At 42.0% G+C, this 47,244-nt stretch carries 42 protein-coding genes and 1 tRNA gene; 25 read left to right on the top strand and 18 right to left on the bottom strand.

The genetic code is table 11. The features are described 5' to 3' along the window. The 4 genes from AACZ11_RS09735 to AACZ11_RS09750 form a co-directional block, all read left to right on the top strand. On the top strand, positions 1-542 hold a 542-nt coding region (locus tag AACZ11_RS09735), incomplete at its 5' end, for a M50 family metallopeptidase (RefSeq protein WP_290626043.1). A gap of 142 nt (positions 543-684) precedes the next feature. Next, the gene (locus AACZ11_RS09740; protein ID WP_290626045.1) at positions 685-969 is read left to right on the top strand and encodes a GIY-YIG nuclease family protein; all 285 of its coding nucleotides are present in this window, start codon (positions 685-687) and stop codon (positions 967-969) included. 3 nt (positions 970-972) lie between these two features. Further along, positions 973-1,046 (top strand) — tRNA-Asn (locus AACZ11_RS09745). Between the two features lie 66 nt (positions 1,047-1,112). Beyond that, complete coding sequence (locus tag AACZ11_RS09750) at positions 1,113-1,823, top strand: TVP38/TMEM64 family protein (RefSeq protein WP_290626047.1); 711 nt, start codon at positions 1,113-1,115, stop codon at positions 1,821-1,823. A gap of 4 nt (positions 1,824-1,827) precedes the next feature. Here the strand turns inward: AACZ11_RS09750 and AACZ11_RS09755 are convergent, their stop codons facing one another. After that, positions 1,828-2,781 carry an NAD-dependent epimerase/dehydratase family protein gene (locus AACZ11_RS09755; RefSeq protein WP_290626049.1) on the bottom strand — a complete coding sequence of 318 codons (954 nt, stop codon included), beginning with the start codon at positions 2,779-2,781 and terminating at the stop codon, positions 1,828-1,830. 136 nt (positions 2,782-2,917) lie between these two features. Here AACZ11_RS09755 and AACZ11_RS09760 point away from each other — a divergent pair, with 136 nt between their 5' ends. Beyond that, positions 2,918-3,493: a hypothetical protein gene (locus AACZ11_RS09760; protein WP_339832304.1), complete on the top strand. Its 576-nt coding sequence runs from the start codon at positions 2,918-2,920 to the stop codon at positions 3,491-3,493. A gap of 133 nt (positions 3,494-3,626) precedes the next feature. Next, positions 3,627-5,696, top strand: coding sequence for a M13 family metallopeptidase (locus AACZ11_RS09765; protein WP_290626053.1), 2,070 nt, complete (start codon positions 3,627-3,629; stop codon positions 5,694-5,696). A 48-nt stretch (positions 5,697-5,744) separates the two neighbouring features. On the opposite strand, the gene AACZ11_RS09770 is transcribed toward AACZ11_RS09765, so the two are convergent. Together AACZ11_RS09770 and AACZ11_RS09775 are read right to left on the bottom strand one after the other, a co-directional pair. Next, positions 5,745-6,551, bottom strand: coding sequence for an NAD(P)H-binding protein (locus AACZ11_RS09770; RefSeq protein WP_290626055.1), 807 nt, complete (start codon positions 6,549-6,551; stop codon positions 5,745-5,747). Next, positions 6,544-8,904 carry a M28 family peptidase gene (locus AACZ11_RS09775; protein WP_290626057.1) on the bottom strand — a complete coding sequence of 787 codons (2,361 nt, stop codon included), beginning with the start codon at positions 8,902-8,904 and terminating at the stop codon, positions 6,544-6,546. Before AACZ11_RS09775 ends, AACZ11_RS09770 begins: the two co-directional genes overlap by 8 nt. A gap of 119 nt (positions 8,905-9,023) precedes the next feature. On the opposite strand from AACZ11_RS09775, the gene AACZ11_RS09780 reads away from it, so the two are divergent. After that, on the top strand, positions 9,024-9,488 hold the full coding sequence (locus AACZ11_RS09780; protein ID WP_290626059.1) for a CBS domain-containing protein: 465 nt from the start codon (positions 9,024-9,026) through the stop codon (positions 9,486-9,488). Positions 9,489-9,549: 61 nt separating this feature from the next. Here the strand turns inward: AACZ11_RS09780 and AACZ11_RS09785 are convergent, their stop codons facing one another. The 5 genes from AACZ11_RS09785 to AACZ11_RS09805 all read right to left on the bottom strand — a co-directional run bounded on the left by AACZ11_RS09785 (position 9,550) and on the right by AACZ11_RS09805 (position 12,493). After that, on the bottom strand, positions 9,550-10,155 hold the full coding sequence (locus tag AACZ11_RS09785; protein ID WP_290626061.1) for a MarR family winged helix-turn-helix transcriptional regulator: 606 nt from the start codon (positions 10,153-10,155) through the stop codon (positions 9,550-9,552). Positions 10,156-10,220: 65 nt separating this feature from the next. Continuing rightward, positions 10,221-10,454 (bottom strand): thioredoxin family protein, encoded by a 234-nt coding sequence (locus AACZ11_RS09790; RefSeq protein WP_290626067.1) that lies wholly within the window; start codon positions 10,452-10,454, stop codon positions 10,221-10,223. Positions 10,455-10,562: 108 nt separating this feature from the next. After that, complete coding sequence (locus tag AACZ11_RS09795; RefSeq protein WP_290626069.1) at positions 10,563-10,919, bottom strand: hypothetical protein; 357 nt, start codon at positions 10,917-10,919, stop codon at positions 10,563-10,565. A 2-nt stretch (positions 10,920-10,921) separates the two neighbouring features. Beyond that, positions 10,922-11,476 carry an HNH endonuclease gene (locus AACZ11_RS09800; RefSeq protein ID WP_290626071.1) on the bottom strand — a complete coding sequence of 185 codons (555 nt, stop codon included), beginning with the start codon at positions 11,474-11,476 and terminating at the stop codon, positions 10,922-10,924. Between the two features lie 48 nt (positions 11,477-11,524). Further along, positions 11,525-12,493, bottom strand: coding sequence for a DUF6268 family outer membrane beta-barrel protein (locus AACZ11_RS09805; RefSeq protein WP_290626073.1), 969 nt, complete (start codon positions 12,491-12,493; stop codon positions 11,525-11,527). A 147-nt stretch (positions 12,494-12,640) separates the two neighbouring features. Here AACZ11_RS09805 and ileS point away from each other — a divergent pair, with 147 nt between their 5' ends. The 4 genes from ileS to AACZ11_RS09825 all read left to right on the top strand — a co-directional run bounded on the left by ileS (position 12,641) and on the right by AACZ11_RS09825 (position 17,808). Further along, positions 12,641-16,045 (top strand): isoleucine--tRNA ligase, encoded by a 3,405-nt coding sequence (ileS, locus tag AACZ11_RS09810; protein ID WP_339832312.1) that lies wholly within the window; start codon positions 12,641-12,643, stop codon positions 16,043-16,045. Between the two features lie 3 nt (positions 16,046-16,048). Next, positions 16,049-16,432, top strand: a complete 384-nt coding sequence (locus tag AACZ11_RS09815) for a TraR/DksA C4-type zinc finger protein (RefSeq protein WP_034260195.1) — start codon at positions 16,049-16,051, stop codon at positions 16,430-16,432. Positions 16,433-16,535: 103 nt separating this feature from the next. Then, the gene (locus tag AACZ11_RS09820; protein WP_290626078.1) at positions 16,536-17,114 is read left to right on the top strand and encodes a hypothetical protein; all 579 of its coding nucleotides are present in this window, start codon (positions 16,536-16,538) and stop codon (positions 17,112-17,114) included. A 67-nt stretch (positions 17,115-17,181) separates the two neighbouring features. After that, complete coding sequence (locus AACZ11_RS09825; protein ID WP_290626080.1) at positions 17,182-17,808, top strand: lipoprotein signal peptidase; 627 nt, start codon at positions 17,182-17,184, stop codon at positions 17,806-17,808. Between the two features lie 25 nt (positions 17,809-17,833). Here the strand turns inward: AACZ11_RS09825 and AACZ11_RS09830 are convergent, their stop codons facing one another. From AACZ11_RS09830 to AACZ11_RS09860, 7 genes are all read right to left on the bottom strand, one after another. Next, positions 17,834-18,982: a PAS domain-containing sensor histidine kinase gene (locus AACZ11_RS09830; RefSeq protein WP_290626082.1), complete on the bottom strand. Its 1,149-nt coding sequence runs from the start codon at positions 18,980-18,982 to the stop codon at positions 17,834-17,836. Between the two features lie 92 nt (positions 18,983-19,074). Continuing rightward, the gene (locus AACZ11_RS09835; protein ID WP_290626084.1) at positions 19,075-19,473 is read right to left on the bottom strand and encodes a DUF2752 domain-containing protein; all 399 of its coding nucleotides are present in this window, start codon (positions 19,471-19,473) and stop codon (positions 19,075-19,077) included. 124 nt (positions 19,474-19,597) lie between these two features. Beyond that, positions 19,598-20,167 carry a 5-formyltetrahydrofolate cyclo-ligase gene (locus AACZ11_RS09840; protein WP_290626086.1) on the bottom strand — a complete coding sequence of 190 codons (570 nt, stop codon included), beginning with the start codon at positions 20,165-20,167 and terminating at the stop codon, positions 19,598-19,600. Then, complete coding sequence (locus tag AACZ11_RS09845) at positions 20,164-21,168, bottom strand: succinylglutamate desuccinylase/aspartoacylase family protein (protein ID WP_290626088.1); 1,005 nt, start codon at positions 21,166-21,168, stop codon at positions 20,164-20,166. The genes AACZ11_RS09840 and AACZ11_RS09845 overlap by 4 nt, the downstream gene beginning before the upstream one ends. Before the next feature lie 2 nt (positions 21,169-21,170). Continuing rightward, the gene (gene rimK, locus AACZ11_RS09850; protein ID WP_290626089.1) at positions 21,171-22,043 is read right to left on the bottom strand and encodes a 30S ribosomal protein S6--L-glutamate ligase; all 873 of its coding nucleotides are present in this window, start codon (positions 22,041-22,043) and stop codon (positions 21,171-21,173) included. Then, the gene (locus tag AACZ11_RS09855) at positions 22,033-22,464 is read right to left on the bottom strand and encodes a RimK/LysX family protein (protein ID WP_290626091.1); all 432 of its coding nucleotides are present in this window, start codon (positions 22,462-22,464) and stop codon (positions 22,033-22,035) included. Before AACZ11_RS09855 ends, rimK begins: the two co-directional genes overlap by 11 nt. A 90-nt stretch (positions 22,465-22,554) precedes the next feature. Further along, positions 22,555-23,427, bottom strand: a complete 873-nt coding sequence (locus AACZ11_RS09860) for a RimK family alpha-L-glutamate ligase (protein ID WP_290626093.1) — start codon at positions 23,425-23,427, stop codon at positions 22,555-22,557. Positions 23,428-23,571: 144 nt separating this feature from the next. On the opposite strand from AACZ11_RS09860, the gene uvrC reads away from it, so the two are divergent. The 12 genes from uvrC to AACZ11_RS09920 all read left to right on the top strand — a co-directional run bounded on the left by uvrC (position 23,572) and on the right by AACZ11_RS09920 (position 39,047). Beyond that, positions 23,572-25,368, top strand: coding sequence for an excinuclease ABC subunit UvrC (gene uvrC / locus AACZ11_RS09865; RefSeq protein ID WP_290626095.1), 1,797 nt, complete (start codon positions 23,572-23,574; stop codon positions 25,366-25,368). Continuing rightward, a complete protein-coding gene (locus AACZ11_RS09870) occupies positions 25,365-27,599 on the top strand; it encodes a patatin-like phospholipase family protein (protein WP_290626097.1) in 2,235 nt (744 codons plus the stop codon). The genes uvrC and AACZ11_RS09870 overlap by 4 nt, the downstream gene beginning before the upstream one ends. A 61-nt stretch (positions 27,600-27,660) precedes the next feature. Beyond that, positions 27,661-28,821: a homogentisate 1,2-dioxygenase gene (locus AACZ11_RS09875; RefSeq protein WP_290626099.1), complete on the top strand. Its 1,161-nt coding sequence runs from the start codon at positions 27,661-27,663 to the stop codon at positions 28,819-28,821. A gap of 212 nt (positions 28,822-29,033) precedes the next feature. Continuing rightward, a complete protein-coding gene (gene hppD, locus AACZ11_RS09880) occupies positions 29,034-30,194 on the top strand; it encodes a 4-hydroxyphenylpyruvate dioxygenase (RefSeq protein WP_290626101.1) in 1,161 nt (386 codons plus the stop codon). Between the two features lie 101 nt (positions 30,195-30,295). Further along, the gene (locus AACZ11_RS09885; protein WP_290626103.1) at positions 30,296-31,066 is read left to right on the top strand and encodes a DUF3108 domain-containing protein; all 771 of its coding nucleotides are present in this window, start codon (positions 30,296-30,298) and stop codon (positions 31,064-31,066) included. Between the two features lie 3 nt (positions 31,067-31,069). Beyond that, complete coding sequence (locus AACZ11_RS09890) at positions 31,070-32,002, top strand: tryptophan 2,3-dioxygenase family protein (protein WP_290626105.1); 933 nt, start codon at positions 31,070-31,072, stop codon at positions 32,000-32,002. A 21-nt stretch (positions 32,003-32,023) separates the two neighbouring features. Beyond that, on the top strand, positions 32,024-33,247 hold the full coding sequence (locus AACZ11_RS09895; RefSeq protein ID WP_290626107.1) for a peptidoglycan DD-metalloendopeptidase family protein: 1,224 nt from the start codon (positions 32,024-32,026) through the stop codon (positions 33,245-33,247). A 185-nt stretch (positions 33,248-33,432) separates the two neighbouring features. Then, entirely contained in the window at positions 33,433-36,009 is a 2,577-nt protein-coding gene (locus tag AACZ11_RS09900) for a TonB-dependent receptor (RefSeq protein ID WP_339832320.1), read from the top strand. Between the two features lie 98 nt (positions 36,010-36,107). Beyond that, positions 36,108-36,551: a hypothetical protein gene (locus tag AACZ11_RS09905; protein WP_290626128.1), complete on the top strand. Its 444-nt coding sequence runs from the start codon at positions 36,108-36,110 to the stop codon at positions 36,549-36,551. 104 nt (positions 36,552-36,655) lie between these two features. Continuing rightward, on the top strand, positions 36,656-37,192 hold the full coding sequence (locus tag AACZ11_RS09910; RefSeq protein WP_290626112.1) for a response regulator: 537 nt from the start codon (positions 36,656-36,658) through the stop codon (positions 37,190-37,192). 9 nt (positions 37,193-37,201) lie between these two features. Beyond that, positions 37,202-38,626: a sensor histidine kinase gene (locus AACZ11_RS09915; protein WP_290626114.1), complete on the top strand. Its 1,425-nt coding sequence runs from the start codon at positions 37,202-37,204 to the stop codon at positions 38,624-38,626. A 1-nt stretch (position 38,627) separates the two neighbouring features. Then, the gene (locus AACZ11_RS09920; protein WP_290626116.1) at positions 38,628-39,047 is read left to right on the top strand and encodes a response regulator; all 420 of its coding nucleotides are present in this window, start codon (positions 38,628-38,630) and stop codon (positions 39,045-39,047) included. A gap of 35 nt (positions 39,048-39,082) precedes the next feature. Here the strand turns inward: AACZ11_RS09920 and AACZ11_RS09925 are convergent, their stop codons facing one another. Continuing rightward, positions 39,083-40,153: an endonuclease/exonuclease/phosphatase family protein gene (locus AACZ11_RS09925; RefSeq protein ID WP_290626118.1), complete on the bottom strand. Its 1,071-nt coding sequence runs from the start codon at positions 40,151-40,153 to the stop codon at positions 39,083-39,085. A 130-nt stretch (positions 40,154-40,283) separates the two neighbouring features. On the opposite strand from AACZ11_RS09925, the gene AACZ11_RS09930 reads away from it, so the two are divergent. Then, the gene (locus AACZ11_RS09930) at positions 40,284-43,151 is read left to right on the top strand and encodes a carboxypeptidase-like regulatory domain-containing protein (RefSeq protein ID WP_290626120.1); all 2,868 of its coding nucleotides are present in this window, start codon (positions 40,284-40,286) and stop codon (positions 43,149-43,151) included. 25 nt (positions 43,152-43,176) lie between these two features. Further along, a complete protein-coding gene (locus tag AACZ11_RS09935; protein ID WP_290626122.1) occupies positions 43,177-44,622 on the top strand; it encodes a DUF5689 domain-containing protein in 1,446 nt (481 codons plus the stop codon). A gap of 317 nt (positions 44,623-44,939) precedes the next feature. Here the strand turns inward: AACZ11_RS09935 and AACZ11_RS09940 are convergent, their stop codons facing one another. Together AACZ11_RS09940 and AACZ11_RS09945 are read right to left on the bottom strand one after the other, a co-directional pair. Then, positions 44,940-46,838 (bottom strand): OmpA family protein, encoded by a 1,899-nt coding sequence (locus AACZ11_RS09940; protein WP_290626124.1) that lies wholly within the window; start codon positions 46,836-46,838, stop codon positions 44,940-44,942. Between the two features lie 23 nt (positions 46,839-46,861). Continuing rightward, the coding region (locus AACZ11_RS09945) for a PorP/SprF family type IX secretion system membrane protein (protein ID WP_290626126.1) at positions 46,862-47,244 on the bottom strand (383 nt) is incomplete at its 5' end.

Consider the following 47,244-nt stretch of genomic DNA (forward strand, 5'->3'; position numbering starts at 1 on the left):
ATGCATTGATCAAAGATGCTGAGAACACCTTAATTGTTTCCAGAAATGGAACGCTAGACACCTTGACAGTCACCCCAAATGAAGACGGGATTATTGGAATCAATAATTTTGGAAAAGAACTTCAAACGGGAGGCACCAAGCTTACCTATGGTCTGGGGGAAAGCATTACCCAAGGAACGGTATATGGATATAACATTCTCAAGGATTACGTGAAGCAGTTTAAATACGTCTTTACCAAAGAGGGAATCACACAAGTTGGAGGCTTTGGAGCGATTGGAAACTTATTTCCGGGGGAATGGAGTTGGTTGGCCTTTTGGCATACTACCGCTTTAATTTCGATCATTTTGGCTTTTATGAACGTGTTGCCTATTCCTGCGTTGGACGGAGGGCATGTGATGTTCCTGTTGTACGAAATGGTTAGTGGAAGAAAACCTAACGATAAGTTTATGGAGTATGCCCAAATGGTAGGCTTCTTCTTATTGATCGCATTAGTGCTTTTCGCCAATGGGAATGATATTTACCGCGCCATATTTGGAGGGTAAAAAAATATCAAATCTTTTTGCAGCCCTTAGAAAATAATTTATATTTGCATCCGCTAAAGCGAAAAATACCTTCCTCTTTAGCTCATCCCGATAGCTATCGGGAGGTTAGAGCAAAGAGATAAAAAGTTCTTAAAATATTGAAATGTATTATGTTTATATACTTTTCTCAAAAAAATTATCAAGTTTCTATATTGGAGAAACGAATACGGTTGAGGAAAGAATTACACAACACAATACAGGGTTTTATAAGGATGCTTATACTTCGAAAACAAATGATTGGCAATTATATTTATCAATTGAATGTTACAATAGAAGTCAGGCTAGAAGAATTGAAACCCATATAAAGAAAATGAAGAGTAAGAAGTATATTGAAAATTTAAAAATTTTTCCAGAACTTATTTCAAAACTCTTAGATAAATTTAGTTAACCTTCCTCTTTAGCTCAGTTGGTTAGAGCATCTGACTGTTAATCAGAGGGTCCTTGGTTCGAGCCCAAGAAGAGGAGCAAAATCCCAACCTAATTCAGGTTGGGATTTTTGTTTTATATTCCCACAAAATATCGCATCCTAACGTGTCTAAAGATTCATCTAATACTACGTCTGTAAAAAAAAGCAAGCTTCCCTTGTTCATTTCTCTAGGCATTTTTGTCGCATTGATCGCCTCCTATTTTTTCATCCCCGAAGCACAACAGTTTCTCGATGAAGCCTGGAATGTCCTTACCAGCGAAGATGAAGCGCGCATCAAGGAGTGGGTAGATGACTTCGGGTGGCTGGGTCCGGTGGTGTTGGTTCTCGCCATGATCGTACAAATGTTCCTTTTAGTGATCCCTTCTCTTGCACTAATGGTGGTTTCTATTTTAGCCTATGGCCCTATTTGGGGAAGTTTAATCGTGTACGCAGCTGTCTTTTCTGCTTCCACAGTGGGGTATGGCATCGGGCGGTATTTCGGACCTGTACTTGTAAGCAAATTGATAGGACCGAAAACCGAAGACAAAATAGAAGATTTTATAGACGACTACGGCTTTTGGGCTGTGATCGTCACGCGTTTCAACCCCTTATTATCCAACGACGCCATAAGTTTTGTCGCCGGCATTCTAAAAATGAACTACTGGAAATTTATAGGAGCCACGCTGTTGGGAATCACCCCGCTCACCATTTTTGTCGCCATTATGGGACGTAGTACCGATAGTTTGCAGAACGGACTCATCTGGGGATCGGTAGTAAGTTTAGTGCTCTTTGGCGGATATATTTGGTGGGATAAGAAGAAACGCAAAAAAGAATAACAACTTAGGAACTCTTCAGTGTTCTTAAATTCTTCAACATCACCTCGGTCATCTCTTCCAAACTAAAAGCGTGTGACCATCCCCAATCGTCTCTTGCTTCAGAGTCATCAATACTTTGCGGCCAAGAATCGGCTATAGCCTGCCGGAAGTCGGGTTCGTAAGAAATCTTGAAATCGGGTAAATGTTTCCGAATGCTTTCAGCGATCTCTTCAGGATTAAAACTAAAAGCCGCCAGATTATAGGCACTACGAATCTTTATCGCTTCGGCAGGAGCTTCCATGATCCCAACTGTAGCTTTAATCGCATCCTCCATATACATCATGGGCAATGTTGTGTCTTCTTTTAAAAAACACACATAATTTTTATGTTTCAATGCTTTGTGGTATATATCCACGGCATAATCAGTAGTACCTCCGCCCGGAGGTGCCGTATAACTTATTAGTCCCGGGTAGCGAATACTCCGCACATCGACCCCAAAACGCTTGTGATAATATTCACACCAACGCTCTCCTGTTTGTTTGCTTATCCCGTATACCGTGGAAGGCTCCATCACGGTTCGTTGAGGCGTGTCTGTTTTAGGGGGTGTAGGTCCAAACACCGCAATGCTGGAGGGCCAAAAGATCTTTTCAATTTTTTTATCGCGGGCTAAATTTAGAACATTAAAAAGAGAGTTCATGTTGAGATTCCATGCCTTCATGGGAAATTTCTCCGCCGTTGCAGAGAGCATGGCCGCCATAAGGTACACATCGGTGATTTCATGGCGTATCACTACATCTTGCACAGCGTCATAATCCATCGCATCCAAGATCTCAAAAGGTCCGTCGGCAAGCATGGCGGCATCACCTTCTACAATGTCGCTGGCGATCACTTTATGATTGCCGTAACGTTTTCGAAGAAATACGGTAAGTTCTGTTCCAATTTGTCCTGAAGCACCAATGATCAATATTCTCTTTTTCATGCTGAAATGTGATTTAAGCCGATAAATATAGGCATATTCCGAAGGTTTTCTTTTTAAAAAATAACTTTTGATTGGGAAAAGAACTGCTATATTTGTGCTCCTTTACCAAATGATAATGAAGCGTTTCCCCGTTTTTTTGAAGTTATTTATCCTTAGCGCACTGCTTTTTACGGCTTGTAATTCTGCTTCGGAAGGAGAAGAATTTCCGGAAAAATCGATTCAGAATTCATCTCAAGTGTACGGGGTAGAAAACTTTAATTTTCCGGTTTTAACCGATAAGGCGAGGTCCATTACCACACAATGGCCTGCTTTTGAAGATTTCGAATATGATATAAAGGCAATCAACGGGGCAAACCTAGAAAAACTGCGAGGGGCCAGTGAACAGCTGGTGATTTTTTCAGACTCCCTTCCTAAAACCATTCCGGATACCTTACATACAAATGGTATTCTCGCACGATTAACGGTGGTTCGTACCCGTGCCAAAATGCTTGACCAGCTTGTACATAGGACTATAGTAGATTCGGCTCAAACGGCACTTGCTATTCGTGAAATGAATGCTTCGGTGCGTAATTTGATCCTTCAGATCAACGAAAAATTTCAAAAGGATGCCATCGATCTGCAACGAAAAGATGATGAAGAAGAGGAATTGAAAAAACAAAAACGATTTTTAGATTCGGTCTATCAGGCAGAACTTAACGATAAAAATCAATAAAGTTGTAACAAAAAGACTAAAAAAAAGACATATCCTTCAACGGATTTTTGAAGGATGTATGCTTTCAGAAAAAAGTATTAAGAGTATATATACCCAACAGCAGGTATGACCACTAAATAAATATCTACAACGAATGAAAACAAACATTTTAACAACGGGCTTTGCAGCTGCCTTGATCGCTGTAGCCGTAAGTTCTTGTAAGGACAAGGATACGAACATGGCCAATGCCGAAAGCGAGCCGCGGGGGATCATCCTGGCAAATATGGACACCACGGTAAGCCCGAAAGACGATTTTTACAACTACGTGAATGGGAACTGGATGAAGGTAACTGAAATCCCGGATGATCAGGTACGGTGGGGAGGCTTTAATGTGCTTCGGAAAAAGACCGATAACGATGTATTGGCCCTTATCGATAAGGCTCAAAAGAGCGACAAATATGCGCCCGAGACCGACCAAGCCAAAGCTTTAATGATCTTTGAAACCGAATTGGATACGGTAGCGAGAAACGAAGCGGGGATCACACCCCTGCAACCGGCGCTGGACAAGATTGCTTCCATAAAGACCGTTGCCGATTTTCAGAAAGTTATGACCGAAAATGCAGCAGAGGTTTCTCAGCCCTTTTTTGGAATTGCAGCTTTTTCTAACCCCAACAATAGTGCGATCAATTCGGCCTATATCACTCCGGGTGGATTAGGATTGCCGGATCGCGATTACTATACCAACACCGACCCTAAATCGGTTGAAATCCGTGAGAAATATGTAGACCATATTACGCGGATGCTTCAATTCTTAGGTGATAATGAGGCTGAGGCCCGCAAACAGGCCGAGACCATTTTGGCCTTCGAAACCAAATTGGCAGTACCTCGTCTTGACAAAGTAGCGAGCCGTGATTTTAGAAATTTCAACAATCCGCGTTCCATGAGTGAAGTTCAAAAAATGGTACCTGCGATCCAATGGGAACAAGCTTTCAAGGACCTTGGAGTAACTAAAGAATTGGATACCGTAATCGTAATGCAGCCCGATTATATGAAAGTGGTTCAAAACACTTTTGGGCAAAAGGATATCGAAACCTGGAAAACAGTGATGCGTTGGCAAACCCTTAACGATGCAGCGGGTATGCTCACTACCGACATCGAACGTGCGAACTGGGAATTTTACAGTAAATATCTAAGCGGGGCCAAAAAGCAGCGCCCTGCAAACGAGCGTGCGTTAGCTACTGTAAACAATACAGTAGGCGAAGCTTTAGGAAAGTTATATGTGGATGAGATGTTTCCGCCGGAGGCCAAAGCCAAAGCAGAAACAATGATCGCGAACGTGATCGATGCGTTTAAGGACCGTGTGAATGCCCTTGATTGGATGAGCGACAGCACCAAAGTAAAAGCCATAGAAAAACTGGATAAATTCACGGTGAAGATTGGATATCCAGATAAGTGGAAGGATTATTCTACTATGGAGGTGAAACCCGGAAATACCTACTATGACAATATGGTAGCTGTAGCCCAATGGGGTCTTAAGGATAACCTTGACCGTATCGATGAACCTGTAGATCGTACCGAGTGGGGTATGTCTCCGCAAACTGTGAATGCGTATTTCAACCCATTCAACAATGAGATCGTATTTCCGGCCGCTATTTTACAACCGCCTTTCTACGATTATAAGGCCGATGAGGCTGTCAACTACGGAGGAATAGGAGCTGTGATTGGACATGAAATCTCTCACGCATTCGATGACAGCGGTTCTAGATTTGATGCCGATGGAAATTTGGTAAACTGGTGGACAGAGACCGATCTGGAGAATTTTACAGGACGTGTTAACAAATTGGCCGAACAGTACGACCGTATTGAAGTATTGGACAGTGTGTTTATAAACGGGAAGTTTACATCGGGAGAGAACATTGGAGACCTTGGCGGACTTCTAGGGGCGTATGACGGCTTACAGAAGTTCTATGCCAAGAACGGAAGACCGGGAAAGATCGATGGCTTTACACCTGAGCAACGCTTCTTTATGAGCTGGGCGACTGTTTGGCGTACCAAGCAGCGTGATGAAGCTCTTGAAACGCAAATTAAAACCGATCCGCATTCTCCGGGAATGTACCGTGCTACGCAGCCTTTAAAGAATATAGATGCATTCTATGAAGCATTTGATATTAAAGAAGGTGATGCAATGTACATCAAACCTGAAGACCGCGTGCGTATTTGGTAATTCAAGACAAAGCAAGAAAATATAGGACCCGTGAAAACGGGTCCTTTTTTATATACTGTGTTTAAATGTATACCGCAATCGATGTGGGACATTCACAGAATCTACTTGTTTGAAGATTTCTTGCGTTTCTTCTTCGGAAAAGTGGGGCGGCTCCAATTGCAATTCCTTTGCTTTCTGAATGTAATAGTCCTTTTTAGCAGGATGCTGTGGCGCAACGGCATTAAAAACATGACCGTAGGCTTCTTGTTTTATTATTTCTGAAAGGATCCCGATGCAGTCCTCCCTGTGTATCAGATTTACGGGAGCAGCGCCATCATTAAGATCTGTTCGCCCTGACAAGTACCGAACAGGCTGTCTGCTTCCACCCAAAAGACCCCCAAATCTAACAATGGAAGTCGAAAGGAATGGCGCATTAAAAAATAATTGCTCCACTTGAAAGAGTTGTCTGCCTGAATCGGTGGTGGGACGAGGCAGGTCTTTTTCCGTCACCGTACCTTGGCTATCATCATACACCGAAGTACTGCTTACCAAAACCACCTTTTCAACCTCCGAACGCTCTACTTCTTTTAGAAAATGACGCATTTTTAAAACATGATCGGCACCGGTATTTCTGCGCAAACCGGGAGGGATCATTATAAACAACACCTTGCACTCCTGTAACAATACCTGTACTTCACCTTGCACGCCACTTTCGGTAACCACTACGGGATAGACATCAAAGCCTCTGCTTTTCATTTCGGCTGCTTTTTCAGCTGTGGTCACAGAACCTTTTACGCGATAGCCCAACACTATAAGATGCTGTGCGAATGCTTGGCCTAGCCAGCCCATACCTGCGATAGCGATTGCATTATTCATTGGATGGCTGGATTTGATAAGATATCGAATCGACCTTTTTGACCGACAGCGAATCTATGTTAAAACTTTTTTTGACCACAATGGCATCTGTTGTCACGAATGGCTTCGGCATCATGTCTTTTGTACGCTTGTTGATACTAAATTGCGGATGCTCAAGTAGATCATAAGAATATTCTATGGCAGTAAATTCAACCGAAGGACTGTTTGAAACATACGATACCTCCAAAGGCTCGTTGTCGGCTAGAAAATAACGTATAAGTCCGTTATGATCTCGAGTTCCAAACGCATACCCTGTACTATCTGCCGTGACGTTCTTTCCGTTAAAAACCAATTTTTTAAAAAAGTGAGTGGAGTCCGCAAAAAGTAACAATTGATGTATTTTCCGCTTCGGAACTAGGGTAAACGACACATTGCGCTCGTTCCCGATACGTGTATCCTGCTTCAATTGGATCTCGAAAGAAGCAATGTCCTTTACAGGAGCTTCAGCCGCAAACGAATACCCCGTATTATATTTGCTTCCGGCTGCATTTGTGATATACGCTGAAGCTTCTTGAGGAGAATCTCCTAAATATCCCCTGGTCCAATCGTCCAATATCTGGTCGTAGGTGACCCAATATGCGGTGTTAGTATCGTCATTCTGGTAATAGACCAAACTATTCGGTTTTTGGCGTTCTTCAGAAAAACTACTTGAAAGATGGGCACTGATAAAAAATCCGGTGGCTACCACAAAGCATAGGATGGCGAGCAGCCTCTTTTTACGATAAAAATGGAATACCGGAAGGAGCAAACCAAAGGTTAAAACAGTAAACACACAGCTAATTACTAACATTTCGAGGCCCAGACCCACCGGGAAGAATTGTATGAGTGGAGAAAAAAAGAAGAGGGCCGGAGTCGCTAATAGTGTAAGCAACAGAAGATTGGGTTTTTCCTGTTTTATAAGCAACCAAAAGGAGATGAGTGCAAAATAGACGGGAATGATAAAATAAGCGGCACCTTTAAGGTATACGAATATTACCGTGTTGATGAGCAGCCATAATGTTAAGGGGGCCACAAATAGACTAGCGGCCTCCTCTTTTTTACCCCATTTCTTGTAAATACTAAATAATATTGCGAGGGATAGCAGTACGAAAAAGGCAATGTATGTGTGGCCGTTATACGTAAAGCCATGCTGTATCTCATTATAATGGGGGTAAAGCACTACTAATAGCTGCCAGCCAAAATATCCCAAGGTACCACAGCTAATGAGACCAACAAACAAGGCAATAAAGCCTCTTCCTATTGCTGCGCCGCTTATCATACCTTTCATCATTCCATAGAAGAATAATATGAAGAATCCTGCAATGGCGATCAATAGCATGCTTAAGATCCATGAAAACGGATAATGAATGAGTTTCACAAAAGGGAAATTGACATAGACGTGATCTTGATTTGACTTCAACGAAGTGAGATCTGCATCTGCGAAATAATGCAGCAAAGGCAAGAGATAGCTTCCCTGATGTTGGAGGGTATTCTCGTTTAAATTCTCAGCCGTATCATTAGCTGTATGATAGTCGAAATGATCATCGATAAAGGCAAAAAAGAAACTGTCGATGTCTCCGTCTTCGCGAAACACGGTAGAATCGGTATCATTGGGAAGCATCTTATAGATACTGTACATAAGTGAAGAAGCCACAGGGTATTCGGGATTGGCCTCCGCAAAAGCCTTTATCAAATTAGCATTCCCTTGATTGGTCTCCAAGATCATGTTGCTGGGTCCACCGCTGCCCCGGGCTTCAAAGTTAAGCACTAGGCTTACATCCTTTGCCCACGGGTGCTCTTTTACAAAAAGAACAGCCCCGTCCAACCCCAGCTCTTCACTGTCTGAGAACAATATGATAATATCATTTTTTGGAGTTGCCCCACCGGCGAGATATGCTCGTAAACTTTCGAGTATGGTGACAACCCCACTGCCGGCGTCACTTGCTCCGTAGGATGGCACTTTGGCGCTGTCGTAATGAGATAGCAACAAAAGCGCCTTTCCGGAACTGGAGCCGGGAATCCTTGCAAGGATATTAGTTGGTTTTACAAGGCTTTTATTGCCCGTTTGTACTACAAAACCCGATTGCTCCTCTACCTGCAGCCCTAGTGTGCGCAATTGATCGATGAGGTATGATCGTACACGCACGTGCTCTGCAGAGCCCAAATAATGTGGTGCTTTACTAATTTCTTTAAGCGGTTCCATGGCCCGTTCTGTCGAGAATTCTGTTTCAGAAATTGTAGCAGGAGTACCACTACGAGGCATTAAACTGTAAAAGCTAAAATAGACAAGACCAAGAATGAGGAGCAGGGAGATTACGGCACTGAATTTTTTCATCGGTGGAGTTTTGGTTGTATTAAAAGTACGATTTTAAGCCAAGTTACCTACCTTTCAGAAACATTTCAAAAGAAATTGTAGCAAAATCATTATCTTAGAACGGCATAAATAATAAGGGTATGGGAATTAAAAGTTTTATGGGCCGCCGCGCCAAACCTAAAAAGGGAAGCAGTGAGAATATCACGGTGTCCGACTATATGAGCCGGAATCTAACTACATTTAGAGAAGATCAATCGGTGTTGGAGGTTATGGAAACACTTATTAAGAAAAAGATTTCCGGAGGGCCCGTGGTGAACGCTAAAAATGAATTGGTCGGGATAATTTCGGAAGGAGATTGTATGAAGCAGATTAGTGAGAGTCGTTACTACAACCATCCTATGGAAGACGTAAGGGTCAAGGAACACATGGCGAAGAATGTTGAAACAATAGATGGCAATATGAACGTTTTTGACGCTGCCAATAAATTTTTGGAATCCCGTCACAGGCGATTTCCTATCGTGGAGAACGGCAAACTTGTAGGGCTAATAAGTCAGAAAGACGTATTAAAAGCAGCACTAAAACTAAAAGGGCAGACCTGGAAGTAAGGGATGCAACCAAACTCAGTGTACGCTACAATGAGCTATTGGGTTATCGCAATGAGGAATTTTAAAGCTTTTCTTCAAATTCAGGGCAGTCCAGCCTAATGGTGGACGGGCTTAGCTCCTTTCGAAGGAGATTACAATAATCTCGGTTTGAAGAAGAATCGTAAAATCTACACGCATAGCACATGCGTTGAACGGTAAGGATGCCGCTATTATTCAATTGGCTGATTAAAGACGCTAAGGTTGTAAAGAGTTCCTCAAGTTCTGCAGATTCTTTTTTTGTAAAGAATTCCTGTAGTGGCTTAGCAAAATGTTCTGTTTCTTCTACATAGGATTGACCAAGTGCTGTGAGTTCTACAAAATAACTTCTATTATCACTCGATGAGAAATTCTTCTGAAGTAGTCCCTTTGCATTAAGAACGCGAACGGCATCACTCACCGTGGGCTTGGTGACATTAAATTCTTTGGCCAAATAGCTAACGTTGCACAGTTCCGGCTTGTGATAAGCGATAAAGATAAGGAGTTGGATTTGAATCGGACTTACTTTTAATTGTTTCGCTTGCTCCCATAATAATTTCTTGAATGTTTCAGAGATACGTTCAAGACCCGCAATGACCTTTTTAGAAAGATCATCGTTTTGATACTTGGGATTAAAAGGGCTATTGCTCATAAAAAAACCTGTCGAAGGACTATTCGACAGGCAAAGTTAGCATTCCTAATTAAATAATTGGTGAATTAGGCTTTTACATCTTCAATGGATGCACCATAATTGATGTGAAGCACATTTCCATTAGGGGTCACCAACGCAGGTACAGATTTCACACCGGCACGTTCAGCGTCGGAAATACGGGACCGATCCTCACCAATGTGGACTACTTCAACATGGTTTTTGCCAATTAAATTGAGAATGTCGTGTTCTGCGCTAACGCATACGGGACAACCGGCATGATAAAAAACAGATTTACGCATGATTTGAAATTTTAAGTTATTGCAAGATCGCATACAAATATAGTAAGGAATCCTAACAATACCATATTTTATATATCTTTTTTGAAATTTTCACCTCATCAATGAAATTTATTGGGACACTTCATTCTTTACCAATAGGTAATAGTCATTGTCCAAGGCCAGATAGCCCTGATCGTAGAGATAGTAGTACACAGATCCGGTCTTTGTGGTGTAGATGCTTGTAAAATAGTCGAAACTAAATCCCAGTCGCAACAATCTTTCTTTGGTGACCTTGGTCTTGTCTTTGACATTGAGTTTCTCGAGGATACGGTAATTCTTTCGAAGGCGGTTGTTGATCGTTCGAACCAGATTCTTGCTGTCCTTATTTAATGAATTGTTATGCGCATTTCTACACGCATCACTGCAAAATTTCTTATCGGCGCGACCAATGATATTAGTGCCGCATTCGGGACAGGTTCTATCCATACTTAATAATCGATATGACCCCAGTTCTCTCCCGATTTAATTCGGTAGAGCTGCATCTCGGAGATCCCGAATTGCTTTGCAATAAGACGCATACGGGTCTTACGGTTAGGATCAAAAATTTTACGTTTTATCATTCGTACTTTTCCGGGACTTAATTTCGAATATTTGGGATTCAATTGTGCCTTCTTTTTAGCTTTTATCACCAATGGATTTTTCTTGTTGTGCGCCGCCAGCTCCATCTTATCGACATACGCCAGATTTGAAGGTAGGTTATTCCTTTTATCGTAATCCTTATGAATCACATAGGGCTTCTCTTCTTCTTCCAAAAAAAGCGCTGCCACCGCACGATGAACATATACCAAATCGGTCTTACCGCTCTTCTTCATTACCGAAAATACTTCGTACCCTCCTAAAACATAAGGTTTTAAAAGCTTTCCGTCAGGGTCGAATTTAAATTTTAGGACACGTCCATGATTTGATATTTTGTAAATTTCATTGGGTCTCCAGAAAGGCTTTATGTAATCCTTCCAGACTTCATTCTTTAAATTAATTAACATTACGGAGGGGAGTTTACCCAAAGATAAGAAATTGAAATTACTTTAAAATCAATTGTCGTTGGGTGCCTGCTTGTTGTTATTTTCTTCTGAAACTATCGAAAAACGATAGATGGCTTCGAACTTTAAGAAAAACCCTCCGTTTAGATCGGGGTTTAGCTGAGTGCGATCGTCGCCAAAACTGAAGGCCGAAAGCCCCAGATCGATGGTCTCTCCATCCGGGTATACTTCAAAATTGTTGCTGGAATAGCCAAATTTCGCGCGAAGCAGTACCTGTTTCTGAAGGGTGATAAATTGTACATAACTCGCAAACTCCAAAGAACTGAGATCCACATAGGCTTGAGAGGTTTCTGCATCGCCATACAATCGGAAGCTTCGTCCTATCCCGAAATAATCCAATCCTACCGAAACCGTATCGAAACTATAACTAATATCGGCAGCAATAGGGAGGGACATGTCCATTTCAAACTTTTTATTGGGGCTCAAATAATACCAACCCACAATAGGCGTGGTAAAGAGTCCAAATGCTTCAGAAGTAGCGTAGAGGCCAAAGCGATATTTTAAATGTTCGGTCTTTTGATATTTCAGTAAAGCGAGTCCACCAAAGTAGAAGTCGTCTCCTTTTATCTGTTCATAATCCGATGCGATCTTCGGAAGCAACACTATGGTGCTGCTCCATAAATCATTATACGTAGAGGCTAATCCTATTTTGAGGGTACTGCTGTATAAGGAAGCAAAATTGTTTCCATCTACACCAAAGTAGATGATATCCGAATCGGTTTTAGGATATAGCTGCAAATTGTTGCGGCTAAAGGCAACGCCTGTAATAAAAGCATGTTTGTCATTGAGAACGACCGGAAGGGTGATATCGGCCTCAAACGATTTTACAAAGGTGTTCCCTGCAGCGTCTACGTAGGTATTGTTGAAGGTCTGCCCATATCCGATGCGAAGTAGATCCACATATTCCTGAGCATGAAGGGAGAGGGGAAACAGAAGGGCAATTAGAAAGTATTTTTTCACAAAAAGCTCGTTAACGACTTAAAGATATACTTTTTTACAAAACCGTAACATTCATGTTCTAAAATGAGATAGTCTATTTCTTTAAAATTCCGTAATTTCGCAGCCTGTCTGGAAAAGGTGACAAATTTTATTGAAGCAGCAACGTTTATGAGCACAAAATTTAAAGAATACAAAGGATTAGACCTTCCCAAACTGGGTGAAGAGGTACTGGATTTTTGGAAACGTGAGAACATTTTCGAAAAGAGTATTTCTATTCGCGAAGGGGCCAAACCTTTTGTGTTCTTTGAAGGACCGCCCTCCGCAAACGGACTTCCGGGAATCCATCACGTCATGGCGCGTGCCATTAAGGATATCTTTTGCAGGTATAAAACACAAAAGGGATATAGAGTAGACCGAAAGGCCGGTTGGGATACACACGGACTCCCCATTGAATTAGGTGTAGAGAAGGAGCTGGGAATCACCAAAGAGGACATAGGCAAGAAAATCTCTGTAGAAGCGTATAATGAAGCCTGTAGAAAGGCTGTGATGCGATATACCGATGTATGGAACAAAGTAACCGAAAAGTACGGATACTGGGTAGATATGGAGGATCCCTATATTACGTACAAGTCCAAGTACATGGAAACCGTCTGGTGGTTGTTGAAACAGATCTACGACAAAGGGCTTCTATATAAAGGATATACCATTCAACCGTATTCTCCCAAAGCAGGTACCGGTCTTAGTTCACACGAGCTCAATCAGCCCGGGACCTATCAAGATGTAACCGATACTACCGTAGTGGCACAGTTTAAAGCCGTTCCGGAGACCTTACCCAATTTTCTTGCGGAGGTTTCTAACAATATTTGGTTCTTGGCGTGGACGACCACACCTTGGACCTTGCCCAGCAATACGGCCCTAACTGTAGGCCCTAAAATAGATTACGTATTGGTACAGACCTTCAATCAGTACACGTTCCTGCCTATCAATGTTGTGTTGGCCAAAAGTTTAGTCGCTAAACAGTTTGGGAATAAGTACGAAGAAAAGCCTAATCGAGAGGTCTTGGAAAGTTACAAACAAGGTGATAAATTGATCCCTTATTTCATTGCAGCAGAGTTCAAGGGGATCGATCTTGTTGGGATTCGTTACGAACAACTTCTGGATTTTGCACAACCGTACCATACCCCCGAAAATGCATTTCGCGTGATCCCCGGCGATTTCGTCACCACCGAAGATGGTACCGGAATTGTACACACGGCACCTACTTTTGGTGCAGACGATGCCAAGGTTGCAAAAGAAGCAACACCCGAAGTTCCACCACTCTTAGTGAAAGACGAGAACGGATCACTTGTTCCTCTTGTCGATTTACAGGGGAAATTCCGTCCGGAGATGGGCGAGTTTGCCGGCAAGTACGTTAAAAATGAATATTATAACGATGAGGACATCCCGGAAAAGAGCGTCGATGTAGAATTGGCCATTAAGCTCAAGATCGACAACAAAGCTTTTCACGTTGAGAAATATACGCACAGTTACCCTAACTGTTGGCGTACCGATAAACCTATCCTTTACTATCCGCTGGATTCATGGTTTATTAAAGTGACCGAGTTCAGGGATCGCATGTTCCAACTCAATGAAAAGATCAACTGGAAGCCTAAAGCAACGGGAGAAGGTCGTTTTGGGAATTGGCTTGCCAACGCAAACGACTGGAACCTGTCCCGCTCACGGTATTGGGGGATCCCGTTGCCGTTATGGCGCACCGAAGACGGTAAAGAAGAGAAGATCATCGGTAGTGTGGAGGAATTGAAAGCCGAAATGAAGAAAGCCGTGGATGCCGGAGTAATGAAAGAAGATATCTTTAAAGAATTTGTGGTAGGGGATTTCTCTGAAGCAAATTACGAAAAGGTAGATCTTCATAAAAATATTGTCGATGGGATCGTTTTGGTTTCTGAAAGTGGTCTGCCCATGAAGCGCGAAGCCGATCTGATCGATGTTTGGTTCGACAGTGGAAGCATGCCGTACGCACAATGGCACTACCCATTTGAGAATAAAGAAAAAGTGGAGGAAATCTGGCGCAAAGCCGATTTCATCGCGGAAGGTGTCGATCAAACCCGAGGATGGTTCTACACACTCCACGCGATCGCCACAATGATCTTTGACGATGTAGCTTATAAGAATGTGGTTTCAAACGGCCTTGTGCTGGATAAGAACGGCCAAAAGATGTCTAAACGCCTTGGAAATGCTGTTGATCCTTTTGAAACCCTGGATACGTATGGGCCGGACGCCACACGATGGTACATGATAAGCAATGCCAATCCGTGGGACAATCTTAAATTTGACAGCGACGGAATTTCGGAGGTGCGTAATAAATTCTTCGGAACGCTGTATAACACCTACAGTTTCTTCAGTTTATACGCCAATTTAGATCGGTTTAGTTATTCCGAAGCAGATATTGCTATGGAACAACGACCGGAGATCGACCGCTGGATACTTTCAGAATTGAACACATTGGTGCAACGTGTGGATGAATACTACGCCGACTTTGAGCCCACCAAAGCAACGCGGGCCATTAGTGAGTTCGTGCAAGAAAACTTGAGCAATTGGTATGTGCGCCTTAGCCGAAGACGTTTCTGGAAAGGGAGCTATGGAGAAGATAAGATTTCTGCGTACCAAACTTTATATACCTGTTTGGTCACCGTAGCGCAATTAGGAGCTCCCGTAGCACCGTTTTTTATGGACCGTCTATACAAAGATCTTACTGCCGGAATTACAGCAAACGGAGAAGAATCTGTACATTTAAGTAACTTTCCGACGGCAAATGCGTCCTATATAGACCGTGCGCTGGAACACAAAATGCAGCAGGCACAAACAATATCATCTTTGGTCTTATCGTTACGACAGCGCGAAAAGATCAAAGTACGACAACCGTTACAGAAGATCATGATTCCGGTTTTGAATGAAGCCTCCAGAAGTGAGATCGAGGCAGTTTCAGACCTTATAAAGTCGGAAGTGAATGTCAAAGAGATCGAATTGATCGATGAGGGTTCCGGTATTTTGGTAAAAGAGATAAAACCCGATTTCAAGAAATTGGGGCCTCGTTTTGGTGCCGATATGAAAATGGTAGCACAGGCGATCACCAATTTTGGTCAGGAGGAAATATTAATCTTAGAAAAAGAAGGAGTAATATCACTTTCTGTTAACGAAAAAAATATTACATTGACCCTCGATGACGTAGTGATACGATCTCAGGATATAGAAGGATGGTTGGTAGCAAATGCCAATGGAATTACCGTAGCATTAGACGTCACCATCACCCCGGATCTTAGAAATGAAGGAATTGCCAGAGAATTGGTTAACCGTATTCAGAACATGCGAAAAGATTCTGGTTTTGAAGTGACGGACAGGGTGGACGTAACCCTTCAGAAAGAAAAACAATTAGAGACTGCGGTAACGCAGAATTTAGAGTATATTAAACAAGAAACCTTGACCGAGGTATTGCAATTTGAAGACGAGATAAGCAACGGGACAGAAATTGCTTTTGACGATATCGCAACCCGGTTACGAATTAAAAAACATTAAATCATGGCAGAAGAAACTAAAAATAGATACAGTGACGCTGAATTAGCGGAATTCAAGAAATTAATTCAAGAGAAGATCGAAAAAGCTAAAGAACAGCTTGAGTTGATCAAAAGTTCATATAAGAACGACAGCAACAACGGAACAGACGACACCTCGCCAACATTCAAAGCATTTGATGAAGGAAGCGAAGTAATGAGCAAAGAGGCAAATTCACAATTGGCGATCCGTCAGGAAAAATTTATTAGAGACCTTAAAAATGCATTGGTACGTATCGAGAACAAGACCTATGGGATTTGTCGTGTCACAGGGAAATTGATCAACCCGGACCGTCTTAGATTGGTGCCGCATGCTACCTTAAGCATTGAAGCCAAGAACATGCAAAAATAAGTGTATAACAGCAACTAAATAACAAGCCCTGTACATTGTCGGGGCTTTTTTTATGATTCGAACTGTCCTATATATAATCCTTTTTTCGTGTGCCGCAAGTACTTTGACAGCGCAAAAGATACTTGAAAAGGAATGGGCTGCGACAGGAATGCACAGCGTGATTTTACAGAGCGATGTGCTCTATAACGTGCAGATCTTTTCTGAAGAAGTAAATACCATTAGCTTACTCACCACGATCGAAGGAGAAACCTTCGAAAATGTTTTGATCGAAGCCACAGAAAAAGCCGGGGTTTTGCATCTATCTTTGGGATATTCGCCATTTTTCATCCCTGAAAATGATAAACTGGCCGCTCATAAGGTGTTGGGAATTGAAATGGTACTTAGGGTGCCCAAAGATTTCAGCGTCTCAGTGCAATCGGCTTTGGCATCGGTAATGGCCAAAGGAACATTTACTCATTTGGAGGTTGCGCTAGCGCAAGGTGATTGTGAGGTGTTTCAGTTTTTGGGGAATGCAACACTCCAAACCTTGACCGGAGCGATTATGGTCTATGCCAAGCAGGGTGTTTCAGGTATAGCTACTTCGCAAACGGGGGAGGTCCTTAACGTACTTCCGGCGAACGGAGATTATAAGATCCATGCCGAAAGTCGTACCGGTACGATTCAACTGCTACAAACCAAATAATATTACTATTTTTGTGCACTTTGACCGTCCAATTGAAAACGGTCCTTGGACATAAATAAAACCTGCAATGTCTTTAAAAAAAGCTACCATCATCATTTTATTGGTCCTGTTAATAGACCAAATATCGAAAGTCTACATTAAAACTCACTTTGTACTAGGAGATGAAATTAAGGTGTTCGATTGGTTTCGAATTCTTTTTGTTGAGAATGAAGGGATGGCGTGGGGAGCTAAGATCCCCGGCACCTACGGAAAACTGTTCCTTACCCTTTTTAGATTGGTAGCCATTGTAGGTATTGGATATTGGTTATGGGATTCTGTTCGAAAGCATGCATCACGTATACTCATTGTTTCTGTTTCGTTGATCTTTGCAGGTGCCTTCGGAAACATTATCGATTCGGTCTTTTATGGGATCATCTTTAGCGATAGCCACCATCAAGTTGCTTCTTTCATGCCCGAAGCAGGAGGCTACGGTACCCTGTTTCATGGGAAGGTGGTCGATATGCTGTATTTCCCGCTTTGGAAAGGATATTTACCGGAATGGATCCCTTTTTGGGGTGGGGATTATTTTACCTTCTTCGAACCGGTATTCAACATCGCCGACTCCAGCATTAGCATTGGGGTTGCACTGCTCATTATTTTCAACAAACGTGCTTTTCCCGCTAAAAAAGAGACAGAAGAATCCATTAAGGAATAAAGGAATTCGCAAGGGCTACTACAGCCTATTGAGCAAAGCGAATGGTAAATGTAGTACCAATATTTACGGCACTTTCCACATCAATGACACCTTGCAGAGCCTCTACTTGATTTTTGGTGATAAAAAGGCCAACTCCCGCACCGTTCTCTTTGAAATGAAACGTCTCATAGATTTGAAATAATCGATCTCCAAAACGTTCGAGGTCAATTCCCAGGCCGTTGTCCTTTACCATAAGGTTAGTATGACCTTGTTCGTCCTTATAGGTGCATATATCGATCACCGGTTTTCGGTTAGGGTGTTTGAACTTTATGGCATTGGTAATAAGATTGTGGAAGATACTCTCCATATAGGCCGGTATATAAGGAATTTCAGGCACTTCCGAAAAATCTGAGAAAATCTCCGTTTCCGAAGTAAAGATGGTGTTTTGTATAGCGTGCATGACGCGCAAAAGTGTTTCCCGAAAGGACACCACTTTCTTATCATCTCCCGCTTTAACCTGAATGGCAACAATTTCGTTAAGGTGACGAATGGTAGTTGTTATATTTTCTGAAATTTCATTCAAATTTTGTTTCAGCTCCTTTTCTTCCTCTACAGATTCGGCCGTGGCCAACAATTCAGCGGTTAACTGAAGATTACTTGCATGCGATCGCAAATTGTGCGACACCGTGTTAGCAAAATTGAATAAACGTGTGTTTTGGGATTCGATCACCTTCAATGAATTTTTCAGATCCAGTTCTTTTTCCTTTGCTTCGGAAATATCCTGAAAGACTCCGCGAAACCCAATAACTCCATTTCGATCATTGAATACAGCCTTGCCAATCGCTCGAGCCCAAAATTCTTTTCTATCGTAAGTAAGCATCTTCACCGTACCTTTGTACGATTTTCCGGTTGCAGCGCCTTGAAATGCTTTCAGTACAGCCTCTCTATGGTCCTCAGCAAAGAAATCCAGTGCTCCGTTAAGGGATGCTTTGTAGTCTGAAGGAGTACGCAGAATGCGTCGTGCTTCGGGGTCGAGAAAACTGGTTTTTTCCTGAAAGTCAACACTAAAACCGCCTGCCGCTGTTAATTGTGCGATTTCTTTATAATAGAAATCGTCAACAGGGGGCGTTGGTTTGGGGGTATTCTGGGTATCTTTAATGAGAATTTTACTTCTCTTTTGAGCCAAAAAATTCATTAATTAGTTAGATTTCAAAGGCGAAATATAACAATATTTTTATTACATGTAAGTAAAATCTTTCAAAATTCCTACAATCTCCTACAAATCGTTCATTCGCTTATATTTCTAAAAATCCAAAAAAACAGCACACATCCTATATAGATATATAAGAATATCTTATTGTAAAACAAGGAAATACGTCGTTCTGTGCTGAAAAGGTAGTTATAAACTTTGTTATAGATGCCGTACATCAATAGCGGTAAAGAGAGCACAAGCAATGGGTTCAAGCTAAAAGCAGCTGCAATATGTCCGTGCAGCAGGTGATGGATGGCTCGCTGTGAACCACATCCCGGGCATAGGAATCCGGTGAGGTGATGAAAGGGACAGGGCAAAAAGAAAGCATGTTCAGACGGATCGAAGGTATGGTATACCCACAATAGTCCTGCCAGTAGCACAATCAACAATGCTACCTTATATAGTTTTATAGGATGCAAAGAGGACACCTCCATAGATCGAAGAAAATAAGTTATAAGAATTCAGCTGCAAACACATTCCCCATGTTTATTCCGGAGAACACTTTAAAGGAACGGTTCGGGTTTTTACAAAGCGACGGCTTATTTTCAGCTAAAGATACTAGGTTTTACCAAAAGAATAGACATGGTGTGGCGTCACACAATAATGAAGGGGTACATCCATAGACTCTGAAACGATATCAGCTTCGGGCTCAAAGAATGAAAGACCTACAAAAATGGTTTGAGGAGCACATTGAGCTAAGAATCTATCATAAAACCCTTTTCCGTATCCTATTCGGTGACCTTGCCTGTCAAAAGCCAAAAGCGGTACGAATACCACCTCTATTTGTTGAGGCAGGAGTTCGATCCCTTCGGTGGGTTCCGGGATTCCGTAACGGGAAATGCGCAGTGGGGTATTTTCCTGTAAAAGAAAATGCTTCATATCCCCCGAACTAAAATCAGATTTGGAGACGATCACACTTTTGTCCCTTCCTTGAATAATGTGTAACAAGTATTCAGTGTTCACTTCCTTCTTTTCAGTAATAGACAGAAAAAGATGGAAATAATTCTTCTCCCAAACAGGAAGGGTAAGACAATTATTTGCGATGGCAATGCTTAGAGTTTCAATTTCTTCGGAAGCAAGCGCCTCGCGCCGCAATCGATACCTGTGTCGAAGCTCTTCTTTGCTCATTCGTGATCCATTTCTTCCGGAGGTGTTGTCGCCGAATCTATTGTAGAAATATGAAAGATCGCATCTCCTTGATGTACAATGGGTGCGTGGTTCACGTTAATTATATAGCCTTCATTGGGCGCCCGAACCTTAAACCGCTTGGTGCCGTACGGATCTGTGATCGTGGCTAGAAACTCATCCTTTTGGACCAATTTATTGCATTCGATCTTCACGTGAAGTAATCCGCTTTTTTGGGCACGGATCCATTTGCTTTTTTCTATAAGAACGGTTTCTGAAGTCACTTCCGGAACGGCATGCTTCGGATTAAGCATGTCCATATGATTTAGAAATCTCAGGACCCCTTCAACGCCCTGTCGTACGATATGCTTGTTGCTGTCTAATGATTTTCCGCCTTCAAAGAGTAGAATAGGGATGTTCATTTTTGCACAGGTCGTTCTGAAGGATTTGTCAATATTAGCAGAAAGTACGGTAAAAGGAGCATTAAAGACCTTTGCAAGTTGCATTAATTGTTCGTCTTGGGGTCGCACGCGCACTTGTGGCGCATTGAATCTACTGGCGCCTCCTGTGTGAAAATCGAGACAGTAATCAATATGCGGAAGGATCTTTTTGGTTAGTTGGTACGCGACACGACTTGCTAAAGAACCTGTTTTCGTTCCCGGAAAAACCCTGTTTAAGTCACGACCGTCCGGAAAGGCACGATCTGCATTGAGAAAACCAAAAATATTGAGAATAGGGATACAAATGATTGTTCCGCGCTTTGGGCGATTCATTTTTTTCGCAATGATCTGTCGTACGATCTCTACGCCGTTGATCTCGTCACCATGAATACCCGCCGTTAATAAGACCACCGGACCCGGAACTTTAGCGCGTTCAATGATAATAGGGATTTCTACCTTGGTGGCCGTGTATAATTTGGCAATACTGAAATCGATCGTCTTACTTTCACCCAAACCAATGGTGTGACCAAGAATACTAAGTTCGTTGTTGCCCTTTGTAGTCATAATTATACGTGTCGTTCAATATACTTTATGATAGTAGTCGCTATGTCCTTTCCGGTGGCTCTCTCGATACCCTCTAACCCTGGAGATGAATTTACTTCCAAAATTAGCGGACCACGATCGCTTTGAAGCATATCCACACCAGCGATGCCCAATCCTAGTGCTTTTGCAGCTTTTAAAGCTGCGATCTCTTCTTCGTCACTTAGTTCAATAACCGTTGCCTGTCCGCCGCGATGTAAATTGGATCGAAATTCGCCTTCCTTCCCTTGGCGTTTCATCGCGCCAACTACTTGTCCATCGACAATAAACGCACGAATATCGGCTCCTCCGGCTTCTTTAATAAATTCTTGTACAATGACGCGCGCTTGTAGATTATTGAATGCTTCGATCACCGATTCGGCTGCCTTACGGGTTTCGGCGAGGATCACGCCGATTCCCTGTGTTCCCTCCAATAATTTGATAATGACAGGAGCACCGCCGGCTTGTTCCACGATCTCTTTCACATTTTTGGAATAATTGGTAAAGACTGTTTTTGGAAGTCCCAAACCGGCACGCGAAAGTATTTGTAAACTTCTAAGTTTGTCGCGGGATCGCACCAATGCCTGTGATTCGGTAGTGGTAAAAACACGCTTCATTTCAAACTGGCGCACCACTGCGGTTCCGTAAAAGGTGACAGAAGCACCAATGCGAGGGATCACCGCATCGGTATGATCTAGCTTTTTGCCATTGTAGATGATAAATGGATTCTTTTTCTCAATGACAATATCACATTTGGTATGATTGATAATATCGACATCGTGCTTGCGCTTTTTTGCCGCTTCAACAAGTCGTTGGGTGGAATACAAATGTGGATTTGCAGATAATATCTTAATGTTCATTTTTCACTTTTAATTTATAGGAAAGATTGGTGTTGTTGATATCCACCACAAATCGTTTCGTTAAAAATTTTCTACCTAACAAGACCGGATATCGCATCTCTTCCCGATCGCTCAAGGTAAGAAAAATAGGGTATGTCTTTCCAAACAAAGTTATATCGGTTAAAATTCGGTACCGCGCCTGAGACTGCCCATTACTGCTCTTTACTACTTTCACGTCGTATTGATCGAAAATAAATTCTTTCTCATGATAGGCCGGATGCTCTTCATCGAGAAACACACATTTCAAATAATTGTCCTCAACCACCATATTTTTACAGTGGATCGTGGACGTATAGGCTCCGGTATCGATTTTCACTTCTATGTCAAACAGATTGAGTGAGGGAAAATCTGCTTTGTCAATTCTGCCAATTTTTCGTTTCAAAAGGTACTTTGTTAAATAAGTGGCAAGATACTAAATTGCACTTCCAATTATTAATAGCGGCACGACTTCTTCAGAAACAATCCTAAAAAATTACCGCTTATTTCGCTCGATATAGCCAATGATGCTTTTTGAGATGTTCTTTCCGGTAGTGGTTTCAATGCCTTCCAAGCCGGGTGTGGAATTGACCTCCAAGACCAAAGGACCTCTCTCAGATTGAAGAATATCGACACCGCACACACCTAAGCGCAGCGCTTTAGCCGCTCGTAAGGCCAGATGTTCTTCGTCGTTCGTTAACTTGATCACTTCCGAAGAACCCCCACGATGTAAATTGGATCTGAAATCCCCTTCCTTGCACTGGCGTTTCATACTGGCGACCACAACACCATCCACCACAATAGCCCTTACATCGGCACCTTTGGACTCGGCAATGAATTCCTGTAACAAAAATTTTACCCCGGTAGTATGCAAGGTCTCAATGGTCGCTAAGGCAGCATGTGCGTTCTCGGCAAGGATCACGCCATTGCCATGCGTACCTTCCAGTAGTTTTATAATAATAGGTTTGTTCTCAAAACAGCTAAGTTGCGATTCAAAATGTATGGAATTCACCAATACCGTCTTAGGCACAGCGACACCTGCTTTGGAAAGAATCTGAAAACTCGTCCATTTGTCACGGGATTGTACAATGGATTCGGCAGTTACCACAGTAAAGATTCCCATCGCCTCAAATTGACGCACTAAGGAACTGCCATAATACGTATTTGATGCCCCTATGCGCGGGATCACGGCATGGAGATCGTCTATAGGTTCTTCATCGTATAAGAGCATTGCTTTTCCTTCTTCTACCGATAACTGGAAGAAGTCGGGGTCGAGTACTTCCATACTGTGATTTCTCGCTTCACCTGCGCGAATAAGACTTTTGGTGGAATAGAGGTTGCTCCCCCGGGATAGGATTGCTATGTTCATGTACACTGTTTAGCAGGTGCAATTTAACAAAAAAACGATGTGAAAATGCAGGGAGTCTGTGTCATGATTAGGTTTAACCCACATTTAACATTAATTACAACTATCGTCTTATTAAAAAAGTAAAATAGCCCCTATCTTTGAGCTATGGCCCAGGTATCCGTTCCGTTACAAATTTCCACGCTCCCGGAGTCTCCCGGAGTTTATCAGTATTACGACAAGGATGAAAAACTGTTGTATGTAGGAAAGGCGAAAAACCTGAAGAAAAGGGTCAATTCTTATTTTACTAAGCAACACGATAATGCCCGAACGCGACTACTGGTTAAAAAGATAAAGAACATTAAGCACATTGTTGTTGCCACCGAAACTGATGCCTTACTTCTGGAGAATAACCTCATTAAGAAATATCAGCCAAGGTACAATGTAATGCTCAAGGACGACAAATCCTATCCGTGGATCTGTATAAAGAACGAACGGTTTCCTCGAGTATTTCCCACCCGTCGTTTGATCAAAGACGGCTCCGAGTATTTTGGACCCTATACGAGTATGAAAACGGTGCACACCCTTTTGGACCTTATAAAAGGATTGTATCCTTTACGTACCTGTACTTATGACCTTTCTGAAGAAAAGATTCGTGCCGGGAAATACAAGGTATGTCTCGAGTATCATCTAGGTAATTGCTTGGGTCCCTGTGAAGGATTCCTTTCTGAAGACGTGTATAATGAAAATATTGAGGCGATTCGAAACATCGTCAAGGGTAATTTTAAGGATTCACTTACCCGATTTAAAAGACAAATGCGAACCTATGCGGAAGCATTAAAATTTGAAGAAGCACAGCGCGTAAAGGAGAAGATCGATATTTTGGAGAACTACCAGGCAAAATCCACGGTCGTCAACCCCAAGATCAATAATGTAGATGTTTTCTCTATTGTTTCAGACGAGAGCTACGGCTATGTTAACTTCTTACAGCTATCGTTTGGCGCCATCATTCGCTCCCATACCTTGGAGATCAAAAAACGACTGGACGAAACCGATGAAGCATTATTGCAACTGGCAGTAATAGAACTAAGACAACGCTTTCATTCACAATCCAAAGAGATCTACGTGCCCTTTAAGATCACAGTAGAAGAAGGGGTAAAAGTTCATATTCCCAAAGCAGGTGATAAAAAGCATATCTTGGATCTTTCTGTCCGAAATGCCAAATACTATCGAATGGAACGATTTAAACAAGCGAAGATCGTTGATCCCGACCGGCATGAGAAACGCATTATGGCACAAATGAAAAAGGACCTTCGACTATTGGAAGAGCCACGTCATATTGAATGTTTTGATAACAGCAATATTCAAGGTTCCCATCCCGTGGCAGCTTGTGTGGTATTCAAAAATGGAAAACCCAGTAAGAAAGAATACCGTAAATTTAATATAAAAACGGTAGAGGGCCCGGATGATTTTGCATCTATGGAAGAAGTAGTGTACAGGCGATACAAACGAATGCTCGATGAGGAGCAACCTTTACCGCAATTGATCATCATAGATGGAGGCAAGGGACAGTTGTCGTCGGCCTTAAAGAGTTTGGATGCGTTGGGATTGCGAGGAAAGATCGCAATCATAGGTATTGCGAAGCGATTGGAAGAATTGTTCTACCCGGACGACCCCATCCCATTGTACCTCGATAAGAAATCGGAGACGCTCAAGATCATTCAACAATTGCGAAATGAAGCACACCGTTTCGGTATTTCCTTTCATAGAGATAAGCGCAGTAAGGAAGCTTTGAACACAACGCTGGAAGGCATTCCGGGGATCGGGGAAAAGACAGTAGTGGAACTTTTTCAAAAGTTCAAAAGCACAAAACGTATTGCCTCGGCCAGTTTTGATGATCTGGCAGCAGTAGTAGGAGCAAGCCGAGCCAAAAAGATAATTACTCATTTTCAAACGAAGTCATGAAACAACTCATTCTTATCGTGTGTATCCTCTTCTCAGGATGGGTTGTAGCGCAGGAAAAAGCTTCCGAAGACCTTAAAGTAGGTCTGGTATTAAGTGGCGGCGGCGCAAAGGGCTTGGCTCATATTGGAGCCTTGAAAGTGATCGAAGAGGCAGGCGTGCGTATCGACTATATTGGCGGTACGAGTATGGGAGCCATTATCGGGTCCTTGTATGCTTCAGGATATAGTGCGGCACAATTGGATTCTATCTTCAACAACACCGATTTCGATAAACTGATCCAAGATGAGATTCCGCGTAGCGCAAAAACCTTTTACGAGAAGGACGAAGCCGAAAAATACGCATTGACACTTCCTTTCGATAAATTTCAGGTCTCCTTCCCCAGTGCACTTTCCAAAGGACAAAATGTCTACAATTTGCTCTCTAAATTAACAGCACACGTAAGTACTGTAGAAGATTTTAACAAATTGCCCATTCCCTTCTTTTGTGTCGCAACGAATGTTGAGACAGGAAAAGAAGTGATCCTAAATAAGGGTTATTTACCCCGTGCGATCACAGCCAGTGGGGCCTTGCCATCACTTTTCAGTCCGGTTGAGATCGATGGGGTACTTATGGTGGATGGCGGTGTAGTTAATAATTATCCAGTGGATGAAGTGCGTGCCATGGGGGCCGATATCGTGATTGGAGTAGACGTTCAAGACAGCCTTCGAAGCAGGGATAAGCTTAAATCGGCTTTTGATGTGCTGGTTCAAATCAACAACTACCGCACCATTAACGACATGGTAAAAAAACGTAAGCGTACCGATATTTACATTCATCCCAAGATTGATGAGTTCACAGTCGTGGCGTTTAACCAAGGCGATAGTATTGTTCGTGCCGGAGAGCGGGAAGCCCAATTTTTTAAGCAGGAATTACTGGACATTGCTGCGCGTCAAAAAGGCAACCTTCGAAAACCCGTAAATTTTGTTACAAGCGATTCGCTATTCATCAAGAATGTAGTGATTGAAGGTCTTGAAAAGTATACGCGAAGCTATGTTTTGGGAAAACTGAAGCTTTTTACTCCCGGGAAGACATCTTACAAACGGTTTAACGAAGGGATCAACAACCTGTCTGCAACCCGAAACTTCCAAGATATCAATTATCGTCTTGAAGAAGACAAAAACGGTGAAACAAGTGTCCTTCTCAATCTGCGTGAGAGTGAATCTAATACGCTGCTCCGATTGGGAGCCCACTACGACGACCTGTTTAGAACGGCAGCCCTTATCAATGTAACAAGAAAGCGATTGTTTACCAATAATGATATTGTTTCCTTCGACTTTATTGTTGGGGACAACATTCGATATAATTTTGACTATTATATCGATAAGGGTTATTACTGGAGCATTGGACTAAACTCGAGGTTTAGTTTTTTCGATAAAGATGTGCCTATCGACTTTATCATTAATGAATCCATTTCTCCAACCGACACACAACTCAATCAAATCTCATTAAAATATGGGGACGTGACCAATCAACTTTACGTAGAAACACTCTTTAGAAGAACTTTTCTTTTAGGGATGGGCGTAGAGCATAAATGGCTGCGCTACCTTTCCGAGACCATCGGGATCGACGATGACAACAATCCAAGGACTATTTTCGAGAACACCAACTATTTTAGCACCTATGGGTATTTAAAATATGACACCTTCGACAACAGCTATTTCCCCAACGAGGGGCTCTTTTTCAAGGGAGACTTTCACCTTTATTTGTTTGCGGAAGGTATGAACACCAATTTCGATCAATTTTCCATCTCGAAAGCAAAAATGGCCTATGCTACTTCGTTTACGCCTAAACTTTCTTTAATTGTCTCTACCGAAGGCGGATTTAAAATTGGCGGCTCGACCACAAATTCATTAGATTTTTTTGTAGGGGGATACGGTTACAAGAATTTGAATAACCTTATACCCTTTTACGGCTATGAAGCATTAAGCCTTCGAGGCGACACTTATTTGAAGTCAAATCTTACCATAGATTATGAGCTCTTCAGAAAAAATCACATAAATCTTTCTGGAAATATCGCAAATGTGGGTGACCGCCTCTTTACCACGGGACAGTGGATCGATGGAGTAGATTATAGCGGGATTGCTTTGGGATACGGACTGGAAACTTTCTTGGGTCCCATAGAAGTAAAATATGCCTATTCACCGGAGGTGGACGAAAGCAATTGGTACGTGAGCGTGGGATTCAGGTTTTAATAAAACCTTAGACCGAAACCATCATATTTTTTCCGATATTTGTGTAGTAAATCAACACAATATGCCTTTTTATCACAGCTTGGGAAAGATACCGCCCAAACGACATACTCAATTTCGAAAACCGGATGGATCGCTCTATGCGGAACAGCTCTTTGGGACCATTGGGTTTGACGGGATGTACAGCAACCTCTATCACGAGCAACGCCCAACCCAAGTAAAAGAAATTAAAGATCAATACAGCATTGCGCCCAAGGTAGCGAAGCCGAATAACATACAGTCCTATCGTTTTCGGGGCTTTCAAGTCCCGCCGGAAAACGATTATCTAAAAAGCAGAAAGGTAATCCTCACCAACAGCGACTGCAACATCATTTTGGCTGCTCCTAAACAATCACAAACCGACTATTTCTACAAGAATACAGATGCCGACGAACTAATCTTTGTGCACAAAGGAACCGGAACCTTGCGCACGCACATGGGAAATCTGAAGTTCAAGTACGGCGATTATCTCCTTGTGCCTCGAGGTATCATCTATAAAATGGAGTTTGACAGTGAGGACAATCGTTTGTTCATTGTAGAATCGTACCGTCCCATCTACACCCCAAAACGCTATCGCAACTGGTTTGGACAATTATTAGAACACGCCCCCTTTTGTGAGCGGGATATTAGAAAGCCGGAAGTGCTGGAGACCAATAATGAAAATGGTGACTTCCTAATAAAGGTCAAGAAACAGAACGAGATCATCGAAATGGTGTACGCAAGCCATCCCTTTGATGTAGTAGGATACGACGGCTACAATTACCCGTACGCCTTTTCTATCCACGATTTTGAACCAATTACAGGACGCATTCATCAACCTCCGCCGGTGCATCAAACCTTCGAGACCGATGCCTTTGTGGTATGTAGTTTCGTGCCGCGTTTGTACGATTACCATCCGTTGAGCATTCCGGCACCCTATAACCACAGCAATATAGACAGTGACGAGGTATTGTACTATGTAGATGGTGATTTTATGAGCCGTAACGATGTAGCCGCAGGACACATCTCCTTGCATCCCGCAGGAATTCCCCATGGACCGCATCCCGGAGCCACCGAGCGAAGCATCGGAAAAACAAAAACAGACGAATTGGCCGTCATGGTCGATACGTTCAAACCGCTAAAGGTTACCGAAGAAGCTTTAAAGATAGCCGATGATTCGTATTATCAATCATGGCTCGAAGAATAATTAGAAGGAGCTCTTTCCCGCTTTCCGCTGTATCTCCCAAACAAGTTGGGAGGATGCCGCTTCAATCGGGGCTAAAAGAATAAAAAATATAGTATCAAATAAAAGAAACACGAATTCAAGAAAAAACACAAGAATTTCAGAAAATGACCATGGGTTTTCAAAATAAACTATAACGTCTTTTTTCCAACTTCTTGAATCTAAAAATTAAGATAATGGGTAAAGAAATAAAATCAGTAGACTACGGATTGGAAAAAATCTTTGAAGGGGCAGAGGATTTTCTGCCGCTCTTAGGAACCGATTATGTCGAATTCTATGTAGGTAACGCCAAACAATCGGCACATTATTATAAGACCGCTTTCGGCTTTCAATCGTATGCATATAAAGGCTTAGAGACCGGATCCAAAGACAGCGTGAGTTACGTGCTGAAACAGGACAAGATACGGTTGGTTCTTACAACGCCGCTAAACAGCAGTTCACCTATCAATGACCATATCGTAAAACACGGTGACGGGGTCAAGGTGATCGCACTTTGGGTGGACGATGCCAGAAATGCTTACCAAGAGACCACGAAACGAGGGGCGAAGAGTTATATGGAACCTACTGTAGAGAAAGATGAACATGGCGAAGTAGTACGCGCAGGGATCTATACCTATGGCGAGACCGTACACATGTTCGTGGAACGAAAGAATTACAACGGGACCTTTTTGCCGGGATTCAGAGCGTGGAAAAGCGAATATAACCCCTCACCAACAGGGCTAAAATATATCGATCACATGGTAGGCAATGTAGGTTGGGGCCAGATGAATACTTGGGTGAAATGGTATGAAGAAGTGATGGGATTCGTGAATTTCTTATCCTTCGACGACAAACAGATACACACCGAATATTCGGCGCTTATGAGTAAAGTGATGAGCAATGGGAACGGGCGTATAAAATTTCCAATCAACGAACCGGCAAAAGGAGCTAAGCGATCCCAGATCGAAGAGTATTTGGACTTCTATGAAGGTGCGGGTGTACAACATTTAGCTGTCGCAACCGACGATATCATTAAAACGGTTGCCCAATTAAAGGAGAGAGGGGTAGAATTTTTACCGCCACCGCCACAGGCTTATTACGATGATATTCCAAGACGTTTGGGAGCACACATGGATGTCATGAAGGAAGATCTAAAAGAACTTCAAAAACTTTCCATATTGGTAGACGCCGATGAGGAAGGTTATCTCTTGCAGATCTTTACAAAACCGGTGGAGGATAGGCCTACTTTATTCTTTGAGATCATTCAACGTATGGGAGCCAAGGGATTTGGGGCAGGTAATTTTAAAGCCTTATTTGAGTCTATAGAACGAGAGCAAGCACAGCGAGGAACGCTATAACAAAGTGTAACAATAATAAAATCCCATCGTCTAGTAAGGTGGGGTTTTCCAATTTGGAACAGATGTTGTATATGCTGTAAAGAACGTAAGAACCCAAATCTATGAAAAAGCTACTTATATTACTACTCCTTTGTACTTTGGGGACCGGTGTTGCACAAAACAAAGCGTATGAAGACGGGGAATGGTTCAAGTTTCGGGTGCATTATGGTTTTGTTACAGCAGGCTATGCTACTTTGGGTGTCGATAATGCTTTCCTGAACGGGAAAGAGGTGTATCATATAAAGGGAGAAGGTCGCACCATAGGGATGTCTAAGTGGTTCTTTCCGGTAGAGGATTATTACCAATCCTATGTGGATAAGAAAAAAGACATCCCATACCGTTTTATTAGAAAGATTGATGAAGGAGGCCATACGAAGGATATTCAGATCGACTTCAATCACGATACCAACAAGGCGCTGGTTTATAATAAAAAGCACAATGAAAAGGACTTGGTTTCTTTTCCGAAGAACGCACAAGACATGGTATCTTCGTTCTACTACTTGCGCAATAATTTGGATGTACGCAATTTGAAGGAAGGTGACACCGTAGATATGGACATGTTTTTTGACAAAGAGAATTACAAGTTTCGACTAAAATTCTTGGGAAGAGAAACCTTAAAAACTACCTTTGGAAAAGTGCAGTGTCTCATCTTTCGACCTTACGTGCAGGCCGGAAGAGTTTTTAAGGAGAAGGAGAGTTTGACGGTTTGGGTAAGTGACGATGAAAACAAAATGCCAATGCTTATTAAGGCAGATCTAGCCGTAGGCTCATTGAAAGCAACATTAATTCAATTTAAGGGACTGAAACATCCGTTTAAAATTATTGCAGATTAATCTATGAAGATAACCCCCGAGACCCAAAAATTACTGGAACAACTCGATACCAAGTACAATGCAATAGGTCAAGATTTAGACACGCATTTAGAGGGGCTGTTGTATGGAAAACCCATGACCTATTGGGATTACATCCAAACCGATGCCCTGTTAAATTTACAAACACAACGCACTACCTTGCCCGATGAAATGGTATTTATCATGTATCATCAAATCAACGAACTTTTGTTCAAGATGATCCTTTGGGAGATCGGTCAAGTGGCCCATACCAAAAAGATCACGGCTTCATTCTTTTCGACCAAGTTGATGCGTATTAGTCGATATTTTGATATGCTCACCTCCTCTTTCACCATTATGGGAGAAGGAATGGAAGTGGAACAGTACATGAAGTTTCGAACTACGTTGACTCCGGCCAGTGGTTTTCAGAGTGCACAATACCGAAAGATCGAATTTGCATCCACAGACCTCATCAATTTGATCGATGCTCGCTTTAGAGATACGATAGACCGCAACACACCCTTCGAACATGCACTAGAACACCTCTATTGGCAGGCAGCGGGAAAAGACTATAAGACCGGAAAAAAATCGTACTTACTAAAAGCTTTTGAAGAAAAGTATAAAAACGAATTTATAACCTTTGCAGAAGAATATAATACTATAAATTTGTACGCAAAGTTTAAAGAGCTCCCTCAAGAAGTAAAAGAGGACCCAAAATTAAGGAATGCAATGCGTCATTATGACTATACGGTCAACTTTACTTGGGTCATGTCTCATTATAATACCGCCAATAAGTATTTGAACATGAACAACAAAGCAGTAGAGGCAACGGGAGGAAGCGAATGGACAAAATACATGCATCCAAAATATCAGCGACGTATCTTTTTCCCCGAAGTATGGACCGAGCAGGAATTAAAAGATTGGGGAAAGAATGTGTAGCAAAGAAAAAGAATACTTAAATTGAAGAAATTAACATACCTACTTCCCCTTATTTTCGCTTTCATTGGTTGCGAGTCGACCAAAGATGATATCCTCGAAGAAGAACTAATTGAAGAGATCCAGCTAATTGAAGAATACGGCTATACGCTTAACGATTTCAACGTGATACGCGATACCATTCGTCCCGGCGATACTTTTGGCGTGATCCTAGATGCAAATGGAGTGCCCCAGCAAAAGATTTTTGAAGTAGCGAATAAATTTAAAGACAGTTTTGACGTAAGACGTATAGTAGTTGGAAAACCCTACGTACTGCTCAATTCGAAGGATTCCTTAAACAAGACTCAAGTATTCATTTACGAAAAGAACAAGACAGATTTTGCCGTGGTCGATTTTCGTGATTCGGTGAATTGTTACAACGACACCAAACCCATTCGATTCGAAGAACGAGTAGCTTCAGGAATTATCACTAGTTCGCTTTCTGAAACAATGCAGGATCGAAATTTGAGTCCTTATATGACAGACCGTTTGGCAAACATCTTTGCCTGGACAGTTAACTTTTTCCACCTTCAGGAAGGAGACCGATTTAAGGTGGTCTATACCGAAAAATTTATCAATGATACGATTTCAGCAGGGTTGGAAGATATTAAAGCAGCGTATTTCGAACACCGAGGGAAACCCCTGTACGCTTTCAACTATCAAACTGACAGCATCAATAATGTCGCAGACTATTACGATGATAAGGCAGATAACTTACGCCGCGCATTCTTAAAATCACCTATCAAGTTCAATTTTAGGATCTCATCCCGATACAACTTGAACCGGCGCATTAAATACTATGGTTACAAGTTGCGACCTCACAAGGGGACCGATTTTGCAGCGCCTCTGGGAACACCAATTCTAGCCACAGCTGATGGTACGGTAACCAAATCGGAACATCGGGGAGGTAACGGGAATTATGTAAAAATCAAACACAACAGTACCTTCGAGACCCAATATCTGCACATGAAGAAGCGAAATGTTCGCGTGGGAGAATATGTTCGTCAAGGAGATGTGATTGGCTGGATCGGGATGACCGGAAATACCGGAGGCCCACACGTATGCTATCGATTCTGGAAGAATGGCAAGCAAGTAGATCCATTTAAAGAAGATCTTCCTTTCTCCAAACCGCTACCAACAGAATATCACGAAGATTATTTTCAATTCATGAATCCGTTAAAAGACCAATTGGATTGTATTGAATATTGAGCATCATCGCAGATATGTTGATAACCTTGTTATTAATTAAAGGGCTGTTAATTAATATCTTAGCTTTTTCATACTACTTTTAGTTAGCGTTTTATTTATTGTTGATTTCTTAACCTTTTACATGGTGAAAGATGTTTGCTTTTGATATACTTTTGCCGCAAAATTTGTAACCAAAACTAACAAACATGAAAAAACTTCTACTCATCTTTATTTTATTAGGCAGTGTTACTGCTTTTTCTCAAGGGACCGTCTCAGGAACCTTGATCGACAATGAGACCGGCGATGCTTTACCTACGGCTAATATTGTAGAGACCGGAACATTAAATGGAACTGTTTCCGATTTTGATGGAAATTTCACCTTGGAAGTATCCAAAAATCAAGGTTCCATAACGATCTCGTTTGTGGGATATGCACCAAAGAAGGTAAACTATACCTTGACAAACGGTACGGCAAACCTCGGAAACATCACTATCGAACTTGATGCAGATGCGCTGGGCGAGATCGTGATCGTTGGAACAGGAGTTATCGATTTGGCGGACGACCGCAAAACTCCTGTGGCTGTGTCGACCATCACCGCAAGAGAGATCCAATCCAAAGCGACCGGTAACGTTGAATTTACTGAAGCAATGAAAAATACACCTTCGGTGTACGTAGCCAATCAGGCCGGGGGCTTCGGAGATAGCCAAGTATTTCTTCGTGGTTTTGATGATACCAATACGGCCTACCTATTAAATGGTCAACCTATTAACAGCGTGGAAGACGGTCGCATCTTCTGGTCTAACTGGGCCGGGATGGCCGATGTTGCCAATGCCATCCAGATCCAGCGTGGTCTGGGTTCTTCAAAACTCGCCATTTCTTCAGTAGGGGGTACCGTAAACATCATTTCTAAGACTACCGATAAGAAGCAAGGTGGTTTTACACGCTTTTTAGCAGGTAACGACAGTTACTTTAAAGGGACCGCAGCCTACGATACCGGCCTAAATGAAAAAGGCTGGGCATTCTCTTTCCTTTTGGATTACTGGCAGGCCCATAGAAAATTTGCTGAGGGAACAGCAGGACAAGGTCAAAACTATCTGTTCTCGGTAGGGTATAAACCTAACGAGAAACACGCTTTCAACTTTTTGATCACGGGAGCACCACAGTATCACGATCAGAATTTTTCAAAATCACTGGAGGATTATGCCTTATACGGTGAGAAGTACAATGGGAATTCAGGTTTTTTAAATGGAAGCCGTGAAACCTTCCGAAGAAATTATTACCACAAACCTGTACTTAACTTGAACTGGGATTTTGACATCAATGAGAAAACAGACCTTTCAACTGTGTTGTATGCCTCTTGGGGTCGCGGTGGTGGAACCGGAGATCTAGGGCGTGCTTCGACCCCGCGAAATGAGTTTGGACAGGTCGATTTTGATCAATTGGTGGCAAATAACATTGCCAATGCAGAGAATGGTATAGGTGTGAGCAGTGGTTCACGCATTATTAGAGCTTCGGTGAATAACCATAATTGGTATGGAGCGCTTTCTAACCTTAACTATGAGGCGAACGAGAATTGGTCTTTCAATGTAGGGTTTGATGTGCGTTTGTATCATGGTGATCACTTCAGACAAATTCATGACCTGCTGGGATTGAGAGGATACATGGATAACGATCGCGTGTTAACAACAGAGTATGGGGCAGACCCATGGAGCGCCTTGAGCGATTTTGCCCCTGAAGGAGAGCGTGTAGCCTACGACTATTCAGAAGATATCAACTATCAAGGTGTTTTTGGACAAGTTGAATATACTGCAGGTGGGTTCTCTGCTTTTTTCCAAGGTGCCTTCTCAAACCAATCTTTTCAGCGGGAAGGACGCTTTGAGGCATCTCCCGACGGATTAGGAGAATCTGAAAAACTCAACAAGACCGGTTACAATGTTAAAGGAGGTATTGGATATGCCTTCGATGACAACCACTCCATATTTGCCAATGCCGGCTATTATTCTCGTCAGCCGTATTTAGATAATATCTTTGCCGATATCCGAAACAGCAATGCCCTAGCAGAACCGGAAGTGGACAATGAAGCTATAACAGGAATTGAAGGAGGCTATCGCTTTCAAAACGATAACTTTAGGCTGAACCTCGATATTTACAGAACCGAATGGGGAAATCGTTTCTTGGCTACCGGCGGAGTAGACAGCACAGATCCTAACAACCCTATTGGTTTTACCGATCGTTATACCGACGTAACCCAACTACATCAAGGGGTGGAATTTGATTTCGAATATCGTCCCGATGGCGGTGGCTGGAAATTACGTGGTTTTGGTTCTATTGGGAATTGGAAATTTGAAGGATCGACGCCGTTTACTCGTCAAAATGACGATACAGGTGCCTTTATACAGAGTGGAACCTTGGATCTTTCAGGAACGAAGGTGGGTAATGCAGCTCAAACATCGTTTGGAGCAGGAGCCACATGGAATATTACCGATGGTCTAAGCGTAGATGCAGATTATAATATCTACGCAGACCTTTATGGATTCGTGGATCCTTCTGATGTGATCGAAGCGGCACAAGCAGGAATGACCTACCAGCCGGAACGTCTTCGTTCGTATAATTTAGTAGACGCAGGACTTACTTATCGGTTCCTGTTTGGAAGCAATAAGCTTACTTTCCGAGGGAATGTGTACAATCTCTTTAATGAAGTGTACATCAGCCAGCAGGATGCGTTTGGGATTTTCTTCGGAATTGGAAGAACCTATAATGCAAGCTTACGCTACGATTTTTAGCAGAAGAGCGAATAGAATAATTAAGAACCGCTTCTTGAGAAAGAAGCGGTTTTTTTATAAATATGAAGTATCTTTACGATCATCAAAACACAAACAGCATGTATACAACTATACAACTTATTCATTCCTGGTGGGCATACCTCGTCCTTTTTATAGTGCTTATTGCCACCATTAATGCACTCGCAGGATATGCAGGGAATAAGGAATACACTCCCAAGGATTTCAGGATTGCGCTCTTTGCTTTAATAGTGACACACCTTCAATTCTTAATAGGGCTGATCCTGTACTTCGTATCACCTTTAGGCCTTCAGAATATATCGAACAACGGTATGGGTGAGGTTATGAAGAATTCGGAATTCAGACTTTATGCGGTGGAACATCCGCTCATTATGATCATTACTGTAGTGTTGATAACTATAGGTTATTCAAAACATAAAAAGAAATTAGTCTCTAAGCCCAAGTTTAAAATGTTGGCAATTTTCTATACCTTAGGACTTGTATTCATGCTGAGTAGAATCCCTTGGCAGCAATGGTTTAATTAACCGAAAGGAATAGACTTGAGGAAATAAGCTAAGAAATGTGCTAATTTTTGCATAACGACAGGGAGAAATGAGGTAATTTAGGAGTAACAACCTAATATAATAGTATGCCCATTAAACAAAAAATTAACTTTCTGGTCGTGGAAGACATGGTCTCCGATTCCTTTTTGTTGCAACGTCAACTAAAGAAAGCATGTGAAGACCCTGAGATCCGTTTTGCAGACTCTAAACTTTCCCTTATCAATGCATTGAAGTCTTATGTGCCCGATTTTGTGCTGTGTGATTTTAACTTAAACGGTTTTGACGCTTTTGACGTAATCGAGATTATAAAAGATTACAATGCCATCATCCCGGTAATTGTTATTACGGGACAACTTAAGGTAGAAGAGAATGCTGAATTACTTATAGAAAAGGGTGCTTCAGGATTTTTCCTTAAAGATCCCATGGATGAATTGCACGAAAAATTGGAACCACTCTTCGTCCGTTTGTTGGACGAGAAGAAGGAAGCCCTTCGAAAGATCAGCAGACAACGGGTGGAAACTGACTCCTATCATAAAAATTCTGATTATTTTAGACAACACGGCGCTAAAGGTGAAAAGAAGCCTGGTATTATTAATTTCTTTAAACGACTACTATCCCGCTAATTAGCCGGTATGCATAGAAAGCAAGCAAAAAAAATACTTTCCTCCATCTACTTGAATCTCATTACGCTGTTAGGGATTATCGTATTGTTGGGTGTGATCGTGATCATGAGTTTTCAATCACAAGACTGGCTATTGAACACTTCTGAAGTAAGGAATAAGATACTGGAGACGCATGCTGCTATTAACAGTGTAGAAAGTAAGAACAAAACTTTTCTTATTACCGGAGAACGTATCAATCGCGAACGTTACAAATCGGCAGAATTGTTAGCTGACGTAAAGATTGTCGATTTAAAGGAGCGTACCACAACCAACGATGATCAACAAGAAAATGTAAAAAAGTTAGACAGTCTTTTTCAACTAAAAAAGGCTGAGATGTCAGAATTAGTCGCCCTTCATGACACCGGTGACACGATGGAAGCTGTAAGTATAGTCAGTTCAATCTCACGCCAAGAATTAAAGAATGAAATTGCCGAAGTCATCGAAGATATGTTGGAGGTGAACGAACAATTATTTACAAATAGAAATAAAGATTTTAATCTTTATTATTACGCTTCTATCCTTATTCTTTTGTTTGGGATTGGTTATATGATCTACGGACTTTACAGGGTAAAAAGTCAATTAATCCCAATTTTTGAACGACTGAATAATGCCAATGAAATTCTAAATAAAGAGATCGATCTTAAAAATAGTGAGATAACACTTCGGCAAAAGCAAATGGCTATTAATGAGCAGCTCATTGATCAGCTGAAGGAGAAGAACAAAGAACTGAATCAGTTTGCATATATCGCCTCCCACGACCTTCAAGAACCCTTGCGCACCGTCGACAATTTTGTGACCATCTTTGAAGATGATTATGCCGAAAAACTGGACGACGATGCACACACCTATTTCGATTTTATAAAAGGGGCCACTTCGCGGATGCGAAATCTCATCAACGGCCTACTGCAATATAGTAGGATAGGTAGATCGGGCGAGATTGAAGCGGTGAACCTTAATGACATTTTAGAGGATATTAAGAAGGATTTTGCGCAGCGTATTGAAGAAAGTGACGCGCAGATCCTTTCGCAACCCCTTCCCACCATCCAAGGCTATAAAATTGAACTTAAACAATTGTTCGCCAATCTCGTTGGGAACAGTTTGAAATTTGTGCCCGAAGATCGAAACCCGGTTATTAATATTGATGTCTACGAATCCAATAACAACTATCAAATTACCATTAGCGATAACGGCATTGGCATCCCCGAGAAATACCTTTCCAAAATATTCGATATGTTCACACGGCTCCATAGTGAAACAGCATACAGCGGACAAGGGATCGGGTTGGCGTTTTGCAAAAAGATCACCGAATTGCACGGTGGAATTATCTCTGTGGATTCAAATGAAGGAGAGGGAACTACCTTCATGGTTATTCTAAAAAAAGATTTAACTTCGTGATATGAACAGATTAGAAAAAATTCTTCTTATTGACGATTCCGAATCGGATAATTTCGTCCATGAACGGTTGCTGAAAAAGGAAAATGTAGCCAAGGAGATTATTACCAAATATTCGGGAGAAGAAGCACTTGAATACCTCTCTACCATTGTAGAAAAGAAGTACCCCAAACCCGATCTTATTTTTTTAGACATCAATATGCCCGGGATGAACGGGTGGGAATTCTTAGAGCATTATAAGGACTTGGAGATTGAAAAGAAAGGGGGGATCGTTATTACAATGCTTACTACCTCAAGCAGTGAAGAAGATCGTATTAAAGCATCTCAAAACCCGAATATCAATCGGTTCGAGAATAAACCGCTTACCAAAGAAAGGTTATACGACATTCTGGAAAAGCATTTTCCGGACCGATTTACACCTTAGCCATAAAAAACGCCCCCTTTAGGAGCGTTTTTCTTTTATTTATTTGCTGAATCTTCGTCTGCTTCTTTAATAAGATACAGATACACGGGAAAGTGATCGCTGTATCCTCCGGTAAAACCTCCATCGGCATAACTTCGATACGGATATCCTTTGTAACGCCCTTTTGGATTTGCAAGATAGGTCTTGTTGTAGATTCCGGCTTTGTAAAAGCGATAGGATGAATAATCCTTTTTTAGTAATTCGGAAGAGACAATCATTTGGTCAAAAAGGTTCCAACCATCACGCCACGCAAGTGTTCCTAACCCTTTTCGATACATTTCTTCCATGGGATTATATAATTCTTTTAATTTCACTTCTTCACGATCTTCTTTGGCTTCAAGTACGTCTTTTACGCTGGGGCTCGTAGGATCATCGTTAAAATCACCCATGGTAATGATCTTGGCATACGGATCTTCACTGAACAACGAATCTATGATCTGTTTATTCAATTGAGCAGCTTTAATTCGCTTCGGGCGGCTGCGGGCTTCTCCACCACTTCTGGAAGGCCAATGGTTTACGATTAGGTGGATCTTCTCGCCGTCTAACATGCCGCTAACGACCAATTGATCTCTGGTGTAAACGCGTTTTGTTGTGTCGTTATCATCGTAAATATATAAGGGCACAGCTTTGTAGTTGGTAGGAGTAAATAATTTTTTCTGATACAATAAGGCCACATCGATCCCCCGACGATCGGGAGAATCGAATTGTATGATGCCGTAATCCTTTTGAACCAATGGTTCTTGATTGACAAGGTCCTCCAAAACTCTTCTGTTCTCGGTTTCACAAACACCAATGAGTACAGGCGATGTACCGGTGACATCACTTCCAATTTCAGAAATGACCTGAGCCATGTTTGCTAATTTTGCATTGTAGATTTCTTCAGTCCAATGATCTTTTCCTGTAGGAGTCCTGTCATCATCAAAAGTGAGTGGATCATCTTCAAAATCAAACAAATTTTCCACATTGTAAAATGCGATGGTATTCACCTTGTAAGTCTTCTTCTCTTGAGCATTTACAAGGGTTGCGGATAATAAGAATAAGGTAATTAATGGATAGTATAACTTCATTAAAGCGTGATATTAAGTTTGTGTAAATTTCTTTACAATTGCCGCGCCAAAAGTAGGAATTTCATTTAAAAAATGTAGTTTTGCACGCAATTTATAATGATTTCTTAATAACAAATTTTAAAATTTACGAATGAAACAACTCATTGTTACTTTATGCGTGGCATTTTTCTGTAGTTTTTCGGGACTTGCACGAGATGCTATCGTAAAGGGAAGAATAGTGGATACCAATTCAAGCGAGGTGATTCCGGATGTGGAAGTTCGCATTCTGGGAAGTATTTATAATACGATGACCGATGCGGAAGGTCTTTTCATTATTTCCGGAACTGACATACCTCAAGGAGAACAGGTACTTGTAGTGAACAAGAATGGGTATATTACCCAACGCATCCCAATTACAGTGCAAAACGGTTCCACAGTAAATTTGGATCCTATCCTTTTGGAAGTGGATCTCACCGAAGTTGAGGCGCAAATTGGGATTATTAGTCTTAGTGATAATGAACTTGACCAAGACGAGGGAACATCTTTTAATATCTCAGGACTGTTGCAGGCCTCCAATGATGTTTTCTTAAATGCAGCAGCCTTCGATTTTAGCGCTACGTTCTTTAACCCAAGAGGATTAGACAATGCCAATGGTAAAGTGTTGATCAACGGAATCGAAATGAACAAGCAATTTAACGGTCGCCCACAGTGGGGAAACTGGGGAGGACTCAACGACGTTCAGCGAAACCGTGTCTTTACTATGGGCCTAAAAGCCAATGATTACGCATTTGGAGACGTTGCGGGAACAACAAATATTATCATGAGAGCGTCTCAATATCGTCAAGGCGGACGCGTTTCGTATGCCATGGCCAACAGAAGTTATGAAGGTAGGGTGATGGGTTCTTATCACAGTGGCCTTAGTGCAGATGGATGGGCGTATTCTGTTTTGGCTTCACGTCGTTTTGGCGATGAAGGCTACCAAGATGGAACGCTTTACGATGCGAATTCGTTCTTTGCTTCCGTAGAAAAGAAGATTAACGAAAGCCATAGCTTGAACTTTACGGGATTCTATACCCCAAACCGAAGAGGTCGCTCTACCGCGATCACGCAAGAGGTGCGGGATCTGAAAGGAATTCGATATAATCCTAACTGGGGTTTTCAAGACGGAGAAATTCGAAACAGCAGAATTCGTGAGATTGAAGAACCGGTATTAATGCTCAACCATTATTGGAATCTTGGGGAGAACACAACCCTTAATACCAATATTGGATATCAATTTGGAAAAGTTGGCAATACCCGAATTGATAATGGGGGAACCCGATTGGTAACCATCAACGGACAAAATGCATACATTGGCGGTGCACGTAATCCCTTTGGGAACTATTACCAAAGACTACCTAGCTATTTCTTGCGTTTTGAAAATCCTTCGGCTTACGACTTTCAGTTAGCGTATCAGGCGCAACAGGAATTCATTAATGACGGGCAGCTCGATTGGGAGTCCTTGTATCGTGCCAATGCTATTGCTTCAGCGAATGGCGGAAACTCGATCTACGCAATTCAAAATGACCGAAATGATGATACGCAGTTAAGCGTGAATTCTATTTTGAACACACGCATTTCAGAAAATATCACGATTAACGGAGCCGTAAACTATCGCAACCTAAAGAGCGAAAACTTTGCCGAGTTGAAGGATCTTCTGGGAGGTACCGGATATTTGGACGTGGATTTCTTTGCTGAAGGTGAAAGCAATGAAGTTGTTACAGATATCGCTCAAAGCGACCTTAGAAATCCTAATAGAATTGTACAAGAAGGAGATCGTTACAAATACAATTACGACCTTAATGCCGACGTGATCTCTGGGTTTGCACAAGCACAATTTGAGTACAGCGTTGTCGATTTCTATGCGGCAGCCTCTGCAGGACAAACAAGCTACCAACGTATTGGATTGTTCGAGAACGGCAATTTCCCAGGTGCTGCCTCTTTTGGCCCCAGCGAGGAAGTTAATTTTACAGAATACGGCGTGAAAGGAGGACTTACCTATAAGATCACAGGGCGCCATTTGTTGGATCTTAACGCAGGGTATTTTACGAAAGCACCTAATTTGAGAAATACGTTTAGCAATGCGAGACAAAATAACGATGTGGTGGTTGGTATCGAGACCGAAAAGATCCAAAATGTAGATGCGAGTTATATCTATCGCTCTCCTTTAGTAAAGGCACGATTGACAGGATACTACAACACCATTGCAGATCAAACCGATATCAATTTCTATTTTACTGAATCGGCTCGAGGAACTGAAGATGGGACAGCCTTCTTACAAGAAATCCTTACCGGTATAGAGAGCCGCCGAGTTGGAGCAGAGCTAGGTGTGGAAGCACAGGTGACAACTACGGTTAAATTGAAAGCGGTTGCTTCAGTAGGGCAAAACGTTTATACCAATAACCCGAATCAATACTTCACTTCTGAAGATTTCTTAGGCGTGACCAATGTTCCCGGAATTAATAACGGGCAATTAACCTTTGGCGACGGAACTACAAACTTAGAAAACTACCATGTAGCCGGTGGTCCGGAAAGAGCCTACCAGTTAGGCTTTGAATACCGTGACCCCGATTTTTGGTGGGTGGGTGTCACCGGAAATTATTTTTCAAATGCGTATATTGATGTAAGTACCTTGAGAAGATCTGCCGGGTTCACTACTGATTTCGCCGGGCAACCGTTTAACGATTACGATGAGGAAATAGCCCGAACGTTATTACAACAAGAAGAGTTTGATGATTATATGCTCTTTAACGTGGTGGGGGGGAAATCTTGGAAGATCAAAGATTATTATGTTGGTTTCTTCGCGACCATCAACAACGTTCTTGGCGAAGAGTACATTACCGGTGGATTCGAGGATTCCCGTAATGCAGATTACCGCTCCCTTTTGGAAGAAAGCAAACGCGATACGCCGGTGTTCGGTTCTCGTTATTTCTTCGGAAATGGAACAACCTATTATGTTAACCTTTATGTTCGATTCTAATTAAAATAAAAATAAATTATACCTAATGAAAACTGCAAATTTTTATAAACTTTTTACCCTTATCCTAGCACTGGTAGTAGTAGTGTCTTGTGTTAAGGATGACGAATTTGATGTACCTTCTCAAGAAATTGAGCCGGTTACAATCGACCAAACGAAAGTGATCGACATTGCTACACTACGCGATCTTTTGGAACAAGAGATCAATAGCAACGGAAACAATATACTTACCTTCAACGAAAACAATCCCGATAACGACAAATACATTGTTGGATACGTGATCTCAAGCGATGAAGCAGGTAATTTCTTCGAGGAACTTGTGCTGCAAAACGATTTTCAAAATCCAAATGCGGGAGTAAAGGTGTTGGCAGACGTCAATCCGTTGTTTACAACTTACGAGTTTGGTAGAAAAGTATTCGTGAAGTTAGAGAATTTAAGTGTTGCTTTCGACAGTGGTGTTTTAGCCTTGGGTGTGCGTGACGGAAATGATGTTGCGAAGATCGCAGAATCAAACTTGTTCGATGTGATCACAAGAGACCCTGAGGTGAAAGAAATCGTGCCATTGCCACTTTCAATCAACGATTTTAATGCAGAACTCACAAACCTGTACATTCGTTTAAATGATGTACAATTTAACCGCAACGAAGTTTTGGGAGCAGACCCAAAGACCTTTGCTGCAGAACCGGATGACCAATTTGACGGAGAACGTCTTTTGGAAAGTTGTGCGACAGGAGCTACCGTTGTCTTCAGCACGTCTACATTTGCTGACTACAAGTCATTGTTGCTGCCCACTGGCAGGGGAACCCTTGATGGTTTGTTGACCTACAACTTCTTTGGTGATGAACTGAATGTGACTGTAAACGATCCTACTTCCATTAATTTTGACAGTACTGAGCGGTGCGATCCGATGGAAGTAAATTGCGGCTTGGTGTCTAGCGTTGGTTCTAATGTATTGTTCGGTGATTTCTTCGAAACACAAAGTACAGGCTCACCCATTTCAGGAAATGGATGGACTAATTATATTGAGGCTGGTACCGAAACATGGGAAGCCTATTTTGACGATGGTACCAACGCATCTTTAGGAATTTCTGCGCGTATGGGCTCCTTTAACAGCGGTGATGATGCATCAATTGGCTGGTTGATCACTCCCGAGGTCAATTTTGACGCTCAGGATGGGGAAACCATTACTTTTAAGACCTCCAACAGCTTTAGTGACGGTAGTACACTAGAGGTCCTGTTTTCAAGTGATTGGGACGGAAATCCTGCAACCATCACTTCGGCAACGTGGAGCTTACTTTCGGATGCTTATGTCGTTGAGGACGGAGAATTTTTTGGTGACTGGTTCACCTCCGGAAATGTAGATCTGTCTTGTATCACCGGAAGCGGGTACATTGCCTGGAAATATACCGGTAGTGGTGAGGCAGCGTTCGATGGAACCTATGAGCTTGATGAGATCGAGATTCGTTCGAACTAATCAATCGATTGATATATAAATAAAACCTCCCAATTTCGGGAGGTTTTTTTATGAGCTATATTTTCTGAAGGGGGTCGCGTTAAAAACGAATTGGCTAATTCTAATACAATGCTTCTGAATAATAGGGTTACTAACCCTTGTGATTTTCTACGGAAGCTTAGCAAAGAAGTTTTTGCCTAAACTTAGGAAGCTAATTAAAACAACTGAAGCTTGATCTTTAGAAAACAAAAGCGCTGTATGTAGACACAAAGAAAAATAAAACCCCTTCAATTACGAAGGGGTTTTGGTTGATGGTTGGTTATTTAGTTGAAAATGACCTAGCGTTCCACGATAATAAATTCAGAACGTCTATTTTTTTGGTATTCGGCATCGCTGCAGTTGGTGCCACAATCAACAGCTGGTTTGGTCTCTCCAAATCCCTCGCCGCTAATTCTGCTTGCATCAATCCCCTTTGAAATTACGTATTGCACAGTAGCTTGAGCGCGTCGTTCAGATAATTCGAGATTGGAAGCATCATTCCCTCTATTATCTGTATGTGCTTCCACTTTGATCTTCATCTTTGGATACTTCTGCATGATAGCGATCAATTTATCCAGTTCAAAGGCCGCCTGTGGTTTAATGTTATGCTTTCCAAGATCGAATAAGATTGGATCCAACTGTACTTTATCGTCCACAATAATGGCTTCGATAGGACGCAGTTCGAGCATGCTGTTTCGAACTTCTTTCGCCTTTCCTTTGGTTTCCGTAATAGCATTGGGTTCATACCCTTTGGTCAATGCTTGTATAACATGCTCTTTATCACATTCTGCCAAGAAGTCAACCTTCCCATCATCGCCGGTAGTTTTTGAGCTTATCTTGTTTTCAAAAGCGTCATAGAGATCAACACGTGCACCGGCTATTGGAGTGTCTGTATATTCATCCATCACTTGAACATTGATGGTGACATTGCAAGGAATTTCGATCTCCTTAACAGCGTAAATATCATCACTTCCTTTTCCTCCCTTTCTATTGGAAGAAACGTATCCTTCTTTGGTAGCAGGGTCGTATGTAAAGGCAAAATCATCATCGGCACTATTTACACCACTTCCTAAGTTTTTAGGGGTTTCAAAATCGCTTCCTGAAGCCTCTGCTGCAAAAACGTCCAGCCCTCCAAGTCCCATGTGGCCGTTACTTGAAAAATACAAGGTTCCGTTACTGTCTACAGAAGGGAAGACCTCTTTTCCTTCGGTATTAATATGATCTCCTAAACGCACGGGTGTTCCCAAGCTTCCGTCCTTGTTCACGGCTACCTTGTAGATATCGCTCATTCCTTTTCCGCCGGGCATATCACTCACGAAATATAACGTATTTCCATCCGGACTAAGTGCAGGATGACCTGTTGAGTATTCACTGTTATTAAAAGGAACCGATTGGATGCCACGCCATACACCATCGATGTTTTCGGCATAGTATAGGTTGATCTGGTTGATCCCGCTTTCGCTGGTCTCGTAATCGCCGTTAAAGTAATCGTTTCTATCGAAGTACATTCTTTTGCCATCGGGGGAAATTGCAACATTACCTTCATGGTATTTTGTGTTAAGATCTCCTCCTTCAACCAATGTAGCGTTCTTCACAGTACCTCCCACAATATCGGCTTTATAGATATCTAGGAATGGCTCTTCGTTCCATCCGTATTTTTTTCGGGTGGTATTTCTTGCTGAAGAAAAATAGAAGTTCTTACCTACTACAGTTCCTCCAAATTCTGAGTATTCGGTGTTGATATCCTTTAGGTTGGTAGCAGAAAATTTTGCCTCCGCCTCCGCTAAGGTAGGGACAAAATTAGGGCTCTTCATGAATTCCATGGCTCGGGAATCGTTAGGCTTCATTTCGGCGAACTGCTGCATATAAGTAGTGTAATCGCTGTATTTACCATTGGCCTTCAAGACCTGGGCATAATTGTAGACCGTTTCGGCGTCTACATCCTTGCCTTTCACGACACGACGATAATAGGTTTCGGCTTTTTTAGTATCGTTTAGATAATAATAGCTGTTGCCAAGACGCTCGAACACATAACGTCCGGCTTTTCCATCTTTCAGCAATTTTTGATACGCTTCAGCAGCATCGGTGTACAATAGTTTATCGTACAGATCGTCTGCTTTTTTAGTGTCTTTATTTTGTGCCGTGGCCACAGTGGTGCAGACCACTATGAGTAAGAGAAATGTATATATTTTTTTCATTTTGAATGAACTTAGATTAGTGATTAGAAGTATCTAGGTGAACGCATTGCACGCTTGTTAAAGATAAGGTCGAATGTTAGGATGATCTCATGAGAGGCATCACTTACCACGTTGATATCTGAAACGACATGATCGTAGGCATATCCTATACGAATGGCCGGAGTCGCTTGGAAACCAACGATACCGCTAAATGAATCGTCTAGTCTGTATGAAGCTCCTATTTCAAATTTCTCATAGAATAGTGCATTGAGGTTCCCGTCGAAAGAGACCGGCGCATCGAAAGCCGACTTTACCATAACTGAAGGTTTAATCTTCACATTTTCTGAGGCTTGGAACACATAACCCGCTGTTGCGAAGTAGTGGTTGGTCTCACTTCCGTATTTAATTCCGTTCTCGTCCAAATGGA

Source organism: uncultured Altibacter sp. (assembly GCF_963972995.1).
GTDB lineage: Bacteria > Bacteroidota > Bacteroidia > Flavobacteriales > Flavobacteriaceae > Altibacter.

Bases quoted from the DNA above. Each gene is read 5' to 3' on its own strand.
- uvrC (WP_290626095.1), top strand. From the start codon at position 23,572: ATGGCCCAGGTATCCGTTCCGTTACAAATTTCCACGCTCCCGGAGTCT.
- AACZ11_RS09790 (WP_290626067.1), bottom strand. From the start codon at position 10,454: ATGCGTAAATCTGTTTTTTATCATGCCGGTTGTCCCGTATGCGTTAGC.
- AACZ11_RS09925 (WP_290626118.1), bottom strand. From the start codon at position 40,153: ATGAAGTTATACTATCCATTAATTACCTTATTCTTATTATCCGCAACC.
- AACZ11_RS09890 (WP_290626105.1), top strand. From the start codon at position 31,070: ATGAAGATAACCCCCGAGACCCAAAAATTACTGGAACAACTCGATACC.
- AACZ11_RS09935 (WP_290626122.1), top strand. From the start codon at position 43,177: ATGAAAACTGCAAATTTTTATAAACTTTTTACCCTTATCCTAGCACTG.
- AACZ11_RS09765 (WP_290626053.1), top strand. From the start codon at position 3,627: ATGAAAACAAACATTTTAACAACGGGCTTTGCAGCTGCCTTGATCGCT.
- AACZ11_RS09825 (WP_290626080.1), top strand. From the start codon at position 17,182: ATGTCTTTAAAAAAAGCTACCATCATCATTTTATTGGTCCTGTTAATA.
- AACZ11_RS09785 (WP_290626061.1), bottom strand. From the start codon at position 10,155: ATGAGCAATAGCCCTTTTAATCCCAAGTATCAAAACGATGATCTTTCT.
- AACZ11_RS09770 (WP_290626055.1), bottom strand. From the start codon at position 6,551: ATGAATAATGCAATCGCTATCGCAGGTATGGGCTGGCTAGGCCAAGCA.
- AACZ11_RS09900 (WP_339832320.1), top strand. From the start codon at position 33,433: ATGAAAAAACTTCTACTCATCTTTATTTTATTAGGCAGTGTTACTGCT.
- AACZ11_RS09920 (WP_290626116.1), top strand. From the start codon at position 38,628: ATGAACAGATTAGAAAAAATTCTTCTTATTGACGATTCCGAATCGGAT.
- AACZ11_RS09740 (WP_290626045.1), top strand. From the start codon at position 685: ATGTATTATGTTTATATACTTTTCTCAAAAAAATTATCAAGTTTCTAT.
- AACZ11_RS09875 (WP_290626099.1), top strand. From the start codon at position 27,661: ATGCCTTTTTATCACAGCTTGGGAAAGATACCGCCCAAACGACATACT.
- AACZ11_RS09800 (WP_290626071.1), bottom strand. From the start codon at position 11,476: ATGTTAATTAATTTAAAGAATGAAGTCTGGAAGGATTACATAAAGCCT.
- AACZ11_RS09930 (WP_290626120.1), top strand. From the start codon at position 40,284: ATGAAACAACTCATTGTTACTTTATGCGTGGCATTTTTCTGTAGTTTT.
- AACZ11_RS09885 (WP_290626103.1), top strand. From the start codon at position 30,296: ATGAAAAAGCTACTTATATTACTACTCCTTTGTACTTTGGGGACCGGT.
- AACZ11_RS09915 (WP_290626114.1), top strand. From the start codon at position 37,202: ATGCATAGAAAGCAAGCAAAAAAAATACTTTCCTCCATCTACTTGAAT.
- hppD (WP_290626101.1), top strand. From the start codon at position 29,034: ATGGGTAAAGAAATAAAATCAGTAGACTACGGATTGGAAAAAATCTTT.
- rimK (WP_290626089.1), bottom strand. From the start codon at position 22,043: ATGAACATTAAGATATTATCTGCAAATCCACATTTGTATTCCACCCAA.
- ileS (WP_339832312.1), top strand. From the start codon at position 12,641: ATGAGCACAAAATTTAAAGAATACAAAGGATTAGACCTTCCCAAACTG.
- AACZ11_RS09830 (WP_290626082.1), bottom strand. From the start codon at position 18,982: ATGAATTTTTTGGCTCAAAAGAGAAGTAAAATTCTCATTAAAGATACC.
- AACZ11_RS09835 (WP_290626084.1), bottom strand. From the start codon at position 19,473: ATGGAGGTGTCCTCTTTGCATCCTATAAAACTATATAAGGTAGCATTG.
- AACZ11_RS09775 (WP_290626057.1), bottom strand. From the start codon at position 8,904: ATGAAAAAATTCAGTGCCGTAATCTCCCTGCTCCTCATTCTTGGTCTT.
- AACZ11_RS09840 (WP_290626086.1), bottom strand. From the start codon at position 20,167: ATGAGCAAAGAAGAGCTTCGACACAGGTATCGATTGCGGCGCGAGGCG.
- AACZ11_RS09940 (WP_290626124.1), bottom strand. From the start codon at position 46,838: ATGAAAAAAATATATACATTTCTCTTACTCATAGTGGTCTGCACCACT.
- AACZ11_RS09845 (WP_290626088.1), bottom strand. From the start codon at position 21,168: ATGACTACAAAGGGCAACAACGAACTTAGTATTCTTGGTCACACCATT.
- AACZ11_RS09755 (WP_290626049.1), bottom strand. From the start codon at position 2,781: ATGAAAAAGAGAATATTGATCATTGGTGCTTCAGGACAAATTGGAACA.
- AACZ11_RS09860 (WP_290626093.1), bottom strand. From the start codon at position 23,427: ATGAACATAGCAATCCTATCCCGGGGGAGCAACCTCTATTCCACCAAA.
- AACZ11_RS09870 (WP_290626097.1), top strand. From the start codon at position 25,365: ATGAAACAACTCATTCTTATCGTGTGTATCCTCTTCTCAGGATGGGTT.
- AACZ11_RS09780 (WP_290626059.1), top strand. From the start codon at position 9,024: ATGGGAATTAAAAGTTTTATGGGCCGCCGCGCCAAACCTAAAAAGGGA.
- AACZ11_RS09910 (WP_290626112.1), top strand. From the start codon at position 36,656: ATGCCCATTAAACAAAAAATTAACTTTCTGGTCGTGGAAGACATGGTC.
- AACZ11_RS09795 (WP_290626069.1), bottom strand. From the start codon at position 10,919: ATGGATAGAACCTGTCCCGAATGCGGCACTAATATCATTGGTCGCGCC.
- AACZ11_RS09905 (WP_290626128.1), top strand. From the start codon at position 36,108: ATGTATACAACTATACAACTTATTCATTCCTGGTGGGCATACCTCGTC.
- AACZ11_RS09815 (WP_034260195.1), top strand. From the start codon at position 16,049: ATGGCAGAAGAAACTAAAAATAGATACAGTGACGCTGAATTAGCGGAA.